We start from the raw sequence: 57,671 nt of genomic DNA, 5'->3' as shown, positions 1-57,671 counted from the left end.
GGATTTCCCGCCGGACTCGGCCCGCGTGCTCCTGTTCCAGGACGCGTTCGAGCCCGAGTCGGTGCATGACGAGGCGCTGATGACCGACTCCGGCTTTCAGAAGCAGATGCAGCTGCGGGAGCAGTTCCGCTCCCTGCTGCCGAAGCTCGTGGAGCTGCAGGTCGGCTTCATCGCCTCGGACCGGGGCGTTGACCCCGAGGCCGAGCAGTTCTGCACGGACCACGGCATCATGGTCCTGCAGCGGATCTCCCGCGCGGATCTTCGGCGTATTGCCGACTATACCGGGGCGCGTCCGCTGCGGCGCACCGGTTTCGGCAAGCCGGCCGAAGAGCTGGCGGGGTACCTCGGCTACGCGGGCCACGTCTCCTACGACGAGCGGCTCGAGAGCGTCCGGATGGGCGAGGGCAAGGGCCGCGCCCAGGTCACCATCGTGGTCGGAGCCTCGACCAGCGAGGTGATCGGCGAACGCCTGCGGATCGCGAAGGACGCGGCATCGAGCGTCCAGGCGGCGCTGCGCGGCGGCTGCCTGCCGGGCGGCGGATCCGCCGAAGCGGCCGTGGCCCACGAGCTCGAGCGCTACCGCGAGACGGTGCAGGGCATGGAAGGCTTCGGCATCGCCGCCGTCGCCGAGGCGCTGCGCCGGCCGCTGGCCCAGATCGTCGTCAATGCGGGGTACAACCCGCTGGAGAAGGTCGAGGAGGTCAAAGCGGCGCAGATCGCCACCGGCAATGATGCGCTCGCGATCGACTGTGACACGGGCGCGGTGACCGACATGGCGGCGATCGGGGTCATGGACCCGGCCGACGTGAAGCTTCATGCGCTGCAGGCGGCCGGCGAAGTGGCGGCGGCGATCCTGCGCATCCACACGGTCATCAAGATGCGGCAGCCGCGGACCGAGGAGTAGCCTCGGCCCTGCCTGGCCGCAAAGCCGGAGGTTTGCAACTCCTCTATCTATGGATACACTACGATAATGAGCAGGAATGGAGTGGGACGGCTGCCGGTCAGCCGTTTTCACAGCCGAATCGGTTAAGGAGGTGACAATATTGAATACGGAACAAAAAGACGGCGCAGGGGTAAACCCGGAAGCAGCCGGCGACGCAGCAGAACAGGAAGCGAAGGCTACATATGAAAACGGCGAAACGGAAGCGGCCCAAGGGGAAGCGGAAGTGGAGCAGAACGCGGTCAACCAGGAGATCGAACAGCTGAAGAAGCAGCTCGAAGAGCAGCAGGGACGCGTACTGCGCGCACAAGCCGACTTCGACAACTTCCGCCGGCGTACGCTGAAGGAGAAGGAAGATTTCGCCAAGTATGCTTCGCTGAAACTGATCGAGCAGCTTCTCCCCGTTGTGGATAACTTCGAGCGGGCTATGGCAGCCAGCCGTGACAATAAAGACTACGACGCCCTCATCAAGGGAGTCGACATGATCTTCCGTCAGCTGGACGGTGTGCTTGCGAACGAAGGCTTGAAGCCTATGGAAGCAGTGGGCACTCCGTTCAACCCTGAGTTCCACCAGGCCATCATGCAGGTGGAGTCGGAAGAATACGAAGAAGGCATCGTTGTGGAAGAAGTCCAGAAGGGCTACCTCCTCAAGGATAAGGTTCTTCGTCCGGCCATGGTTAAAGTGAGCTCATAAGTATATAGATGATGACCTAAGATTCAACATGATATTCTAAGGAGGCCTTTTCCTCATGAGTAAAGTAATCGGTATTGACCTCGGTACCACGAACTCCTGCGTAGCCGTTATGGAAGGCGGCGAGGCGGTAGTTATTCCTAACCCGGAAGGAAACCGTACGACTCCATCCGTGGTGGGCTTCAAGAAAGACGGCGAGCGTGTAGTTGGCGAAACGGCGAAGCGCCAGGCGATCACGAACCCGGACCGCACGATCATGTCGATCAAGCGCTACATGGGTACGAACCATAAAGAGAACATCGACGGTACGGACTACTCCGCACAAGAAATTTCCGCGATGATCCTCCAGAAGCTGAAGGCCGATGCGGAAGCTTACCTCGGCCAGACGGTAACACAAGCGGTCATTACGGTTCCGGCTTACTTCAACGATAGCCAGCGTCAAGCGACGAAGGATGCGGGCAAGATCGCGGGCCTCGAAGTGCTGCGTATCGTCAACGAGCCTACGGCAGCAGCCCTGGCCTACGGTCTTGAGAAGTCCGAAGACCAGACGATCCTCGTATATGACCTCGGCGGCGGTACGTTCGACGTGTCGATCCTTGAGCTCGGCGACGGCTTCTTCGAAGTAAAAGCAACCTCCGGTGACAACCGTCTTGGCGGCGACGACTTCGACCAAGTCATCATCGACCACCTCGTAGCCGAGTTCAAAAAAGAGCACGGCATCGACCTCAGCAAGGACAAAGCGGCGGTTCAGCGTCTGAAGGATGCGGCAGAGAAGGCGAAGAAAGAACTCTCCGGCGTACTGACTACGCAAATCTCCCTGCCGTTCATCACGGTAGTGGACGGCGTGCCGCAGCACTTGGAGCTGTCCCTGACCCGTGCGAAGTTCGAAGAACTGTCCGCGACACTCGTGGAAAGAACGATGGGTCCTACCCGTCAAGCGCTGAGCGATGCCGGTCTGTCGGCTGACAAGATCGACAAAGTCGTACTCGTCGGCGGTTCGACCCGTATTCCAGCCGTACAGGAAGCTGTTAAGCGCCTGATCGGCAAAGAGCCTCACAAAGGCGTAAACCCGGACGAAGTCGTTGCCCTCGGTGCGGCGGTGCAAGCGGGCGTCCTGACGGGCGATGTCAAAGACGTCGTACTGCTCGACGTTACACCATTGTCCCTGGGTATCGAAACGGCCGGCGGCGTCTTCACGAAGATGATCGACCGTAACACGACGATCCCTACGACGAAGTCGCAGGTATTTACGACCTATGCCGACAACCAGCCTAGCGTGGAAATCCACGTTCTGCAGGGTGAGCGTGCGATGGCAGCCGACAACAAGACGCTGGGCCGCTTCATCCTCGGCGACATTCCTCCGGCTCCGCGGGGCATTCCGCAGATCGAAGTGACCTTCGATATCGACGCGAACGGGATCGTTAACGTAACGTCGACGGATAAAGGTACGGGCAAGAGTCAGAAGATCACCATCACTTCTTCGAGCGGCCTCTCCGATGAAGAGATCGACCGCATGATGAAGGAAGCCGAAGCTCACGCTGAGGAAGACCGCAAGCGCAAAGAGCTCGTCGAAGTGCGCAACAATGCGGACCAGCTCGTGTACTCCGTTGACAAAACGATCAAGGACCTCGGCGACAAGGTCGACCAATCCGAGATCGACAAAGCCAACGAAGCCAAGGAGAAGGTCAAGAAGGCGCTCGAAGGCGACAACCTCGAGGAGATCAAAGCGGCAACCGAGCAGCTGACCGAAGTGGTTCAGCAGCTGTCCGTGAAGCTGTATGAGCAGGCGTCCCAGCAGGGCGGCGCTCCTGAAGGCGGCGAGCCGCAGGGCAATGCCGGCAAGGGCAAAGACAACGTAGTGGATGCCGATTATGAAGTCGTCGACGACAAGAAGTAAGAGGTATGTTAGCATTAGCATAGTACAAGGGGGAGTCAAAGCCGCACGCCGGCTTTGACTTTCCGTCTGTAGAAGATGGGTGTGGGAGGTAGGCCGGCCGGGTGCGGACAGATGGATGGGTCCGCCTTGCCGGAGCCTTGCCAGCCCTGGGAGTAGGAGTGGAACGATGAGCAAACGTGATTTCTATGAGGTGCTGGGGGTCGGCAAGGACGCTTCGCAGGAAGATATCAAGAAAGCGTACCGAAAGCTTGCCCGCCAGTACCACCCGGATGTCAATAAAGCGGCTGACGCCGAATCGAAATTCAAGGAAGCCAAAGAAGCCTACGACGTGCTCAGCGATGACCAGCGCAAGGCCCAGTACGACCGGTTCGGCCATGTGGATCCGAACCAGGGCATGGGCGGCGCCGGAGCACAGGACTTCGGCGGCTTCGGTGACCTCTTCGACATGTTCTTCGGAGGACAGGGCGGCGGACGCCGGAATCCGAACGCGCCGCAGCGCGGCAACGACCTGCAGTACACGATGACCATCGAGTTCAAGGAAGCGATCTTCGGCAAGAAGACGGACATCCAGATTCCACGGACCGAGAACTGCGACACGTGTCACGGCAGCGGGGCTAAGCCTGGGACGAAGCCGGAGACCTGCGGCGTCTGCCACGGCAGCGGCCAGCAGGAAGTTGTGCAGAACACCGCGTTCGGCCGCATCGTGAACCGCCGCGTTTGTTCCGCGTGCCAAGGACAGGGACAGATCGTCAAGGACAAGTGCTCTACCTGCCACGGCGCAGGCAAGGTGAAGAAGCAGCGCAAGATCAACCTGAACATCCCGGCCGGCGTGGACGACGGAGCCCAGCTCCGCGTCTCGGGCGAAGGCGAAGGGGGTACCCGCGGGGGCCCTCCGGGCGACCTGTACGTAGTGCTCCGCGTGAAGCCGCATGACTTCTTCGAGCGCGAAGGCGACGACATCTACTGCGAGGTGCCGCTGACGTTCGTGCAGGCGGCGCTGGGCGACGAGATCGAGATCCCGACGCTGACGGAGAAGGTCAAGCTCAAGATTCCGGCGGGCACCCAGACGGATACGTACTTCCGCCTGAAGGGCAAAGGCGTGCCGCGCCTCCGCGGCTACGGCCAAGGCGACCAGCACGTCAAGGTCGTCGTCGTCACGCCGACGAGCCTGAACGAGGACCAGAAGGAGCTGCTCCGCGAGTTCTCCCGCACCAGCGGAGAGCATACGCATGAGCAGAACCAGTCGATCTTCGAACGGATGAAGAAAGCGTTCCTGGGCGATTAAGTTGGTGTAGGGAGCGCATATTCCCTCTCGCGCCAATGAGTATGGCCCAGCACGCCAAAAGAGCACGGCAGCGGTAACCCAGCTGCCGTGTTTTTTATTTTTTTAAAAGCAGGGAGCAGCGCAAACCGGGGAATGCGTAGGGGGTGGAAAGTTTACGTGCCGCCTTTGACCTCGTGTCCTAACCTCTAAATCAATTCAATGGGCCACGAGGTCAACAGCGGCTGCTTTCCCTCCCACCCGCCAAAGCAACACTCAGCACGCAGTGATAAGGTTTTATCTTTGGGGGAGGCCGAGGCTTGCGCTGCGGTCCTGCGCATATTCCCCTCGAAATTGCGGACAATACCAAAGCGGCATTCATCCGCAAGATTGAAGGGAAGGGAGTGTCCACCATGAGTCGCGGAAATCAGGAGAGGTCTAATCATCAGCTGCCTATCGCCAAGAATGAGGATGTCGAATTCTCCAGCGAGCTGGCGGATGCCAATGACTTGGAAGCGCAGGAACGCGCCGATCTGGCTGATGCCAGACAAGAGCGGGAATAGGAAGGGATAGAGCCAATGGCAGAGCAGAGCATCATGGCCTATTTTCATTCTCCGGCGCAGGCCGAGAGCTGTGTTGGAAAGCTGAAGGCGCTGCGCGCTTCGGAAGTGCGCGTGGACCGGTTCGGCGAGTATCCGGGCCCGGGCGTCCAGGAAACGATGAACCCGATTACCGGCAATATTCCGTCGCTGGGATATTTGACTCTCGGCGCTTCGGGGCTCGATCGCAATTCGGGCATCCTCGCCGCAACCGAGACGGATGCCAGCGGCTTCGGCGGGTCCATGGCCGACGTCATGGAATCCTTCTCCCAGGAGGATGTGTCGCGCCGCGATACGCTGCTGACGGTCATCATCGACGAGTCCTCGGCGGAACTGGCGAGGCACATTATCCGGGAAGCCGGCGGGACCGCTTAGTGCACCCTCAGTTCCCATGTCCCCCGTACGGCAGTTCACAACGGTTCTTCGCATGATCACGATCATGCGGGGGGCCGTTTTTTATGACTTCGGCCCTATATTTTTACCGGGGACCCATCTTGTTGTATACTAGGAGTTATGCATGTTGGAAGAAAGATGTAGGAAGCCGAGTATGCAGCCAAAAACGCTGAAGTGAACTAGAGGAGGGACGACTGTGCGCTACCATGAAATTACCGTACATACGACCGAAGAAGCCATCGAGATGATCTCTAACTTTATACATGAGCTGGGAGCCGGCGGGGTTTCGATCGAAGAATCGGGCACGTTGAACAAAAAGCGGGATACGTCCCTAGGCCAATGGTACGAGATGCCGCTCAACGATATTCCGGAAGGCCGGGCCGTGATCAAAGGCTATTTCACCGAAGGCACGGAAATGGGCCCGATCGTGAACGAGCTCAAGGAGCGGATTGAACAGCTGGCGGAGTTCGATATTGATGCCGGTAATCCGACCTACGAGCTGCAGGATGTGGATGACGAAGACTGGGCTAACGCCTGGAAGCAGTACTTCAAGCCGCTGCGCATCTCCGAGCGGCTGACGATCAAGCCGACGTGGGAGGAGTACACGCCGGGTCCGGAGGAAATCATCCTTGAGCTCGATCCGGGCATGGCCTTCGGCACGGGAACCCATGCTACGACGGCGCTCTGCCTGCGTACGCTGGAGAGCGTGATTCAAGGTGGAGAAGACGTGATCGACGTCGGGACAGGCTCCGGAATCCTCGCAATCGCGGCGGCGAAGCTGGGCGCGAAGCATGTGCTGGCGCTAGATCTCGATCCGGTCTCGGTGTCCTCGGCGACAGAGAACACGCACCTCAACGGCCTGGATGACCGCATCACGGTGAAGCTCAGCGACCTGCTCGGCGTGCTGAAGGGGAGCGAAACGCAGGAGGGCTCGTCCGTCGGTGTGAAGCTGCCGGTACAGATCGTGGTGGCGAACATTCTCGCGGAGATCATCCTCTTGTTCGTGAAGGACGTCTATGATGCCCTGGTGTCCGGAGGGACTTACATCGTCTCCGGGGTCATCCTGCCGAAGCAGGAATCCGTCGAAGAGGCGCTGAAGGCGGAGGGCTTCGAGATCGCCGGCCGTAACGTCGAGGGAGACTGGGTCGTCATTATCGCGAGAAAGCCGTAGGTGCCCTCGTGGATTTGAACTTTTTGGCCTATCCCGTAGATCACCTGCCGTTTGTATTCCTGGCGCTGCTGCTCGGGTTCACCGTACACGAGTTCTCGCACGCCATCCTGGCCGATAAATTCGGGGACCCCACGCCCCGTTCGATGGGCCGGGTGACGCTCAACCCCCGGGTGCACTTAGATGTGCTCGGGACGATCTTCTTTTTGATCATCGGCATCGGATGGGCGAAGCCGGTTCTCGTGAACCGGAGCCGCTTCGCTTCCCCCCGGCTGATGGGCATCCTGGTCTCGGTGGCCGGGCCGGTAAGCAACCTGGTGCTCGCTTTGATTTCGGTTCTCATTTATTTTGCTCTGATCCGCTTCGGTGTGCTGACCGGTGCTTCGGTGGGAGTCAGGGACGCCCTGTCTCTGTTCTTCAACTACTTGGTCAGCCTGAACGTGCTGCTCTTCATCTTGAACCTGATTCCATTCCCGCCGCTGGACGGGTACCGGATTCTGGAGGATCTGCTTCCGCAGCGCGTCATGATGAAGGTAAAGCCCTATGAGCAGTGGCTCTTCTACGCAATCCTGCTCATGTTCTTCATCCCGCCGCTGCGTGCCGTGACCCTCGGTCCGATCTTCGCCTTGCAGGGACCGATCCTGAATGGGATCCAATCGCTGGCGGCCGGCCTGCTTGGAATGAAGTAGGCTTCCGGAGGAGAATGATGGGAGTGCTGGTATTCCCGGCGCAAAACGTGTATGATGGAGGATGACCGTTTCTACATGATTCCCGTGTACAAGCGGTCTGACTATTTTCGCTGAAGAATGAAGGGTAATCCGCATGCAGAGATATTTCATCGAGCCGGCGCAGTGGGCCGGGACGACGGTAACGATTACAGGCGATGACGCGCACCATCTGATCAAGGTCATGCGTGCCCGTCCGGGCGACGAATGCATCGTCAGCGACGGTGTGAGCCGGGAGGCGCTGGTCCGTCTCCAGACGCTGGAAGGCGGCCAGGTACTGGCGGAAGTCGCGGAAGAACTCCCGATGGAGAACGAACCCCGGGTGGAAGTCTGGGTGGCCCAGAGCCTCCCTAAGGGGGACAAGATGGAGCTCGTGATCCAAAAAGGCACGGAGATCGGCGCTTCCCGCTTCATTCCGTTCACTTCGGAGCGGACCGTCGTGCAGCTTGACGGCAAAAAAGAAGGCAAACGCACCGAACGCTGGCAGAAGATCGCCAAGGAGGCGGCGGAGCAGGCGCACCGCAACCGGGTTCCTTCGGTAGAAGGTGTCCGCACGTGGAAGAGCCTGATGGAGCTCGCAGCCGAAGCGGACGCGGCTCTCTTCTGCTATGAGAAGCAGGGGGAGCAGGCGCTGAAGTCGGTGATCTGCGGCTTGCTTGCCGGACGGAAGCCGGAGCAGGGCAGGGCGAAGCTGCTGCTCATTATCGGCCCGGAGGGCGGCTTCAGCGAGCGGGAGGCTATAGAGGCGGAGAACGCAGGCTGCCGGCCCGTCGCCCTCGGAAGACGGATACTGCGGACGGAGACGGCAGCGATGGTGGGCCTGACCTGTATTTTATATGAAGCCGGAGAGATGGGAGGAGAAGAGTAAATGGCAACAGTCGCTTTTCACACACTGGGCTGCAAGGTAAACTTCTACGATACGGAAGCGATCTGGCAGCTGTTTAAGCAGGAAGGGTACGAGCAGGTCGATTTTGAATCGACGGCCGACGTGTATGTTATCAACACCTGCACGGTAACCAACACCGGCGACAAGAAGAGCCGCCAGATGATCCGCCGGGCGGTCCGCCGTAATCCGGAGGCGATCGTGGCGGTGACAGGCTGCTACGCCCAGACGTCTCCTGCGGAGATCCTGGCGATTCCGGGCGTGGATCTCGTCATCGGGACACAGGACCGCGACAAGATCATGACGCTCGTGAAGCAGATCGAAACGGAGCGCCAGCCGATCAACGCGGTGCGCAACATCATGAAGACGCGGGCGTTCGAGGAGCTGGACGTGCCGGATTTTGCCGACCGGACCCGCGCATTCCTCAAGATTCAGGAAGGCTGCAACAATTTCTGCACCTTCTGTATTATCCCGTGGTCCCGCGGCCTCATGCGCAGCCGGGAGCCGCAGAGCGTCATCAGCCAGGCCAAGATGCTGGTCGAGTCCGGCTTCCAGGAGATCGTCCTGACGGGCATCCATACCGGCGGCTACGGCGAGGACATGGAAGACTACAGCCTCGCGAAGCTGCTGTGGGATCTCGATAAGGTCGAGGGCCTGAAGCGGATCCGGATCTCGTCGATCGAAGCGAGTCAGATCACCGACGAGGTGCTCGAGGTGCTTCAGAAGTCCGGCAAAATCGCGCGCCACCTGCACATTCCCCTGCAGGCGGGCAGTGACGAGGTGCTGAAGCGGATGCGCCGCAAGTACACGACCGCCGAATTCGCGGCGAAGATCGAGCACATCCACCGCATCATGCCGGGCGTGGCCATCACGACGGACGTGATTGTAGGCTTCCCGGGCGAGACCGAAGAAATGTTCCGCGAAGGCTATGCCTTCATGGAGCGGATGGGCTTCTCCGAAATGCACGTGTTCCCTTACTCGAAGCGGACCGGTACGCCGGCCGCACGGATGGAGGACCAGGTGGACGAGGAGATCAAGAATGCCCGCGTTCATGAGCTGATCGACCTGTCGGAGCGGATGCAGCTCGCTTATGCCGAGCGTTTTGTCGGCGACGTGCTGGAGGTCATTCCGGAGCGCGACTACAAGGGCCAGCCGGGCAGCGGCCTGGTGATGGGCTATTCGGACAACTACCTGCAGCTCGTGTTCGAAGGCAGCGAAGAGTGGATCGGCCGCGTATGCCGCGTACGGGTCACGGAAGCGGGTGTGAACGAATGCCGGGGGACGCTCGTCGAAGTGCCGAGCGAAGCGGGCGTGGTTACCCTGCCGAAGAGACAGGCGGCACAGAGCGCAGCTGAGTCGATTCCGGGTCAGGCGGCCAAAGCGATTGTCTGACATCGGAGGCTCATGAGCTGACCGGTCTTGATGTGAATAAACAGAAGGATTTCATCTGCTGGGCCGGGGAGGGCGGTTTCGCCGGTCCCGGATCAGCGGATGGGGTCTTTTCCATTTTGGAGACGGAAGGGTGGTTACATGAAAGAAATTTCAGCGGGTGGCGTGGTGTATCGCAAGGCTGAAGGCGGCATTCAGGTGCAGATGATCCAGGACCGCTACGGCAAGATCACCCTGCCCAAAGGAAAGATGGAGCCCGGCGAAACCGTCGAGGAGACGGCGCTGCGCGAGATTCTGGAGGAGACGGGGATCACCGGCACGATACGGGAGCCGCTCGAGACCATCACGTACCAGTTTACGCTCAGCGGTGTAGGCGTGGTCGACAAAGAGGTGCACTACTACCTCGTGGAAGCAACGGGCGGGACGCTGCAGGCACAGGTGGAAGAGATTCGGGGCGTCGAGTGGCTTCATCCGATGGAAGCGTGGCACCAGCAGAAGCAGTCGGGCTACGGCAACAACGATACGGTGCTGCAAAAAGCGCTGTCTGCGCTCGGGTTCCAAGTGGGCTGAATCGGGCGGCGGTCTGATGGACATTACATAAAAGGATAATCCCACGGGTTCAGGCCGCAGGCGGATGAGGATGCTGCCTGCGGCTGCTCTGTTCCTGCGGGCTGGAAGGGATTACGTCCTACAAAAGAAATTGGAGGCTGTATTATGGCCGTAGTGGTTTTACAGAAAAAGCGCAAGAAGAGGCTGGAAGAAGGTCATCCCTGGGTGTACCAGTCCGAGATTGACCGTGTGGACGGCGAAGCGGTGCCCGGCGGGCTTATCGCCGTGCATGCGGCCAATGGGCAGTATTTGGCAACCGGCTACTACAACCCCGCTTCCCAGCTCGCTGTGCGGATCGTCTCGCTGGAGCCGATCGAGGAGCTTACCCGCGAGTGGTTCGTCCGCCGTCTGCAGGACTGCAGGGAGCACCGGGAACGGTTTTTGCCGGATACGCGTTCCTACCGTCTGGTCTATGGAGAGGCGGACTTTCTCCCGGGGCTCATCGTCGACAAGTTCGAGGATGTGCTGGTCGTCCAGATTCTGACGCTCGGCATGGAGCGCGCGCGGGAAGCCCTGGTTGCCGCACTGGTCGAAGTGATGGCTCCAGCCGGCATCTACGAACGCAGCGACGTTTCGGTCCGGGGACTGGAAGGGCTGGACCAGCGCAAAGGGCTGATCTACGGGGAAGCCCCGCGGCATATTACGATCCGTGAGAACGGGCTGCTGATGCAGGTTGATATCGAAGAGGGCCAGAAGACCGGCTATTTCTTCGATCAGCGGGAAAATCGGGCGGCCATCGCTCCCCTGATGAAGGGCTGGGGCCGCCGCAGCGGTATCGAAGTGAAGCCGCTCGTGCTGGACGACGGTACATCCAAGCTCGTGCCGGTCAACAAGAGCGGCAAGGAAGTGACGTTCCCGTACTGGGATGGCGCGACGGTCCTAGAGTGCTTCTCCCATACGGGCAGCTTCACCCTTCATGCCTGCCAATACGGAGCGAAGAAGGTAACGTGCCTCGATATCTCGGAGCATGCGGTAGAGACCGCCCGCGGTAATGTGGAGCTGAACGGCTTCGGAGACCGGGTGGAGTTCGTCGTCGCCGACGCGTTCGACTATCTCCGCCAGCAGGCGAAGGGGCTTGACCAGCGGCAGGAGCGCGGTCAGGCCGCGCAGAAGAAGGTCGATACGTCGGTTCGCCTGGAGGGCCAAGGCCGCACGTGGGACGTCGTCATCCTGGACCCGCCGGCATTTGCCAAGTCCCGCAGCAGTGTGGAAGGCGCCTGCCGGGGCTACAAGGACATCAACCTGCACGGCATGAAGCTGGTGAACGAAGGCGGCTATCTCGTTACGGCGAGCTGTTCGTACCACATGAAGCCGGAGCTGTTCCTCGAGACCGTGCTGTCTGCCGCACAGGATGCGGGCAAGACGCTGCGTCTGGTGGAATTCCGCAACGCGGCCAAAGACCATCCGCGCATCCTAGGGGTGGACGAAGGCAATTACCTGAAGTTCGCGATTTTTGAAGTCCGCAGCCGCCGATAAGCGGAGGCTCGGAAGGGGGCTTGGACCCGCTCGGTCTCCGGCTGGAGGCTGGCGGGTCTTTTAGTTATGACCGGGAGCTTGGCTTCCGGTAGTGCGTTTTTGTCATAAACGCTGTGTTGATTAAGTAAGCTGTTTGCCTGGCGGCGAAGCTTTATGCGATTTCGTAAAACTTTGATGGGGATTTCGGAGGGCGGTCTGCGGATTGCGGATAGGATCGCGCAGTTCATCAGCCATTGGGCGGTAAGGCATTGAAGCGAGGGCTTCCGCTGGAGAGTTCCTTTTCGCGGCCGGAGGCGATATAATAACCTGGATGGCTGCTGCAGCCACAGGCTGCGGTACAAAGTGGAGGTGCGGGAAATGAATACGGGCATGAGTGTCGAAGAAGCAATTCGCGGTCGGCGGACCACCGGCCGTGTAACGCAGGATGAGGTGGATAAGGAACTCATCGAATCGATCTTGGAGGCGGGCAACTGGGCGCCGAGCCACCACTGCACGGAGCCGTGGCGGTTCTTTGTCATGACGGGCAGCGGCAGGCAGCGCTTGGCGGACGCCTACGTGGACATTGCCGCTGAGGGTCTCGGAGAACGGACGCCTGAGGCCGAGGAGGAGCTGCAGCGCAAGCATGGGGCCAAGGCATTCCGGGCGCCGCTGGTTATCGCCGTAGCGGTATCGCCCTCGGAAGCGAAGGGAGTCATCCGCATCGAAGAGTTCGCCGCAGCGCATGCCGCCGTGCAGAATATGCTGCTGATGACCCATGCACTCGGGCTGGCAGGGATCTGGCGCTCGGGCGAGCCGATGTATCACCCGCGGATGAAGGAGGCCTTTGCCCTCACGGAGAAGGAAGAAGTGGTCGGCCTCCTGTATATCGGGTTTCCCGCTCAGGCCGGACCGGAAGGCAAACGCCGTCCGGTCGAAGAGAAGACGGTCTGGTTCACGGACTAACTTTTGGGGTGGATATGGGTGCACCCTGGAACTTAAAGATGTTATTCGCGGCCCTTCGAGTAATCTGAAGGCCGGGCCTGCGGAATCCAAGTGGCTTATAGTCAACAGTGATTCTAGAATCAAAAGAAGCTTACAAATCCAATGGGTTTGTAAGCTTTTTTACTTCGGATGGGCTCGTAGTTTCATTTTTGCGCTCCGTTATGCTTCGCATAAAGGTCGCTAACAAAAATGAACTACGTCGCAGGGTATCAAAGAAAAACCAAACTAGCGGCAGCGTTCTAAATGCCGTGACAGAGGTAAATGATTAAAGTCAAACCTTGGAAAGAACAGGGAGAATAAAATGCGGTGCGGGGGAGTAGTCACAAATCAAACAAGGCGGCGTTCAAAGCCTGGCGGGGCATAAGATCAGAATATACAAATGAAAGAGAAATGACGGCAAACCGCCCACAGGTACCAAGAAAAACTCAGCAAAAAGGCTGCAGGAACATATGTTCCTGCAGCCTGAAAAAAGTGCCCGCATGTTCAGGTCGATGGCTTCACTGACTTATCATCAAATGCCTCTGCTTCTGCTGTGCACAAGGGAAGCTTACAACGCCTGCTTGTAGCCCGGCGCTGCGCTTCGCAGGCCGCTGCCGATCCGCAGGGAGGAGATGCGCTCCGGTGTCCGCTTCTCGACGTGCTTCAAGGTAGCAAGCACCGCCTTCTGGACGGCGGGCGTCGGATCCTTGAGCAGCCGTTTCCAGGCACGGGACAGTCGGTCCCAGTGGGCGGAGACTTCACCGGACGTGAAGAGATAGACCGCGTGCACACGCACGTTGGAATCGGCGCTGCCGATCCACTTGGAAAGACGGTGGGTGATTTCCTCCGGGTAGGCGGGAAGGAGCAGGGGACCCAGAGTGTGGGCGCTGAGCGTCTTCTTGACGCTAGCATCCGAATCTCGCAGCAGGGGCTCGAGGAGGTCGAAGAGGGTACCGGCCCACAGCGGATTGCGTGTCTTGGCGGCCGCCCGGATCGCATGCAGTGCGGACAGGCGCACGGTCGGCACGCGGTCGGTAACCCAATCGACGAGCTGCAGCGAGAAGGAGTCGAAGTGCTTCACGAGCAGCGTGCCGCAGGCTTCAGCCGCCCACTTGCGCACTGGGGCGTGCGGGCTGCCGGCCAGACGCTTCAGCCGGTCCGATACGGGCTCCGGATGCTGGGCGTACTGCCCCGCGAGCAGGAATACGGCCATCTCCTGGCCAACTTCGCTGTCCGTCTCCGTGAAGCGGAGCGCCAGCTCCATGAGCTTGGCAGGTTCGCTGCGCAGAGCGGACTCGACCGCTTGAAGAGATTTATGTTTGAATGCCTGCAGTTCCACACCGGAGAGCTGCGAGGAGAAAGTGTCCAAAGCGTTGAGAAGATGAGAGAAAGAGCTGTCGGCAGCAAGACCCGTCAGTAGCGATTCCAAACCGGGGTGTTCAGCTATCATGTGCAGCACTCCTTCAAATAGGATCTTATAACAGCATTTTACAACAAAACGAGAAATAGAACAAGTGTTCCCTATCAAAAAATGTGCTATAATCGGTAGATCATCCAGAACTCCCCTTGTCCCATGAGCAGCGATTATTTGGTAGAATAGAAGAATTCCCGAGGCAGGATGGAAGAATGGAAGAATGGCAGGAACCAAGACAGGCTGCGGCGGACAAGAGGAGTAATGACGAAATCGCAGTAATGGAAGAGCAGCTTTGGTGAAAGCACAATGAAAAGCAATCCTGCGGAAGAGCTTAATGACGGAAAGAACAGTAATGTCATGATGAAAGAGCGGTAATGAAAACAAAGCAATGCGGACAAGGATTAAGGACGAGAAAAAGTAATGCCGAATAACAGTAAGAACGAAAGCGCAGTAAGAACGAAGTAGTTGAAAAGCAGCAAAGACAAATGAAAAACATAGTGACTGACGCAGCGCAGCAGCACAGGATCACCCCAAGCAGGGCGGGTGTTCCGCAGTCATGCCGCAGCGTAGCAGCAAAGTACGGCCGGCCCATGCAGGCAGGCCTTTAAATATCAGCTTACGCCGGAGGGCGGATAGCGGCATGGAGGTGCAGCGATGGCATATCGTTTCGTGCTCGGCAGGGCCGGGAGCGGCAAGACGACATATTGCTTGAAAGACATTCAGGAGCGGCTGGCGAATCAGCCCGACGGGCGCCCGATCATCTGGCTCGTACCGGAGCAGGCGACCTTCCAGACGGAGTACGCCCTTGTGAACGGTTCAGGCCTGGGGGGAACCATGAGGGCGCAGGTGCTGAGCTTCCGCCGGCTGGCCTGGCGGGTCATGCAGGAGGTAGGGGGGACGGCGCGGCTGCCGATCGACGAGATCGGGAAGAAGCTGCTGCTGCACCGCATTTTACATAGAGGAAAGGACCGTCTGCGGAGATTCCATGCTTCGGCGGACCAGATGGGCTTCATTGACAATCTCAACGACATTCTCAGCGAGCTCAAAAGGTACTGTGTGGCGCCCCAGGATCTGGAGGCCTTTTATACCCGCAAATTCGGGGACGGCGGACCGGGCGGAGGGTCCCTGGAAGACAAGCTCCACGACCTTCAGATCGTGTACGCTGAATTCGAGATGGAGCTTTCGAAGCTGTATCTCGACGGCGAGGATTACCTGACGCTGCTGGCCCGGCAGCTGCCCGAATCGGCTTATGCGCAGGGAGCGGAGGTGTGGGTCGACGGCTTCCACGGCTTTACGCCCCAGGAGCTGGCGGTTCTCGTGAAGCTCGGGGAACGTGCGGAGCGGGTGACGATCACGCTCTGTCTGGACCGGCCTTATCTGCCCGGGGAGCCGCTGAACGAGCTGGAGCTGTTCCACCTGCCGGCGCGCACGATGCAGAAGCTGCAGGGGCTCCTGCGGGAAGCGCAGGTGGATGTGTTGGAGCCGGTGGTGCTTCCGGCGGCTCCTCCGGCCCGCTTCACGGCACAGCCGATGCTCGCTTACCTGGAAGCCCACTGGGATGACCGGGTGAAGCAGCCCTGTCCGGTCGTTCCGCTGGAACGCAGCCTCTCGCCGCTTCATATTACACAGGCGGCCGGGAGAAGGGCCGAGGTGGAAGGGGCCGCCCGCGATATCATCGCCCTTGTGCGGGACAGGGGCCTGCGCTGGCGGGACATCTCGGTATCCCTGCGCGACATGGAATCGTACTGCGACCTCATCAAAGCGACGTTCGAAGATTACGGCATTCCGCACTTCTTCGACGTGAAGCGGTCGATCCTGCATCATCCGCTCGTCGAGCTCATCCGCTCCTCCCTCGAGGCATGCGGCAATCACTGGAAATACGATGCGGTGTTCCGCAGCATCAAGACGGGCTTTTTTATCCCGATGCCTGGTGAGAATGTCGATCCCGAGTCAGGAATCCGCATCGACCGCCACGCGATGGATCAGCTCGAGAACTATGTGCTGGCCTTCGGGATCCAGGGCAGCCGCTGGACCGACGACAAGGACTGGACCTATTCCTACCGGACCACGCTGGAGGACGACGGGGAAGCACGGGCCGCCGATGAGGCGTTCCTGAAGCGGATCAATGCCTGCCGCAGGCGGGTGTCGGCTCCGATCGGCGAGCTGTACCGGAGACAGAAGGGAAGAAGAGAAACGGTCCGGGAGCGTGTCGAGCATCTCTACGGGTTCCTGGCGGGGCTCCGCGTGCCGGAGCGTCTCGAATATTGGAGCCAGAAGGCGCTGAGTGAAGGAGACCCGGAAACGGCGCGCATGCACGGACAGGTGTGGGACCGGGTCATGGATGTGCTTGACCAGCTTGTGGAGCTGATGGGGGAGGAGACCGTTACGCTCGAGCTCTTCACGGATCTGCTGGAGACGGGCCTCGAGAGCATTCGCCTCGGCCTGGTGCCGCCTACGCTCGACCAAGTGCTGGTCGGCTCCATGGACCGCACGCGTTCGGGCCGCATCAAGCACACGTTCGTCCTCGGGGCGACGGAAGGGGTTATGCCCGCCAAGATGCCGGAGAAAGGGCTGCTGACCGAGGGCGAGAGGGAGTTTCTTGCGCAGAGCGGGCTCGAGACGGCGGACACCGGGCGCAGAAGGCTGCTTGATGAATCGTTCCTGATGTACTATGCCTTTTGTACGCCAAGCGAAGGGTTGTGGCTCTCTTATCCGCTTGCGGATGAGGAAGGGCGCAGCCTGCTGCCGTCGGACATCATCCGGCAGGTCAAACGGATGTTCCCGTCCGTCAAGGAAAGGCTGCTGCAGCACGATCCGGAAGCCGAGGGTCACCCGGGCGAGCATATGGAATACGTCTCGCGTCCGGGTCCGGCGTTCTCGCTGCTGTCCGTTCAGCTGAGGCAGTGGCTGCGCGGTGCCCCGATGAACGTGGTCTGGTGGTCGGTGTACAACTGGTACACCCGGCTGCCCGAGCACGACAAGGCTCAGGAGCTGTCGCGGATGGTGAAGGCGCTGCGGTATACGGGGGGCGCCATGCGGCTGTCGCCGGAGACGAGCCGGCTGCTGTACGGGGACCACATCCAGACGAGCGTGTCCCGGATGGAACGCTTCGTGGCGTGCCCGTTCTCCCAGTTCGCTTCTCATGGGCTGCGGCTCAAGGAGAGGCGAATCTTCCGGCTTGAAGCGCCGGATGTCGGCCAGCTGTTCCATGCCGCCCTCAGCAGCTTCGTGGAGCAGGCCGAACGGGAGCAGATGGACTGGCACGCGCTGACGCCGGAGGAGTCCGCCAAGCGGGCGGCGCTCGTCATCGATACGCTGGCGCCTAAACTTCAGGGGGAGATTCTCCTGAGCTCGGAACGGTATCTCTATATCGCCCGCAAGCTGAAGCAGGTGGTCGGCAGGGCCGCTCTAATGCTGGGCGAGCACGCCAAGCGGGGACAGTTCCGGCCCATCGGCCTCGAAGTGGGCTTCGGCGCGGGGCAGCAGATTCCTCCGCTTCATTATGCGCTGCCGAACGGCGTGCAGATGGAGCTGCGCGGGCGCATTGACCGGATCGACCGGGCGGACACCGAGAAGGGGACGCTGCTGCGGGTCATCGACTACAAATCCAGCGCGAAGGCGCTGAACATGGCGGAGGTGTACTACGGCCTGTCGCTGCAGATGCTGACATACCTCGACGTCATTCTGACCCATGCGCCCGTGTGGCTGGGCAAGGAAGCGGAGCCGGCCGGCGTGCTGTACTTCCATGTGCACAATCCGCTGCTGAACGCCAAGAACGGCATGACCGCAGAGCAGATCGACAAGGAGCTCAAAAAGCGGTACAAGATGCGGGGGCTGCTCAAGGCCGACCCGGATGTCATCACGCTGATGGACAGCCGCCTTGCCGGCTCCAGCGGCCATTCGGAGCTGCTCCCAGCGGCCCTGAAGGCCGACGGTTCGTTCTACAAAACCTCCTCCGTCGCGTCGGAGGAGCAGTGGAACACCGTAAGGCAGCATGTGCGCAACACGATCGAGGAGATCGGCACATCCATGACGGACGGCGAGATCGGGGTTCATCCTTACCGGATGGGACCGAACATCGCGTGCAGCACCTGCTCTTACCGGCCGGTCTGCCAGTTCGATCCGCAGCTCGAGGACAATGAGTACCGGATTCTGCCGCAGTTGGGTAAGGAATTCGCGTGGGACCTCATGGCGAAGAAGAACGGCAAAGCGGAAGAGAAGAGGCAGCGCAGCGCGTTCCGGGGCTCCTCCGGGCGCACGGCGGGCCGCAGCAAACAGGAGAAGGACGAAGGCCGCCATCCGGAGCAGCGGCAGCTCACCTTCCCGCTGGACGAGATCGGCGAGGAGAATGACGAAATGCAGACAGAGATGAATGACGGCCGTACGGCGGAGACAGGAGGTGCCGAAGAATGAGTATCCGTTATATCCCTAAGCCGGAAGGCAGCACGTGGACCGACGACCAGTGGAATGCCATCGCGATCCGCGGTCATTCCATGCTGGTGGCGGCGGCGGCCGGCTCCGGCAAGACGGCGGTGCTCGTCGAACGGATCATCCGCCGAATCGCCGACGAATCCGACCCGGTCGACGTCGACCGGCTGCTTGTAGCGACCTTCACGAAGGCGGCGGCGGCCGAGATGCGGCACCGGATTGCCGAGGCGCTGGAGAAGGCGCTGAACGCGAACCCGGAATCGGAGCATCTGCGGAAGCAGCTGGCCCTGATTCCCCGGGCGTCCATTACGACGCTGCACTCCTTTTGTATGGAAGTGATTCAACGTCACTATCAGCGGATCGGCCTCGACCCGGGCTTCCGGATCGCCAACGAGACCGAGACGGCTCTGATGCGCCAGGACCTGCTGGAAGACCTGCTCGAGGAAAAATACGGCTCATCCCCCGAGGACGATCCGTTCTGGCTCCTGGCCGATTCCTTCAGCGGCGACAAGAGCGATGACGCCCTCTTCCAGCTGGTCCAGCGGCTCTTCGACGACTCACGGAGCCATCCGTGGCCGGAGCACTGGCTGCAGGCGTGTGCCGCCATGTTCGAGATGGCCGAGCTCGAGGAGAACAGCCCCTGGGTGCAGAGCCTGAAGGCCTACCTGCGCGTTGAGCTGCAGGGGGCGGAGGCGCTGCTGATGGAAGCCGAGGACACGGCGAACCTTCCCGGAGGGCCGGATCCGTATCTCACCAATCTGCAGGATGATCTTGCGATGGTCCGGGAGCTTCGAGAGAGGGCGGAGCATGGCACATGGGCCTCACTCTATGAGGTCTTCCAGACCGCAGCATTCGGGAAGCTCAAAGCCTGCAAGGGCGACGGCTACGACAAGGAGCTTCAGGAGCGGGTGAAGGAACTCCGTGGGGAGGCGAAGGACCGGATCGGCGATCTCAAGGAGGAGCTCTTCGCACGGACGCCGGAGCAGTATGCGGCCGAGATGCGAACGGTGGCTCCGCTGATGAGGCTGCTCGTGGAAGTGGTGCTGGAGTTCGGCGAGCGGTTCCGCAAGGCGAAGCTGGCCAAAGGGCTGGTCGATTTTGCCGATCTTGAGCATTACTGCCTTCGGATTCTCTCCGGTGAGGGAGCCGGACCGGAAGGGCTGACGCCGTCTGCCGCAGCGCTCGAGTACCGGGAGCAGTTCGTGGAAGTGCTGCTCGACGAATACCAGGATACGAACCGTGTGCAGGAGGCGATCGTTGAGCTCATCTCGCGGGAGACGCCGGGCAACCGGTTCATGGTAGGCGATGTGAAGCAGAGCATCTACCGGTTCCGTCTGGCGGAGCCGGGCCTGTTCCAGGAGAAATACAAGAGCTACCGGCTCGACGGGACGGAGCCCGGCCAGCGGATCGATCTCGCAAGGAACTTCCGCAGCCGACGCCAAGTAGTGGACGGGACGAACTATATTTTTCGCCAGCTGATGAGTGAAGGTGTCGGGGAGATCGATTACGACGAACGGGCGGAGCTTGCCTACGGGGCAGGGTACCCCGATCCGCTGCCGGGCGGCGAGGACTTCGCTGCGGACCTGGTGCTCATCGACCGCTCGGCGGATGAGGACGACCGGGAAGCGGGAGCGGACGCCGCCGAGCAGGCTTCGGAGGAGGAAGGCGGCGCAGGGGATGACTTGGCCGCCGAAACGGCGGAGCTTGAGGCCGTCCAGCTCGAAGCGCGCTATATCGGGCAGCGGATCCGCCATATGATGGCGGCGGACGGCGGCAGGAAGCTGCAGGTCTACGACAAGGCCAGCAAGGGAACGCGGGACGTCTCGTACCGCGATATCGTCATCCTGCTGCGGGCGACGCAGCAGTGGGGGCCGGTGCTCATCGAAGAGCTGAGAGCGATGGGCATCCCTGCGTATGCGGAGCTGAACACAGGTTATTTCACGGCGGTGGAGGTGCAGATGCTGCTCTCCCTGCTGCAGGTGATCGACAACCCTTACCAGGACATTCCGCTGGCTTCGGTGCTCCGTTCTCCGATGGCGGGGCTTGATGACGAGGAGCTGGCTCACATCCGGATCTGCCGGCCGCATGGGCCGTTCTACGACGCCGTACGGGCGTATGTACGGGAGGAGCGGAAGGACGGAGAGGCTGAGGGCCAGTCTCCACAGCGGGCAGACCATGCGGCTGATGGCCTGCATCCGGAGCGGCTGGAAGGGTCTGGAGGTGCAGGGGGCATAGCTGAGGCCGCCATCCAGGGAGAGACGGAGGGGCTGCCTCATGAGCAGGCATCTGAAGACCTGCTTGCGGCCCGGGTACCGGATTCTTCCCGTTCCCAAGCCGGCAGTATGACGGTTGGCAGAGGGCAGGACGCCGCGAAGGACCCGAATGCGGAGCCGGCCTGCGAGGCTGGAGAAGAAGACGGCTTCCTCCGCAGGTCGGAGGTGCAGGAGAAGCTGAAGCACTTCATGGGCCTGCTGCGCGCATGGAGAAATTATGCAAGCCAGGGCTCCGTAGCCGACCTCATCTGGCGGATCTACCGCGAGACGAAGATCCTGGATTTTGTGGGAGGACTCCCTGGGGGTCAGCAGCGGCAGGCGAACCTGCGGGCGCTCTATGACCGGGCCCGACAATACGAGAACACCTCGTTCCGCGGCTTGTTCCGCTTCCTGCGGTTCATTGAACGGATGCAGCGCACCGGGGGCGATCTCGGGGCGGCGCGGGCGCTGGGCGAGCAGGAGGACGTCGTGCGCATCATGACGATCCACAAGAGCAAGGGGCTCGAGTTCCCTGTTGTTTTTGTCGCCGGCCTGAATAAAGGCTTCAACCGGCGTGATCTCGCCGACCCGTTCCTGCTTCATAAGGAGCTGGGCTTCGGGCCTAAGCTGACGGACACGGTGAACCGCGTCAGCTACCCGACGCTGCCGTGGCTGGCCATCAAGCGCAAAATCGGCATGGAGATGCTCGCCGAAGAAATGCGGGTGCTCTATGTCGCCCTGACCCGGGCGCGCGAGAAGCTCATCCTGGTCGCTTCGGTGCGGTCCGCGGAGAAGCTGGCGAAATCCTGGACCCGGTTCGTCAGGCACCGGGATGCCCGGCTGCCCGATGACGCGCTTGCCAAGGCGCGCAACTATCTTGACTGGATCGGCCCGGCTGTCATCCGGCATCCGGATGCTGACATGCTCCGCGCCGCGGCGGATGTGGACTTCGAATCCCGTCCGTTCCTGAACGGCGAGGCTTCCCGGTGGAATGTCCACCTGCTGCGCGGCGATGTGTTCGCCGGGCTCGCACAGGCGGCGGCCGCCCAGTCGGAATTCAGCGAGGAGCGCTGGGAGCAGGTGCAGCGCCACGAGCCGGTGGACGGCACGGAGCGGTACGAAGCCGAGGTGTGGCGCCGGCTGGACTGGGTTTATCCGGACAGCGGCGCCTCCAGGGTGCTGTCGAAGACCTCGGTGACGGAGCTCAAGCGTCTCTCCGAGCATCACAAGCTGCTCGAGACGCTGTCGGACGAGCCTTCCCCGACCTTGTGGGGAGAGGCGGACGGCCGGCAGGGAACCATCGCGTCGGGTGAGCTTGCAGCCCTTGGCACAGGGGCGGGATACCGGCCCGTCATCGTGCGCCGGCCCCGCTTCCTCGAGCAGGAGCAGGGCAACGCGGCGGAACGCGGCACCGTGTTCCACTCCGTGATGCAGCAGATTCCGCTCAAGCCGGCTCCAACGCTGGGCGGCATCCGGGAGACACTGGCCCGGATGGTGGAGCGGGAGCTGATCACGCTGAAGCAGATGGAGATGGTCGACCCTTCGGTCATCCTCGCCTTCTTCGAGAGCGGCCTGGGGACCCGGCTGCAGACGGCGGTAAGCATACACCGCGAGGTGCCGTTCAGCTTCGCCATGCGGGCGGCGGATGTCAACCCTTCGGTCGAGGATCTGGCGGCGGAAGAGACCGTCATGCTGCAGGGGGTTATCGACTGCCTGATCGACGAAGGGGATGGGCTCGTACTTGTCGATTACAAGACGGACAGGCTCAAGGGCAGCTCGCCGCAGACGGCCGCCGCCCGGTACAAGATGCAGCTGGATCTGTACGGCCGCGCGGTGGAAGCGATCTGGAAGCGGCCGGTTACCGCCAAGTATATATTCCTGTTTGACGGGGCTCATATCGTGCAGATCTAGCGGGCAGCGACCCGGCTAGTTCGGCAGAGGAAGGAAGAGATAGAATGCGGATTTTACATACGGCCGACTGGCATTTTGGCCGTACCTTGGAGGGTCGGAGCCGGCTGCCGGAGCAGGAGGCGTTCGTCGACGAGCTGGTAGAGCTGGTGCGCGACCAGAACATTGACCTCGTGCTTCTGGCCGGCGACGTCTACGATTCCGTCAACCCGCCGGCAGCGGCCGAGAGCCTGTTCTACGACGCACTCTCCCGATTGTCCGATCAGGGACAGAGGCCGGTCTACGTGATTGCCGGCAACCATGACCACCCGGATCGCCTGGCCGCAGCAGCCCCATTGGCGGACCGGCTCGGCGTCACGCTGGTAGGTCTGCCGGAAGCGCGGGTTCATGAGACGCATATCGCCAGGACCGGCGAGTCGGCGGTGATCTACATGCTGCCTTACCCGTCGGAATCGCGGCTCAAGGAGCTGCTCTCGGACGAAGCGGAGGAGACGGTGCTGCGCGCGGCTTATTCGGAGCGTGTGCGGCATATCGCCGAGGAGCAGGCGAAGCGGTTCCGCCCGGATACGGTCAATCTGCTCATGAGCCATCTGTATGTGCTCGGGGGCAAGGAGACGGAGTCGGAGCGGCCGATTCAGGTCGGCGGCGCCTATACCGTCGATACCCAGTCGCTCTCCGTCGGCGCCCAATACGTGGCGCTGGGCCATCTTCACCGGCCTCAGAACATCAAGGCGGACTCGCTGATGCGCTACAGCGGCTCTCCGCTGGCCTACAGCTTCTCGGAAGCGGGACAGGCTAAATCGGTCACCGTGCTCGACATCCGTCCGGGTGCCGAGCCGCAGATGGAGGAGATATTCCTCTCAAGCGGCCGGCCGCTCGTGCATTGGAAAGCGAAAGGCGGACTCTCCGAGGTGCACCAGTGGCTGGAGGAAGGGAAGGACCCCACAGCCTGGATCGATCTCGAGGTTCATCTGACGGAGACGATGTCGCTGGAGCAGATCCACAAGCTGAGGCAGACGCGGGAAGGGTTCATCCACATCCGTCCCGTATATCCGGAGATGGAGGCGGACCTGCAGTCGGAGGCCGTGTCGGCGACCAAAGCGCCGATGGACGAACTGTTCCGCCGCTTCTATGAGCGGCAGACCGGAGGGGCCCAGCCTGAGCCGGAGCTCGTAAAGCTCTTCCTGGAGCTGCTGGCGGAGGAAGAGGACGACGCGGCGGTGTAGTGCGGCAGGGAGCTGCTTGAGATGAAGGGAAACAGCAGCTCGCGCCCGGCAGGGGCCCTCGAGCCTGCAAGTATGGGAACCATCGGGAGTCTGAAACCAGCTTCAGAATCCATCCTGCAGAACAAAGGAGCCCTCCGCCGGACGGAGCGGGAACACGAAAGGAGGCTTCTTCATGAGGCCGATACATTTGCAAATCGCGGGGCTGCAGAGCTACCGGGAAGCGCAGGAGATTGATTTCACGGAGCTGACGGGCGCAGGGGTGTTCGGGATTTTCGGCCCGACGGGCAGCGGCAAATCGACGCTGCTCGATGCGATGACGCTCGCCCTCTACGGCAAAGTCGAGAGGGCGAACGGCGGCACGCAGGCGATCATGAACCAGGCGGAGCAGACGCTGTCCGTCTCCTTCACCTTCGAGCTGACGTCGGCCGAAGGACCGAAGCGGTACCGGGTGGACCGGCAGTTCAAGCGGGGAGGGGACGTATCCGTTCTCGGCTCCCTTACGCGCCTGATTCACTTCAGGGACGGCGAATCGATCGTGCTGGCCGATAAGGCCGGCGAAGTCAACAGCCGGATTCAGGAGATTCTCGGCCTGGCGATGGCGGACTTCACCCGGGCGGTCGTGCTGCCGCAGGGCAAGTTCGCCGAGTTCCTGACGCTGGCCGGCAAGGACCGGCGCGCGATGCTCCAGCGGCTGTTCCACCTGGAGCCGTACGGCGACCGCCTCAGTGCGAAGACGAGCGCCCGTCTCAAGGAGACGGACGTGAAGATCCGCGCGCTCCAGGCGGAGCAGCAGGGCCTCGGCGACGCCTCGCAGGAGGCGCTGGAGGCGGCGGAAGCCCGCCTGCTCGAAGCCCGCGAGGCCGCCCGCACGGTCCGCGAGCGGCTCGCGGACTGCGAACGCCGTACGGCCGAGCTGCGCGCTGTGCGCGAGCTGCAGCGCGAGCGCACAGCGCTGGCCGCGCGCCAGGCGGCGCTTGCCGCCGACGCGCCGCGCATCGCCGCGCTCGCGGCGCGCCTCGCGCGCGCGGCGCAGGCCGAGCGGCTGCGCCCGCTCGTGCGCCGGCAGCGCGCCGCCGCGGCGCAGCTCGCGCAGCAGCACGAGGCCGCGCAGGCGGCAGCGGCGGCGCTCGCCGCGGCGCAGCAGGCGCTGGCCGCCGCGCAGCAGCGCCAGGCCGCGGCGCAGGGCGCGCTGGCCGCGCAGGAGGCGCCGCTGGCCGCGCGGCTCGAGCAGCTGCGCCAGGCGGCGGAGCTCGCGGCCGAGCTCGCGCAGGGGCGCGAGCGGCTCGCGGCGCTGGCCGCCGAAGGCGCACGCTGCGGCGAAGCGCTGGCCGCGCTCGGAGCCGAGCGCACGCGCGAGGCGGAGCTGCGCGAGAAGGCGCTGCAGCGCCAGGCACAGTTGAAGGCCGAGCTGAAGGAGGCCGAGGTGCCGAGCGCTTACCGCAGCCTCCTGCAGGAGGCTGTGGCGGAGAAGCGGGAGCTCGATCGGCTGGCGAAGCAGCTCGAGGAGCAGGCGGCCGAGCTCGCCAAGCGGCAGAGCGAGCACGCAGCGCTGGAGCGCAGGAGCGCGGAGCTGAAGGAACGCCGGGCGCGGGAGGCGCAGCGGCTCTCCCCGGCTGCCGAGCGGCTGGCTGCGCTGCGTGTCGAGGCTGCGCGCACCGAGCAGTGGCTTGCGGCAGCGGCGGCCCGCGTGCCGGCGGAGACCGCGCGGCTGCGCCGGGAGCAGCAGCAGGCGGAGCTTGGCGTACTGGCCGCGCAGCTGGCGGTGCACCTGCACGAAGGCGAAGCCTGCCCGGTATGCGGCGCGGTGGAGCACCCCGCGCCTGCGGGCCGGGGGTCTGATGCGGGCACTGGGCATGCCCAGGCCATCGAGGCCTGGGAGCGGCTCGAGTTCCCGCTGCGCGAGAAGATGACGGCGGCCGCCCGGCAGCTGATGGCCCTCCAGGCGGCGGCCGAAGGCCTGGCTGCCCTGGCGGAGAGCGGCGCGCTGCCGGAGGGGGCGGGGCTGCGCGAGGCTGCGGCCGGCACGGCCTCTGGCGAGGCCTCAGCGCTCGATGTCCCGGCGGATCCGGAAGGCGCCCGGAAAGGACTTGAAGGCGTGTCTGAAGCTCTTACCCAGCTGCAGAAGGTAACGCAGGAGCTTCAGGGCCAGCTTCAGCAGTGGACGCGGGAGAGCCGGGAGACGGAGCGCCTGGAGCAGGAGCTTGCGGCCCAGTCGGCCTCGGCGCAAGGGCTGCTGGACAGTGCTGAAGCGAAGCTGCGCGAGCTGACGGCAGCCCGCGGGAGTGCCGCGGCCGGCTGGGAACGGCGCTTCCCCGGCATCCCTGTGGACGGGGTCACCGAGCTGGCGGCGCAGCTGCAGGAGAAAGACCGGCTGGCCGAGGATCTGCGCACCCGGCTGGACAAGAGTGTTACCTTCCTCGAAGAGAAGGGACAGCGGCTGGAGGAGCTGCAGCGCCAGGTGGCCGAAGCGGAGAAAACGGCAGTCCGGCTCTCGGCGGAACAGGAGGCGCTGCAGCGGCATACCGAGCAGGGCGCAGCGCGGCTGCAGGAGTGGGTCGGCGGCGAGGACGTCGGCCGGCTCGTCCGCGAAGTGCAGGGAGGGCTGCAGCGGCTGCGCTCAGCCGCCCAGGAGGCCGCCGATGCGCTCCAATCGGCCTCGGCGGCGCACCAGGAAGCCGCGCGTGCCGAAGCGGCCGCCCGGCAGGGAGAAGTCTCTGCCGCTGCGGCTGTGCAGGAGCTCGAGACGGAGTGGCTCCAGCTTTCGCAGCAGGAGGCCTTCTCGAGCCGGGACGAAGTCGAGGCGGCGCTGATCGGCGCCGGCGAGCAGGAGCAGTGGGAGGCCGAAGTGGAGGCCCATGGCAAGCAGGAGCATCAGCTGGCGGCCCGCGCCGCCGAGATCGACGGCGAGCTCGCCGGGCGCGAGGTCAGCGAAGAAGCTTGGCAGGCGCTGTCGGAGGAACTGGCGGCATGCAAGCAGGAGGACGAAGCCTGCCTGCAGCAGCGGGCCCGCGCGGAGCGGGATGCGGAAGAGCTGCAGGGCAAGCACCGCCGCTGGACCGAGCTGGAGGAGCAGCGGGCCTCCTGCCAGGAGGAGCTAACGCTGCTCGGCAAGCTGCAGGGCGTGCTCCGCGGCAACGCATTCGTCGAATTCCTTGCGGAGGAGCAGCTCATGCACGTGTCGAGAGCGGCTTCGGACCGGCTCGGCCAGCTCACGCGGCAGAAATATGCCATCGAGGTCGACTCGGGCGGCGGCTTCGTCATCCGGGATGACGCCAACGGCGGGGTCCGCCGGCCGGTCACCACGCTCTCCGGCGGAGAGACGTTCCTGACGTCGCTTTCGCTGGCCCTGGCGCTCTCCACCCAGATTCAGTTGAAGGGCGAACATCCGCTGGAGTTCTTCTTCCTCGACGAAGGCTTCGGGACGCTGGACGGCGATCTGCTCGATGCCGTTATCTCGGCTCTCGAGAAGCTGCATATGGACAAGCTGACCGTAGGCGTCATCTCCCACGTACCTGAGCTGCGGGCGCGTCTGCCGCGCAGGCTCATCGTCCATCCGGCCGAGCCGGGCGGGCAGGGCAGCCGGGTTCAGCTGGAAACCATGTAAAGGAAGAGGCATAGAACTATCTCCGCCCGCATAGCTGTTGTATAATAGTGAGACAACAGGCTCTATGCGGGAGGGACAAGGATATGCCACAGAAGCATTCGCTGCCGGTACGGCCGGCTGTGCCTGCGGGGCACGGCGGCCGTCCGGCTTTTCGTTTCGGTAGGGGGTTGGGCCCGGCAGGGATCAGACTGCTGCTCGTCTTGGTCATTGCAGGGACCGCGGTACTAAGCGCAGGAACACCGGTCAAGGCGGATGCGATCTGGAACCGCTGGCAGGCCGCGGATCAGGCGGTGGCGAACGGAAAGCCGGCGGAGGCCGTTCCGCACTGGAGCTTCCTGACGGATCATTATGCGTCGCTTGGCGACTGGCAGAATGCGGCGCTGTTCGCCGGGCGCCTCGACCAATACTATGACCAGGCCGGCGATTACGAGCAGGCGATCCGCTACTACGAGCTCGAGAACCAGTACTGGCTCAAGGCGGGCAAAGATTGGGGCGCGGTGGATCTGCAGCGTGCCGAGCAGATCCGGACGACCGTGGAAGCCTATATCCGCATCTCGGATGCGGAAGTGCTGAAGCGTCAGGCATTGCCGGCGGGCGGCAAGCTGGAGAAGTTCGAGCCGGCGTACGGCACGTATATCGGAATGTATACCGAGCGCGATCCGCAGATGCTCAATTATTTTGACCGCTCGGAGCAGTTTTATAACAAAAAGCATGCCCTCTATCTTGCGTATGCGCCAGTGAGCAGCACCTTTCCGATGCAGTATGCCCAGAGGGCCAAGCAGGCGGGGGCGGGGCTGCAGATCGGCTGGGAGCCGTCCGGCGGACTCGATTCCGTGACCGAAGAGACGGTCCGTTCGTGGGCCCGGGGCGCCAAGGAAGCCGGCATACCGATCTTCCTGCGCTATGCCAGTGAGATGAACGGCCCCTGGGTTGTCTGGCACGGGGATCCGCAGAAATATATCGCGAAATTCCGCATGGTGCATAACATCATGGCGGAGGAAGCGCCGAATGTGGCCATGGTCTGGAGTCCGGGGGAAGTCCCGATGTACTCCATGGACGCTTATTATCCGGGAGACGCCTATGTGGACTGGGTAGGAGTCAGCACCTATAACGAGCCGTATGAGAACGGTGATCCGGCGCAGGGCAATATGCAGGCGACTTCGCCGATCGAGCGTCTCGACTATTTGTACAAGACCTACGCGGGGCGCAAGCCGCTCATGATCAGCGAGACGGCCGTTTCCCACTATACCAATATTCCGCAGGAGTCGTTCACGGATTACGGACTGCTGAACCTGCAGCGGGTGTATGACATTCTGCCGGCGAAGTATCCGCGTCTGAAGTCGATCACCTACTTTAATGTCAACCTCGGGATGACCGAGTCCAAGAATAACTATCTTCTCCGCGACAATGACGCGATGATGAAGCTGTACAGCAGGCTGATCGCACCCCAGCGCTTCCTGACCAAAGTGGAGAATGGAGCGGTGCCGGCGGACCGGACGGGCTATGTGCCGCTTTCGTCGAATGTTCCCTTCACGCAGGGAACCCGGATTGTTCCGTTCGTCAAAATTCCGGAGGTGTACATCGGCAGGGTGGAGTATTATCTGAACGGCCAGCTGATCGATACCCAGACGGCTCCGCCGTTCGCCATCGAACTTGCGGCGGGCGGCGTTCCGGAAGGCTCCGTACTCAAGCTTGCAGTGTACAACCGGGATGGGGTCAAACGGGCGGAGCGGTCATTCGGCATCACTTCGGGCGTCGCCGTGAAGGTGGACGGCAAAGAGCTCGCCTTCGAGCAGCCGCCGGTGATCCGGGACGGCAGCACGCTGACGCCGCTTCGCGCGATCTTCGAGTCCATGGGCGCGAAAGTGACCTGGGATGCGGCTACCAAGACGGCGACTGCGGTGAAGGGGAGCACGAAAGTGTCCATTGCGATCGGAAGCGTCAAAGCCCAGCGTGACGGTGAAACCTTTACCCTCGAGGTGCCGGCCCAGCTGGTGAACGGGTATACGATGGTGCCGGCCCGTTTCGTATCCGAGGCCTTCGGGGCGACCGTGAAATGGGACGGCGGCACCCGGACCGTGGATATCCGTACCTCCGGGGGCTCCGCTGCCTTGTCGGCCAGGCCGGAAGCGTCCGCGGCGCAGGAGCCGGTCATCGCTTATGAGGAAGCAAAGGGTGCCGCTTCTCCTCAGCCTGAAACCCGGCCCCCCGGCGAGAAGCAGGGCTGGATCTCCTGGCTGAAGCAGCAGGTGGCCCGGGTCGCCGGTCTGCTCGGCAGCTTGGTATAGGATGGCCGTAGGAAATATTCCTCGATCGTTTCGGAGTTCCAGTACGTTACCGTACTCCGCTTTGGGTGAGTGAGCGGGGGAGCCTCCCCCATGAGGCCAGCCTTCGGAGGCGTCAAGGTGTCCGTGCCGCACTTTCAGCGGCTGTACCCGCGGAGGCATGGCCCCTGACTGAACTGACCCATAAGGTTAACTGCATGATGAGATAGCACCAAAAAAAGCTCCACGCTTGGTCTGCTGATAAAAGTCAGACCAAGCATGGAGCTTTTTTATTTTCCGCCGCAGGTTAACGGCGCCTGTTTCATCGGGTGAAGCCGGATTCTGCTTACCTCTGCTCCGATGGCACGGGCAGATCCTCCAGGATCGCCTTGGCCGCCAGGCGGGCACTGGAGAAGGCGCGTTCCGCGAGCTCGCCCTTGCCCTCGCAGCCGTCGCCGCAGAAGTAGAACGGCACGTTCTCTACGCGGACCGGCAGCAGCTTGTTGGTGGCGATGTTCTTGACGGAGGCCACCATCGCCTTTTTGGAGACACGCTTGACTTCCGTGGCATCACGCCAGCCCGGATAATGCTCGTCGAACAGGGCTTCCATCTTTTTCGTCTTCTCATCAAGGTAAGCCTTGCGCTCGGCGTCGTCCTCGTACTTGTCGCTGAGGTACGCTATTCCCTGCAGCAGCTGGCCGCCTGGAGGAACCAGCGTATGGTCGGTCGCGGAGACGTCGCTGATGAACATTTTGTTGTCCATGTCGCTGATGTAGCTGAACGGGCGGGCTACGACATGCTTCAGGCCGATATCATAGACCATGACTTCGGTCGCCGTATTGTCTTCGTAGGAGGCCAGGAACGGCTCCCAAGGCGTCCCCTTAAGCAGCTTCACGACCTGCTGCACCGGCATCGCAAAGATCACCCGGTCGAACGCTTCCTCGCGGTTCTTGGTCGTAAGCACGAACTTGCGGTCCGCATAACGGATGCTGTCCACGCCTTCCTGAATGGCGATATCCCAGCGGCCGCCGAGGGAGATCTTCTGCTTGAGCTGATTGGTGATGACCGCCCAGCTGCCGAGAATATAGTTGACAGGACGCATGGACAGGAACAGGTTGTGGTAATACTCGCTGATCACCGCGCCGGGCACCTTGCGGGCTTCCTCCGGGGCAATGAAGAAGTTCGAGCAGACCAGGTGCTCCCACAGCTCTTTGACGTCCTCGTCAGCATCCGACTGGGCGAGATAATCGCCGAGCGTCTCGTAATTGCGAAGGGTATGAATGTTGGCGATAATGGCCGTGATCTCTCCGACAAAACGCACTTTCTGCATCGGATTGAGCAGATCGGTACGCATCAGGTTGACGAAGTCGAGTGGAGCGGGCGTAAGCTCGCCGTGCTTGGCGTACATTACTCTGCGCTTGTCGACCTGCTTGGAGCTGAAGGACATGCCGAGCTCGCGTTCCATCTCGCTGATGGAGTGACGGTCGATGCCGTAGATCGCGTGAGCGCCGTAGTTCAGCGTGAAGCCCGCTTTCTCGTACGTAAAGGCTCTGCCGCCCAGCTGCGGGCTGCGTTCGAAGAGTATTCCCTCGATACCGGGGTGTTCAGACAAATAAGCGGCTGCGGTCAAGCCTGCAAGCCCTCCGCCAATAACGGCTACTTTCATAAGTTGTTCTCCCTTTCGCTCTGGTTCTGTCCATAGGGGTTCGGCCCCCGTGCGGCTGCGGATCCCGTGCCATGCCCAGGCAAGGCCTTCCTGTATCCGGGCGGGCAGCGGCGGTCCGTCTTCTTTGGCCGCGCACCATTCGATCAAAATGCCGAAATACACGGTGACCAGCATATGTGCTCTTCCGTGATCCGGAAGCCATCGCTGCAGACTTCCAAGCAGATGGCTCCTCCACTCCTCCATGGCGGCCTTCAGCCCTTCATTCTGAAGGGACAGGGCCAGCCAGCTGCGGATCAGCCGGGGGGAGGCGCTCGCCGCTTCCGCGAGATCCAGCATCAGCCGGTTCACGTGGCTCTCGAGCGAATGCACCTCGGACGGCTTGCGGGCGGACCAGGCTTCGATAATTTCGGTTTGCCTGCGTGGAATTTCTCTTAAGATTTCATCCTTGCCTTTAAAGTAATGATAAAAGGTGCCCTTTGAGGTACGGGTGGCCGCGATGATGTCATCCACGGAAACCTGTTCGTATCCTTTCTCGATAAAAAGCTGCAGGGCCACTTCCATGAGATACTCTCGCTTCTTCCGCGTCGCAGCGCGCATGAAACGGTTCAAGGGAGTTCCTCCTTCGAAGACCGGCAGCCGGCCTTACGTGGTGCTGTCTATAGTATATTCTATTTTTAGACCGGTAGTCTATATCTGCAGGGGCCTATTCTTCAATCGAGGGCAAATTACCTGCGCCGGACCAAGAGGAAGACTCTGTTCCAGCCCGGTTTGCCTGATCATAACCGTCTCGCGGTCCTCTTTCCAAGCCGCTTAAGCAGCGTGGTTTCCCAATGCCATACTCACAGTCTGTTTTTATTATCGGCATCGTGATTTTCTTTTTTCATAATTTCAGGTATAGTTGAGGGGATAAGGCATACTGAAGATGAGGAGGCCCCCGAAGTGGATTGCATTTTTTGTAAAATCGTCGAAGGCACCATTCCTTCCAAGAAGGTGTTCGAGAACGAGCAGGTCGTCGCCTTTCACGACATCCAGCCTGCAGCGCCAGTACATATTCTCATCATCCCCAAGAAGCACATGGCGTCGATGAACGACGTGCAGGAAGGGGATTGGGCTCTCCTGGGCGAAGTGCAGCGTGCGGCCCAGACGATCGCGAGAGAGCAGGGGGTAGCGGAATCGGGGTATCGTCTTGTCAACAACTGCGGGAAAGATGCCGGCCAGGTCGTGTTCCATCTGCACTATCACCTGCTCGGCGGGGAGAATTTAGGACCCTTGTTGGCCTGATTGCAAAAACTTCCGCAATTGGGTTGACACCTAGAATCTCTTTCCCCTATAATGAAGTTTGATGAATGTCTTTTGTTGTCTTGGACGGTCTGTTCGGAGGGAGGGAAAACTGGTGTCAGAAACTCGAGTTCGCAAGAACGAAACTATAGATGCTGCACTCCGCCGCTTTAAGCGCTCCATCGCTAAAGACGGCGTGTTGGCGGAGGTTAAGAAACGTAAGCACTACGAGAAGCCAAGCGTTAAGCGCAAGAAGAAGTCAGAGGCTGCTCGCAAGAGAAAGTTCTAGGAGGCTTTTAATCGATGAGCTTAAGCGACAGATTAAATGACGACATGAAGCTTGCGATGAAGAGTCAAGACAAGTTTAAACTCTCCGTAATCCGTATGGTTCGTTCGGCGATCAAGAATATCGAGATCGATACGCGCAAAACCTTAGATGACCAAGAAGTGCTTGACGTTCTGAATCGCGAGATCAAACAGCGAAAAGATTCCCTCCAAGAATTTGAAAAAGCCGGCCGGGACGATCTGGCCGAAAACCTGAAAGCAGAAGTCGCCATTCTCATGGACTACATGCCGCAACAGCTATCTGATGAGGAAGTAAAAGCCATTGTACAGCAGACCATCCAAGAAGTGGGAGCTTCTTCAAAGGCGGATATGGGTAAGGTCATGGGCGCACTGATGCCGAAGGTAAAAGGACGGGCTGACGGGAAAGTGGTCAACGGCTTCGTTCAACAACTTTTGTCTTAACTAAAGCGAAAAGCACTCCGGTTCCGGGGTGCTTTTCTTTTTTCTCCGGGCCTTGAATCGAATGAAGTTCACCTGCGTACTATTCGGATACAGGGAGCTTGTGGTCAAAGCAAGTGTAAAGGAGGATACCCATGGAGATACGACAACGCCGCCGGCACACGATTGCGAGGGAAAGGATCTGGCTGCTGGCACTGCTGCTTCTGCTGCCCCTGTTCCTCGCGTGGCACATGCCGGGAGTTCAGGCCGGTGCCGCATCCGCTTCCACCGCACCGCGCGCCGCTCCGGTTGTAGTGATCCCCGTTCATCAAAGTGTGGAATCAGGGCTGCAGGCCTTCTTGGAGCGTGCGTTCCTTGAGGCCGAAGAGATGGGAGCGTACTATATCGTACTCGATCTGAATACCTTCGGCGGCCGGGTCGATTCGGCGCAGGCGATCGGGGAGCTCGTCAAGAACAGCCGGGTTCCGACGGTGGCTTATGTGCGGGGTAAAGCCCTGTCGGCTGGAAGCTACATCGCTTTGAATGCCGGTAAGATTGTCATGGAACCGGGAAGCTCTCTGGGTGCGGCTGCCGTGGTAGACGGGGCGGGCCAAGAAATCGAGAGCGTGAAGGTGGTCTCGGCCTGGTCCGGCATGATGAAATCTGCCGCTGAGCTGCGCGGGCGCAATCCGGCGGTCGCTGAAGCGATGGTCGACAAGAATGCCGGATTGAATCTGCCTGAGCTGGGCCGGACGGTCCCCAAGGGCCAGATCGTGACGCTGACGGCGGACGAGGCAGTGAAGGTGGGGTATGCCGAGACGGTTGCCCCGGACCTGGATGCGGTGGTTTCGTTCATTGGCGGGACGGAGCATCCGCGTATAGAGGTGGGACCTACGCTGGCCGAACGGATTGCACGGTTCGTTACCGAGCCTTGGCTGGCTTCGCTGCTCCTGATCATCGGTATAGCAGGCATCCTGATCGAGCTGTTTGTTCCGGGCTTCGGCCTACCGGGCCTCCTGGGCCTTCTGGGCTTCGGCCTCTATTTCTTCGGGCATTATATTGCCGGGTTTGCCGGGTTTGAAGAGCTGGCGCTCTTCGCAGCGGGGATTCTGCTGCTGGTCACCGAGATCTTCGTCTCCTCGTTCGGGATTCTGGGCCTGCTCGGTGCCGGTGCGCTGTTCAGCGGTGTGGTGATGGCGGCTTACAATACGCAGCAGGCCGCTTTGAACCTCGCGATCGCCTCCGTTGTCGCTTTGATTGCGGCTGGGGCCGTCATCTGGATCTTCCGCCGGTGGGGGGTATGGAACCGGTTTATTCTCAGCGAACGGCTGACGACGGATGAGGGCTATGTCTCATCGCAGGAGCGGCGGGATCTGCTCGGCGCGTCCGGACGTTCCCTGACCCCGCTGAGACCGTCGGGGACGGCCCAGTTCGGGGAAGAGAGGGTGGATGTCGTGACTTCCGGGCAGTTCATCCCTGCGGGCAGCATCGTGATTGTGACGCAGGTGGAAGGCTCCCGGGTGGTAGTAAAAGAACAAAGGTCTGCTCATCAGAGCTGAGCAGACCTAAATTAAGGAGGATCTCGAATGGACGGTTCTTTGATTACAATACTTCTGCTGGCAGCCTTAGCGGTCATTGCGCTGTCGGTGTTCTTTACCTTCGTACCGGTCATGCTGTGGATCTCGGCGCTGGCTTCCGGTGTGCGGGTCGGGATTATTACGCTGGTTGCTATGCGTCTGCGCCGGGTTATTCCAAGCCGGATCGTCAATCCGATGATCAAGGCGACGAAGGCGGGGCTCGGTCTTACGATTAACCAGCTTGAGAGCCATTTTCTGGCGGGCGGGAACGTCGATCGGGTGGTAAACGCCCTGATTGCAGCTCACCGCGCGAATATTCACCTGGAGTTCGAACGGGCGGCGGCGATCGACCTGGCCGGCCGGGATGTGCTGCAGGCGGTGCAGATGAGCGTCAATCCGAAGGTGATCGAGACCCCGACCGTATCGGCCGTGGCGAAGGACGGGATTGAAGTCAAGGTCATCGCTAGGGTAACGGTACGGGCCAACATTGACCGCCTCGTCGGCGGCGCCGGAGAAGAGACGATCATCGCGCGTGTAGGGGAGGGTATCGTCACCACGGTGGGTTCGGCGGGGTCACATAAGGAAGTGCTGGAGAATCCGGATCTCATCTCGCGGACGGTGCTCGGAAAGGGGCTTGACGCCGGTACGGCTTTCGAGATTCTGTCGATCGATATTGCAGATGTGGACGTAGGCAAAAACATCGGTGCCCACCTCCAAACCGAGCAGGCCGAAGCCGACAAGCGGATCGCCCAGGCGAAGGCCGAGGAACGCCGTGCGATGGCGGTAGCGCAGGAGCAGGAGATGAAGGCCCGCGTCGTCGAGATGAAGGCGAAGGTCGTGGAGGCGGAATCCGAAGTGCCATTGGCGATGGCCGAAGCGCTTCGCGACGGCAAGATGGGCGTAATGGATTATATGAATCTCAAAAATATTGACGCGGACACCCAGATGCGCTCCAGCCTTGGCCGCATGAACGAGCCGGGCAAAGACGGGGAAGACACGTAAATCCTGGGTCCTCAGTGAAAAGGAGTGATGCGGGATGAAACTTGTGGAGTTCCTGCTGAGCAACTGGTTTATTCTTGTCATCGGCTATATCCTCGTCACCTCCTTCCTGCGTAAAGCCCGCGGAGGGTCGGCGGGCGGGGAGGAGCAGCCGCCGAAGCGCGCCATGCCGCCGTTCGGCGGCGGAGGCGAGGGAGGATGGCCGGCAAGGTCGTCGGCGCCGCAGAAGGCCCGAAGGGGCGCTGCAGGGCCGGCCGCCCGGCCGCAGGAGGCGGTGGAGCCCGCCCGGCCCGCGCGGGCGGAGCGCATACCTGAGCCGGCGCAGCGCGGTATGCAGCCGGAGCAGCGGCCTCCCGCGCCCAGGACGCAGACCGCCACGGCGGCGCAGAAGGGCCTTTCCGCCGCCCCTGCGGAGGCAGGCAAGGAACCCTTGCGGCTGAAGCCGCAGGATGCCGCACGCGGCCTCCTGTGGGCCGAGATTCTCGGCCCGCCGCGGGCCAAGCGGCCTTACCGGCGCTGAGCCGCCGACAGCCAGGAGCCCCGCTCCCGACCGGAAATCCGGACGGGAACGGGGCTTTTTGTGCTGCCTCCGAAGGGCAGACGGCACCCAAGCGCCCGTGGAGCGGAGTGGTGACGGGGCCCAAGCGGCAGCGCGGGCAGGCGCAGTGCGCTGCACACGGAGCAACAGACGGCACCCAAGCGCCCGTGGAGCGGAGCAGGGGTGGGGGGCAAAGCGGCAGCGCGGGCAGGCGCAGTGCACTGCACACGGAGCGCAGACGGCACCCAAGCGCCCGTGGAGCGGAGCAGGGGTGGGGGGCAAAGCGGCAGCGCGGGCAGGCGCAGTGCACTGCACACGGAGCGCAGACGGCACCCAAGCGCCCGTGGAGCGGAGCAAGGGTTGGGGTCCAAAGCGGCAGCGCGGGCAGGCAGTGCGCGGCTCCTGATGCCTGTTGCGGGGTAGATCTTGGGAGGTAGGCGTGGGTGCGCTCCGTACGTTTTACGGCGGGATGGGTAAGGTCGGAAGACCCGATGCGGAGCTCAGGAAGGGCGGGGCTGCGGCATATTTTCGCGCAGCGGGCATATGGTGTAAATAGCCCCCGGTATTTGCGCTCGGAAGAGCGGTGCATGCAGGCCTGCCTGCATGGCCTCAGCCGATAACAGGCCTATCGTCTGGCTTATTGCGGACTGCTGGGTTGACGGGACCCTTTTGCCGTCCGCCGTCCATTACGCTTGCAACTCTGAAGCCTCCCTGCTGTGCGTCCGCTCAAGCCGGATGTTAAAGCAGTGGTTTTCTTCCAGAAAACCAAGGGCTTATGCTTTCGAAGTCGTTTTCCCTAACGGGAAAACGCATTAGCTTATGCTTTCGCAGTGGTTTTCTTCCAGAAAACCTTCAGGAGGAGGTTACCCATGCGCTCTCTGACCCGCCGGCTCAATCAATTTACCGCCAAACTGCTCGACCTGCCTCAAGACGTGGTCATGGACCTCCCCCGCATGACGATGATCGGCAACATGCAGCTGTACATCGAGAATCACCGCGGGGTGCTGCATTTTTCAAGTGACCTGCTGAAGCTGGCTCTCTCCAAGGGGAGGCTCGAGGTATATGGCTCGGAGCTTGTGATCCGGGCGATTCTGTCGGAAGAAGTGTTCATCGAAGGCGTCATTCAGGATATCAAATATATTCCCTAGGGCGGAAAGGGGCAGTCGGACGTGAAAACTTCGGTAGTGCAGCGCATACGCGGGTTTGTGGTAGTGGAAGTCAGGGGGAGGCAGCTCGAAGGGCTGCTGAACCGCATGACGGAGCGGCGGATGTCCATGTGGGACATCCGGATTACAGCAGAGCATCAGGCGTCGCTGTGTCTGCCGCTGCCGGATTTTTTCCGTCTTCGGCCGCTGCTGAAGGAGACAGGCTGCCGGGTGCGAGTCCGGCAGAGGCATGGCCTTCCGTTCCTGCTGGACAAGCTGGAGCGGCGGAAGTTTTTTGCCATCGGGCTGCTGGGCTTCATCATCGGCGTTTATCTTCTGTCCTCGATGGTTTGGAAGGTGAGCGTGGAGGGTAATGAGAAAATCCAGACCGATCAAATCCTGGCGGCGGCAAAAGCGCAGGGCATCTATGCCATGCAGTGGAAGTACAAGCTCAAGGAGCCGGTAGAGCTATCGAGAAATCTGCAGGGGCAGCTGCCGGGCGCTTCGTGGATCGGCGTGGAGATCCAGGGGACGCACGTCATCATCAAGGTGGTGGAAGCGACAATCCCGGAGTCGAAGCCGCTGATGAATCCGAGGCATCTCGTCGCTTCGAAGAACGCAATGGTCACCCAGATCTTCGCGGAGAAGGGACGTCCGGCCGTCAAGGTCAATACCTATGTGCGAAAAGGGGACATCCTGATCTCGGGGATCCTCGGGGACGAGGCGAACCGGCAGACCGTGGTCGCCTCCGGGAAGGTGAAGGGCCTTGTCTGGTACAAGCCGACCGTGGAGGTGCCGCTGACGCAGCGCTACAAGGTCTACACCGGCGAGACGAAGACCCGCTCCTATCTGGTTCTTGGAAGCAGGGGCGTCCAGGTGTACGGCTACGGCAAGCTGCCTTTCGAAGCGTATGAGACCATCCCGGACCGGCAGACGCTGTCCTGGCGCAATTTCGTGCTCCCCGTGGGGTGGCTGAAGGAGAAGCTGATGGAGGTCCGCTATGTCGAGCAGCCCGTCGATCCGAAGGAGGCTGCGGCGATCGGACTCGAGCAGGCGAAGGGTCAAATTCTTGCGGAAGCGGGTCCGGAAGCGCGCGTCGTGGGTGAAAAAATTTTGCATGAAAAGGCGGAGAATGGTAAAGTTTATATGGAAGTGCATCTCGAAGTGGAAGAGCTTATCGCGGCCGAACAGCCCATCGTGGCCGGGCCGATCGTACCATAACCAATACAGCGAAGAGGTTTCGGGGTGTAAAGTTTTTCGTGTCCTTGCCGTTAGGCGGAGGTAGGGTAGGTTTGCCGGAGAGTTTACGTGCCGCCTTTGAATTCGAATTCTTACCCTGGTATCTTGTCGGATAAGAAGAATTCGAATTCAAGAGCGGCCGCAGGCGAACCATACCCGTTCGCAGCGTAACGGGGCCTTTGGACACGAACCTCTTTTCACCTCGCCATAAACCCGGAGGAGAGATTACAACTGTACATGGACCAAGCGACGACCGTCAAAGTGGCACTGAAGAACCCCGCCGAAGGACAAGCCCTCTTCGGACCGCAGGACAAGTTCCTGCGTCTCATCGAAGCGGAGATCCCGGCGACCATCTATACGCGGGAAGAGGAGATCAACATCTCGGCCTCGCCGCATGACGCCGAGCGGCTCGAGCAGCTGTTCACCGTGCTGCTGGAGCTCATCCGCGGGCAGTACAACCTGACCGAGCGGGACATTCACTATGCGCTGGAGCTGGCGAAGGACATGAAGGCCGACCAGCTGCTCGATCTCTTCAAGGGCGAGATTGCGGTCACCCACAAGGGTAAGCCGATCCGCGTGAAGACGATCGGACAGAAGCAGTACGTCTCCGAGATCAAGAAGAAGGACATCGTCTTCGGGATCGGGCCGGCCGGTACGGGCAAAACGTACATCGCCGTTGTGCTTGCGGTAGCCGCTCTCAAGGAAGGCAAAGTGAAGCGGATCGTGCTGACCCGGCCTGCCGTTGAAGCGGGGGAGAGCCTGGGTTTCCTGCCCGGCGACCTCCAGGAAAAAGTTGACCCTTACCTGCGCCCATTGTATGATGCACTTAATGACGTGCTCGGGCCCGAACAGGTGCTGAAGGCGCTGGAGCGCGGCCTGATCGAGATAGCGCCGCTGGCGTACATGCGGGGTAGAACGCTCGACGATTCGTTCATCATCCTCGACGAGGCGCAGAACACGACGCCGGAGCAGATGAAGATGTTCCTCACCCGGCTCGGCTTCGGCTCCAAGATGGTGATCACCGGCGATGTGACCCAGATCGACCTTCCGCGCGGCAAGTCTTCGGGGCTCGTCGAAGCCAGACGCATTCTGAGCCGGGTCGAAGAGATCGGCTTCATCGAATTCGCGGAGCAGGATGTGGTGCGTCACTCCTTGGTGCAAAAAATCATCATGGCCTACAATGAGGACAAAGAAGGCTGAGGAAGGGCTGACCTTTCGTCATGAACAACCGCGTTTCCATTCAAGGCAAGTTCCAGTACCGGCTCGCCGGCTGGAAATACAGCGCCATCGTGCGCTTTCTTCTATTTCTGGCACTGGCGCTCGTGCTGTATGGGACACTCCTTCACCGGATTGTCCCCCAGACTTACGATATCAAGCCGGGCTCGGTTGCCGAGAAGGACATTCTGGCCCCCTACGCGATACCCAACGAGGCCGCTACGAACAAGGCGAAGGACGAAGCGGCCCAGCGGGTCCAGCCGGTGTACCGCATTGTCCCCTTGAAGAACGAGCAGGCGGTCGAGGCGATTTTCCAAAAGCTCCAGCAGATTAATGCGGACCCGGAAGTGGCCCCGGCCGACAAGGTCAGCATCTATAAGACCGTTATTCCGACGCTGATCCAGGATCACCTGGAGCGGCAGATGAAAACGTACTCAGGCAGCGGCCAGTACAGCGACGAGCTGCTGGTGGAGATGCGCAAGAGCTTCCGGGACCAGGAGTACCGCATCCCCGAGGAGGCGTACTATAAGATCCCGCGGCTGACCAAGGAAGATTTGACGGATATGGAAGGCGTGGCGAAGGATATCGTCGCCCGGATCATGAACGACCAGATTCTCGATGCGCAGGCGGCCCGCGTGAAGGTGGCGGAGCTCGTCAACGCATCCAACCTGACGAAGAATATAGCCAGGGAGCTGGTGCAGGAACTTGTGCGGGCGGCGCTGACCCCGAACAAGTTCTATGACCAGAAGGGAACCGAGGAAGCCAAGACGCATGCGCGTGATAACGTCAAGCAGGTCTACGTCAACAAGAACGATGTGCTCGTCGCCAAAGGCGAGAAGATTACGGACGAATTGTACCAGCGTCTTGCCGCTCTGAAGCTGCTGAAGGACGATACGAGCTACTGGCCGAACCTTGGACTCTTTTTGTTTTCCATCCTCTGCTGCCTGATGCTCTATATGTTCGTCCGTCACAGCCAGCTGCCTGTGAACCACAATAACGTCCAGCTGCTGATGCTCATCCTCATCATCGCCCTGACCGTAGCGGTGATGAAGATCTTCTCGCTGATCCAGAGCCTGGAGTATCCCTACATCGCCTATCTGGCGCCTGTAGCGGTAGGGGCTATGCTGACGACGATTCTCCTGAACGCCCAGCTGGCCGTCGTAGTGACGGTACTTATCGGTGTGGCTGCCAGCGTTGTGTTCAACAGCGATCATGTGCAGCCGTTCGAGTTCAAATACGGGCTGCTCGCGATGACGAACTCCTTCGCTGCGATCTTCTCGATCCAGCGGGCCTCCCAGCGTTCCTCCATCCTCAAGGCGGGGATCATGATCTCGCTGCTCGCGATGGCACTGGTGGGATCCCTCGTTCTGCTCGATGATCAGGAGACACGCCGGAGCGCCATGTTCGCGCTGTCGTTTGCCCTTGGAGGAGGCCTGGTGACCGCCGTCTTCGTGATCGGTCTGCTGCCCTTCTTCGAGGTGGCGTTCGGTATTCTGTCGCCGCTGAAGCTCGTAGAGCTCTCGAACCCGAACCACCCGCTTCTGCGCAAGCTGCTGACCGAGACGCCGGGCACCTATCACCACAGCGTGATGGTGGGCAACCTGTCCGAGGCGGCCGCAGAGGCGATCGGGGCCGACGGGCTGCTGTGCCGGGTCGGGGCATACTATCATGACATCGGCAAGACGAAGCGGCCGAGCTACTTTATCGAGAATCAGACGAACATGGAGAATCCGCACGACCGCATCGATCCTGCGCTGAGCAAGTCGATCATCATAGCGCATGCACGCGACGGGGTCGATATGCTGCGGGATGCGGGCATGCCGAAGCCGATCCGTGATATCGCCGAACAGCATCACGGAACGACCCTGCTGACGTTCTTCTACTTCAAGGCGAAGAAGCAGGCGGAGGAGAAGGGCGAGAAGCCGCCGGAGGAGCTCGAGTACCGGTATCCGGGGCCGAACGCCCAGACGAAGGAAGCGGCGATCGTCGGCATCGCGGACTGCGTCGAGGCGGCGGTCCGGTCTCTGCGCAACCCGACCGTGGAGCAGATCGACTCCATGGTGCGCAAGATCATCAAGAACCGTCTGGATGACGGCCAGTTCAACGAATGCGACCTGACGATCAAGGAGCTGGATCTTGTGGCGAAGACGCTGAACGAAGCGCTGCTCGGGATCTTCCACTCCCGCATTGAATACCCGACGGCCGAGCTGCCGGCATCGAAGCCGGCGGCCATCGCGTCCGTCCCCGAAACCAAAGATGAGGTGAACCCATGACGCTGCAGCTATCCTGGAATAACGAGCAGGAACAATACGAAATTACCCCCGAGCTGATCGGGAAACTGGAGGAACTGCTGGGTCTTGCGGGCAGGCAGGAAGACATTACGGATGGGGAGGTGGCCCTGACCTTCGTGGACGATGCGGCCATTCAAGAGCTCAACCGCCAATACCGCGGCCTCGACAAACCGACTGACGTCCTGTCCTTTGCGATGCTGGAGATGGGCGATGACGAAATCGAGATCATCTACGGCGATGAAGAGGAATTCATCGACGAGACGGACCTGCGCGATGCGCACAAGCTGGACTCCACCGAGGAGCCGGAGGATGACGAAGACGCCGAGGGGGAGGACTTCGAGGAGCCGCTCGGCGACATCATTATCTCCGTTCCGCGTGCCATAGCACAGGCGGAGGAGTACGGCCATTCCGTCGACCGGGAGCTCGGTTTCCTGTTCGTACACGGCTTCCTTCACCTGATCGGGTACGACCACGGCGATGAAGCGGAAGAGAAGGTCATGTTCGGCAAGCAGGAGGACATTCTGCAGCAGGCAGGCCTGACCCGGTGAAGCAGCCGGTCAAGTGGCAGCGGAGCTTCCGCTATGCCTATGAGGGTGTAAAATATGCGCTGGCGACCCAGCGGAATATGCAGTTTCACTTCGGGGCGGCGCTCTTCGTGCTCGCCTTCGCGCTGTGGTTCGGTCTGTCCAAGACCGACGTACTGTTCATTCTGCTGGCCGTTACGCTCATGATCGTAACGGAGCTCATCAATACGGCGGTCGAAAAGGCGGTTGATTTGGCCATGCCGGATCTGCATCCTCTCGCCAAAATCGCCAAAGATGTAGCTGCAGCCTCGGTACTAGTGACTGCGGCTTTTGCTGCTGTCACAGGAATGATCGTCTTCTACGATCCTGTAGAGCGGCTCCTGCGGACGGGACGTCTGAGCGAGACGGGGACCCTCACGGCAGGCACCGTGTGGGTGCTGCTGACCCTGATCGTGCTTACCGTCATCGTGGTGCAGACGAGGTTCTCCGCCAAGGGGACCTGGGTGAAGCCGAGTCTTCTGACTACGGTCGCCTTTGCGGTAGCGACGCTGATGGCCTGCAGGTCCGCCGATACGCTCGTGGCCCTGCTCGGCTACTTCCTGGCGGCTGTGCTCGTCTTCGTCCTGTACGAGAAGCAGGGAAGGAGCCTGCCCTCTCTGATTCTCGGGGCTTTGTTCGGCATCTTTTTGACGGCGCTGGCTTTTTATCTCTATCCGCTATAAGCTATAGCTATTCGAATGCCTACCCCCAGAAGGAGCGTGTTTGCATGGATCCTCAAGAATTGATCCGCCTGGCACAGGAAGCAAGACTGCGGGCGTATACCCCTTATTCCGGCTTCAAGGTTGGGGCTGCTCTGCTCGACAGCAGCGGACACGTGCATTGGGGCTGCAATGTCGAGAATGCGGCCTATGGTCCGACGAACTGCGCGGAGCGGACGGCGCTTCACCGCGCCATCGCCGACGGGGTGGCGCCTCGGACGTTCACGGCGATGGCCGTAACGGGTGACACGGCCGGGCCGATCTCGCCCTGCGGCGTTTGCCGGCAGGTGCTCGTAGAGCTTTGTGCGCCCGACATGCCGGTCTACCTCTCGAATCTTAAGGGGGACGTGCAGATCACCACGGTATCCGCGCTGCTTCCGGGGGCTTTCACATCACAAGATTTGGACGGAGGAACAACAGATTGAAGTCTTCTACTAACAGCACCAAAGGGTTTAAATCCGGGTTCGTATCGATTATCGGACGGCCGAATGTCGGCAAATCGACATTGATGAACCAGGTGATCGGCCAAAAAATCGCGATCATGTCGGATAAACCCCAGACGACGCGCAACAAAATTCACGGGGTCTACACGACGGATGCGGCCCAGATCGTATTCCTCGATACGCCGGGTATCCATAAGCCGACGTCGAAGCTTGGCGATTATATGATGAAGACGGCGCATGGGACGCTCGGCGAAGTGGATGCGATCCTCTTCCTGATCGATGTGGTTGAAGGCCTCGGAGGCGGCGACCGGTTCATTATCGAGCAGCTCAAGAAGGTAACGACGCCGGTCATTCTCGTCCTGAACAAGATCGACCAGGTGCAGCCGGAAGCGCTGCTGCAGGTCATTACGACTTACAAGGATCTGTATGCGTTCGCGGAGATCGTGCCTGTGTCGGCCAAGAACGGCAATAATGTCGGCACGCTTCTCGAGCAGGTGATCAAGTATCTTCCTCAGGGCCCGCAGTATTATCCGGCCGACCAGGTGACGGACCATCCCGAACAGTTCGTCTGTGCCGAGCTCATCCGCGAGAAGATCCTGCACATGACTCGCGAGGAGATTCCCCACTCAATCGCCGTCTCGATCGAAGACATGAAAGTGGAGGAGAACGGGCTCGTGCATATCTCGGCCGTCATCTTCGTCGAGCGGGACTCCCAGAAGGGGATCATCATCGGCAAGAAAGGCGCGCTGCTCAAGGAAGTAGGACGCCAGGCCCGGGGAGATATCGAGCGGCTGCTCGGCTCCAAGACGTTCCTGGAGCTATGGGTCAAAGTGAAGAAGGACTGGCGGAACCAAGAGCGGGTACTGAAGGATCTCGGCTTCCGTAACGACTGATTTGGGCGCAGAGCCTTGTTTCATCCCAGTGGAAAACGTGTAATGAGAGAGCATACATGCCAGTTTTTGTGCGGGCATACTTCAGGATCGAACGATCCATCCTAAACTCATTAACAGGTATTGTAATCGACATGTCACCACTGGGGAGGATGAGACCATGAAGGATTTTTCGTGGAAGTATTTTTCAATGACCGGAGATGTGGATGCTTACCTGCTATACAAGCAATCGAACGGGGAAGACGGGGAAGATCAGGAACTGGAAGAGGAACCGGCCCCTGAGTCCATGGAATGGATGCAGTAAGCAAGTAAGCATGGCCGCGCAGGGAGAGGCTGTTCATGCAGTACAGGGTGCAAGGAATTGTGATCCGTACGACGGATTACGGGGAGGGCAACAAAATTGTCACGCTGTTCACCCGGGAATACGGGAAAATGGGTGTGGTCGCCCGCGGCGTGAAGAAGGTAAAGAGCCGTTATGGCTCCACCGTGCAGCTCTTTACCTTCGGTGATTATTCATTCTTCAAATCCGGAGGGCTCGGCACGCTGAATCATGCGGAGATCATCGAAGCCTTCCACAAAATCAGGGAAGATCTGCACAAGGCCGCCCACGCCTCCTATCTTGCGGAACTGACGGACCGGATGATGGGGGATCAGGAAGGGGAGCCTTTTTTGTTCGATCAGCTGAAGGCGAGCATGCAGGCGATTCAAGAAGACAAGGATCTGCAGATTATCGGTCATCTCTATGAGATGAAGATGCTGATGCATGCGGGCTACCAGCCGGAGCTCGAGCAGTGTGTGATCTGTTCTCAGGCTGCCGAAGCGGCGGCTTTCAGCATCGGGCTCGGAGGCATCCTGTGCGAGCGCTGCATTCTCCGCGACCCGCAGGCATTCCGGCTGACACCGGGCGTGTACAAGCTGCTCCGGCTCTTCATTCAGATGGATGTCAGGCGCCTCGGCCAGATCGATGTCAAGCCGCAGACGAAGGCGCTGCTGAAGGAGATTCTTCGAGCTTACTTCGACCAGCATGTCGGCGTTCGTCTCAAATCACGGGATTTTCTCGACCAGATGGATAAATACGGGGTATAAGGGTATAAGGCTGGAGCGGGCCGTTCAAATAAAATTGACATGTTTTGGCGTGCGTGATATTATAATATGATACACACCCAGAAGATTTTCTCGTTCGCAGGTCTGTTTTCAGGCTCTGGAGCGGGATTTTTTGTTGTTACGGGGGCGACACTATAGGAAGATGAGCAGGGCCAGAAGACGGCGCCTCTCTCCTGAAACATTTCCAGTCGCAGCTTCGTAGTAGTAATAGAGAGAATAGAGCAGGGCAGGAGAGGGAAACCGCTTATTCCGCTTGCCCGTTCGCGTAAAAGAGGAGGGGCGCACATGGAAGCATCGCATAAACCGGTCGTATTCGTGGTATCCGATTCGGCGGGAGATACAGGGGAAGCCGTTGTCCGGGCGGCCGCCGTGCAGTTCGAGCCCCGGCAGGTGGAGATCCGGCGGGTTCCGTTCATCGGAGATATTTCGGATATCGACCGCGTCGTCCGTTCCGTGATCGAACGCAGCGGCGTCATCGTGTTCACACTGGTCATACCGGAGCTGCGCGATTACTTGATCGAACAGGCGGAGCGCTACCGCATTCCCCACATTGATCTGCTCGGGCCGGTCATCAAGACGCTGGAAACTGCGCTGGAGCAGGAATCCCGTCATCAGCCCGGAATGATCCACAAGCTGGACGAGGATTATTTCAAGAAAGTGGAAGCCGTAGAGTTTGCCGTCAAGTATGACGACGGGCGCGATTTTACCGGCATACTGCAGGCGGATATCGTGCTGGTGGGCGTATCGCGCACCTCCAAGACCCCGCTCTCCATGTATCTGGCGCACAAGAAATTCAAAGTGGCGAACGTGCCGCTGGTTCCTGAGATTGCGCCACCGGAGCATTTGTTCAACGTATCGAAGCATAAGATTGTAGGACTGCGGATCGATCCGGTGAAGCTCAACATGATCCGGACCGAGCGGCTGAAGACGCTCGGACTTCCGGACAGTGCGACGTATGCGAATGCGCAGCGGATTCACACCGAGCTCCAGTACGCGGACAGCATCATGAAGCGGATCGGCTGCACGGTCATCGACGTATCGAACAAGGCAGTTGAGGAAACCGCCTCGGTGATCATCGATATGTACCGGTCCAAATAAGCGTTTTACGGATGGAGCAGGATTTTTTATCCTTTCATCGTATATAATATTACGGTAATCCGGGGCAGCAGGCATCCGGCAGGAGTTATATGACGTATAAAATCATAGTAGACGCGGACGCTTGTCCCGTGAAGGCCGAGATCGCAGAGGCCGCACGGAGCTTCGGCACACCGGTCGTCATGGTCGCATCGCACGACCACCGGCTGCAGCCCGCCGACGGCGTGGAGGTCGTGCAGGTGGACCGCAGCGACCAATCGGCCGATCTTTATATCGCCAACAAGATTGCCGCAGGAGATGTGCTTGTGACGCAGGACTTCGGACTTGCGGCGCTGGCGCTCGGCAAGAAGGCCATCGCCTTATCCAACCGGGGGCAGATGTACAGTGACCGATCGATCGATTTTTTGCTGGAACGCCGGCATGAGCAGGCCAAACAAAGGCGCGGAGGCAAGCATTCGAAGGGCCCGAGGCCGTTCACGGACGAAGACCGGCGGCACTTTCTACAAACTTTGACAAAAGTTTTGCGAAACTTGCAGGAGAATCGTCCGCAGTAGCGAATACGTATACGTGTTAATTCGATTGAAGGTGGATAGGATGAGTAACGGACGCTTTCCCCAGGAAGTCATTGATACGGTGCTCAAGGCGCATGACATTGTCGAGGTTGTCGGACGGCACGTGCATTTGACCAAACAGGGGCATTACCTTAAAGGGCTGTGTCCTTTTCATTCCGAGAAGAGCCCTTCTTTCACCGTCACGCCCGAGAAACAGATCTACCACTGCTTCGGCTGTGGTGCGGGCGGCAATGCCATCCGGTTCATCTCCGAAGTGGAGGGTTTGTCCTTCGGTCAGGCCGTCCGCAAGCTCGCGGAGGAGGCGCATCTGCAGCTCGGTCCGGATTCGCCGGGCGGAGGCAGCACCGAGCCGCGGGAGAACCCGGACCGCCGGAAGCTCATCGAGGCACACGAGCTCGCGGCAAAGCTGTACCAGTACATTCTCCATAATACGGAGCAGGGCCGGCCAGCCAAGGAATACCTGCACGGCCGCGGAATCAGCGACAAGCTTATGGAGACGTTCGGCATCGGGTTCATCCCGAACTCCTGGGACACGCTGACGAAGCTGCTCGACCGCAAGGGATTCCCGCTGGAGCTCATGGAGCGGGGCGGACTGCTGACGGAGCGGGACGGCGGCGGATACTATGATAAGTTCCGTGACCGGGTGATCTTCCCGATCCAGGATTGGAAGGGGCAGGTGATCGGATTCGGGGGCAGGGCCATGGGGGACGCACAGCCCAAGTACCTGAACTCGCCGGAGAGTCTCTTGTTCCACAAGAGCCGGACGCTTTACAATCTTCATGCCGCAAGGCCGCAGGTCCGCAAGCAGCAGGAGCTCGTTCTGTTCGAAGGCTACATGGATGTCATCCGGGCATGGGATGCCGGCGTGCACAACGGTGTTGCGACGATGGGGACGGCACTGACTTCGGAGCATGCCGAAGCCATCCGACGGTTGGCCAACCGTGTAATCATCGCCTATGATGGCGACAATGCGGGGCAGTCGGCTGCATTCAAGAGCATTCCCCTGCTGGAGAAAGCAGGCTGTGAGGTTAGGGTAGCCATGCTGCCGGGAGGGCTCGATCCCGATGAGTACATACGGGACAACGGTTCTGAACGATTCGTACGCGAAGTGCTCGGCACGGCCGTACCGTCGTTTAAATATAAACTTCTTTATCCCAGACGCAACTACAAGCTGCAGGAAGATGCGGGCAGGCTCAAATACATCACGGAAAGTCTCAAACTTATAGCCGAACTGCCCTCGCCGATCGAACGGGAGCATTATGTCAAGGACTTGATATCCGAATTCCATTACTCCTATGAAACCGCCATGCAGACGGTGAATGAGCACCGGATGAAAGCGGAAAAAAAGAGAGATTCCGGGGATAATAAAGACGTTCCGTGGAATAATGGTATGAATGAAGGAAGGCCCCGTGCACAGGCTCCGTCTATGGTTCCCGCCTATCAATATGCCGAACGGCAGCTCCTTGCCGTGATGATGCAGGACCGTGAGATTGCTTCTTATGTGGAGCGCGAGCTGGGGGACGGGTTCAATATGGAGGCTCATGCGGCACTCGCCGCCTACTTGTATGCCTATTATGCCGAAGGGTCAGAGCCGAACGTAAGCACGTTCGTCGGCATGCTGCAGGATGACAAGCTGGAGAGTCTGGCCAGTTCCTTATCGCTCAGTGACAACCGCAGCGGAATCAATGATACCGTTATCGACGATTATATCCGGCAGATTCGAAGATTTCCTTTGCTGCAGGCGCTTGAGCGGAAGAGAGAAGAAGTGAAAGTAGCAGAACGTTCAGGGGATATCACCAAGGCCCTGCAATTAGGCAGTGAGATTATTTCCCTAGAAAAGCAGTTGAAATCATCCTGATTCGGCCATACGTTTTACGGGTGAATTCTAGGGAGGAGGGAGCTAAGATTATGGCAAACGATCAACGGACGGAACTAGAGACAGAGCTGACGCTCGACCAGGTGAAAGATCAGCTGATTGAGCAGGGCAAAAAACGCTCCGCCATTACGTACAAGGAAATCATGGAGAAACTGGCCCCGTTTGACCAGGACCCGGACCAGATAGACGAATTCTTTGAACAGCTCCAGGAGATGGGAATTGACGTAGGGAACGAAACGGACGAAGACCAAGAGATGAGTCCGCTCGATAGGGATAGGGATAGGGACCGTGACGGCGACCACGACGACTTTCATTTCGACGACGATTTGTCGCTGCCGCCGGGCATCAAGATCAATGACCCGGTCCGGATGTATCTGAAGGAAATCGGCCGTGTGCCGCTCTTGTCGGCAGAAGATGAGGTCGATCTGGCGAAGCGGATCGAGCTTGGGGATGAAGAGGCAAAACGCCGGCTGGCGGAAGCGAACCTGCGACTGGTCGTAAGTATCGCGAAGCGCTATGTGGGCCGAGGCATGCTGTTCCTCGATCTGATCCAGGAAGGCAACATGGGTCTGATCAAGGCGGTCGAGAAGTTCGACCATACCAAAGGCTATAAATTCAGTACGTACGCCACCTGGTGGATTCGCCAGGCGATTACCCGTGCCATTGCGGACCAGGCAAGAACGATCCGGATCCCGGTACATATGGTGGAAACCATTAACAAGCTGATCCGGGTTTCCCGTCAACTGCTGCAGGAGCTTGGGCGCGAACCGACGCCGGAAGAGATTGCGAAGGAAATGGATCTCAGTACGGATAAGGTGCGGGAGATCATGAAGATTGCGCAGGAGCCGGTTTCGCTGGAGACGCCGATCGGGGAAGAAGACGACTCCCATCTGGGCGACTTCATCGAGGATCAAGAGGCACTTGCCCCGGCGGATGCGGCGGCTTATGAGCTGCTGAAGGAACAGCTGGAGGACGTGCTGGATACGCTGACCGAGAGGGAAGAGAACGTGCTGCGTCTGCGGTTTGGACTGGACGACGGCCGTACACGGACTCTGGAGGAAGTGGGTAAGGTGTTTGGCGTCACCCGTGAGCGGATCCGCCAAATCGAAGCCAAGGCGCTTCGCAAACTGCGCCACCCGAGCCGAAGCAAGCGGCTTAAGGATTTTCTTGAATAGCAGACAACCACAGTTTGTTAATGGGCCTTCTTCCGCTCCGGCGGAGGGAGGCCTTATGTTTTGCCGCTTCCGATCCGATAAAGAAGATATGATGATGTCTGCGTTGGGGGTCGCAAACTGATGGATGAAAAAAAGAAGATCATGATCCGCGAAATCGAGCACTGGCGCCGCAGCCGGCTGCTGCCCGAACATTACTGCGATTTTTTGCTGAACCTGTATCTGGATCAGGATGAGCCCAAACCGGAGCAGCGCGGCCCGCTGGGTCTGTCTCCTTCCGGAATAAAGAACAGCAATTGGAAAAGCTGGTTGCTCGGATTGGTTGCGGCAGCCGTTCTCGCCTTAACTGCTCTTAATTTTAACGCTTTTGAATTACCAATGCAAATTGGGATTTCCCTCCTGCTCCTGGCCGTTCTGTATGGTCTGGGCGGTTATAAACGGAGCAAGGAACCGCTCTCATCCCAGCTCCTCTTGGGCATGGCCTCGTTGTTTGTGCTCTGTGTAGGGGTATATATGCTGAACCTGCATGGGCTGGGCCAGCCGGTTCCGATCGTGGGGTATGTCTTCCTATGCAGTCTGCTTTGGATCGGTACGGGCATGCTGGCGCGGTTCGTTCTGTTCCAGCTCTGCGGCTGGGTTGCCCTGACTTTCTGCTACGGCTGGCTGCTTCATCACCAGCTGGAGACGATGGATTGGGCGACCCTCGAGCTCAGCTGGGTGCCGCTTTCCCTGCTCTTCTGCTGGCTGTCGTGGATGATCCACGAACGCAGCCGCCAGAGCTCCTTGGTCTTTTTTCTTTTATCGCTCATTGTTTGGTATATGCCGGAGTTATATGGTATGCTTTATGCCGAGCAGTATGGCGGGGAGACCGTGCAGTGGATGCTTCTCGGCAAGATGGTGGTCGAAGCAGCCCTGCTGTTCATCTGGAGAAAAAAATGGATTGAGTGGGTTGTCTGATATGATACGTTTATCGCAAAGGCTTCAAACCATAGCCAAGGAGGTTCCAGCAGGCAGCCGGCTAGCCGATATCGGCTCCGACCATGCGCTGCTGCCCTCCTTTTTGGCGCAGCAGGGGATCATCACCGGCGGTGTGGCCGGTGAAGTGAATGAAGGCCCGCGTGACGCCGCGGCTAGGCAGGTCCGTTCAGCCGGACTGAGCCAGAAGATCGACGTCAGGCTGGGTGACGGACTGGCCGTGCTCGAGCCCGGCGAGGTCGATGTGGTGACCATCGCCGGCATGGGCGGCGTGCTCATCGCCTCGATTCTCGAGGAGGGGAAGGCAAAGCTTGCGGGCGTCGGGCGGCTGATCCTGCAGCCGAACGTCGGAGAGGCTGCGGTCCGGCAGTGGCTGCTCGACAACGGCTGGGTACTGATCCGCGAGCAGATCCTCGAGGAGGACGGCAAGCGGTATGAAGTGCTAACGGCCGTCACTGCGGAACAAGCAGACCGGACGAATGAGGACGTATACCGTTCGCAGGAGCTGAACCCCGGATTGATCGCAGATCGCGAGCTGCTCCTGAAGCTGGGACCGTACCTGATTCAGGAAGCGTCTGCCGTATGGCACGACAAGTGGAAGGATGAAGTGAGGAAGCTCGAGATGATCCACGGCCGGCTGGCACAGTCGGAGCTGGAGGCCTCGAGAGAGAAGCAGGCGGAGATCCGCCGCGAGATCGAAGGAATCGAGGAGGTGCTCGCAGCATGTACGCCAAAGGACAAGCCGTCATCGCATTGATGGAGGAACTCGCTCCGAAGTCTTATGCCGTGGCCGACGACAAGATCGGTCTTCAGATCGGAACGCTGCAGAAGGAGATTCGGAAGGTGCTCGTCGCCCTGGATGTGACCGATGAGGTCGTTGAGGAAGCGATCCGGGAGGATGCCAACCTGATCATCGCGCATCATGCGGTCATCTTCCGTCCGCTTCCGCATATTCAGACCGACACACCGGCAGGAAGGTTGTATGAGAAGCTGATCAAGCATGACATTGCCGTCTATATCTCGCATACGAACCTGGATGTGGCGGACGGCGGCATTAACGATATGATGGCCGAGGCGATCGGTCTCACCGTAACGGAGCCGCTCGATGAAGTACATACGGATAAGCTGAAGAAGCTGGTCGTGTTCGTGCCCAAAGAAGCGGCGGAGAAGGTTCGCGATGCGATGTTCTCCGCAGGGGCCGGCGGCATCGGCAATTACAGCCATTGTTCCTTCAACATTGACGGAACCGGCACCTTCCTGCCGGGAGAAGGGACCGACCCTTATATCGGCAGCAAGGGCAGGCTGGAAGAGGTCAGCGAGGTGCGCATCGAGACGATTCTGCCCCAGAGCGTGGAGCGCAAGGTCGTTCAGGCGATGCTGAAGGCGCACCCGTATGAGGAGGTTGCTTACGATCTGTATTCGCTCGATCTCAAGACCCGCACCTTCGGGCTCGGACGGGCAGGCAAGCTGCCGAAGCCGGTGACGCTGCAGGAGCTGTGCGAGAAGGTTAAGGAAGCTTTCGAGGTGCCGATAGTTCGCGTCGTGGGCGACCCGGACAAGGTGATCCGCAAGGCGGCGGTTCTGGGAGGCTCAGGTGCGCGCTATGTGCGCCACGCCCAATTCGCCGGCGCGGATGTGCTCGTAACCGGGGATATCGATTATCATACGGCGCACGATGCGCTGGCCGCCGGCATGGCGATCATCGACCCGGGACACAACGTGGAGAAAATCATGAAGCAGGGCGTCGCCTCCTACCTGGAGCGCAAGCTCGCCGAGCGCAAGTGGGCGACGGCCGTAGCCGCTTCACAGATCAATACGGAGCCGTTCCGCTTCGTATAAGCGGGCGGCAGGGGATGGCTGCTTCTCTTTCCTGAAAGCACCTGGTTGTAATTTGATCGGATTCCCTGTATACTAGCTCTTGCATCGAATTGCACAAGAAAGTTTGACAGACGATCGCTGGCGGCTTCGGCCGCGAGAGGAAAGTCCGGGCTCCACAGGGCGGGATGCTGGATAACGTCCAGTCAGCGCGAGCTGAAGGCTAGTGCCACAGAAATGGACCGCCGATGGCTGCCGCAGAGCCGCAAGGCTTCTGCAGTATGCACAGGTAAGGGTGGAACCGTGGTGTAAGAGACCACGAGGAGTCATGGTGACATGATTCCTGGTAAACCCCATTTGGAGCAAGACCTAGAGGAACGCACGTCCCGCGAGGGTCAGCCTTAGCCCGAGGCGCGTTCGGGTTGGTCGCTTGAGCCATGCAGCAATGTATGGCCTAGATAGATGATTGTCGCTTCCGTCGTGGGAGGGTGGCTCCCGTTATACCACTGGAAGTACAGAACCCGGCTTACGGCAAACTTTCTTTCAGCCATTTTATACGCAGCGCGATGCATGCAGTAATCATGCAAAAAACCGCCTCAGGAGGCGGTTTTTTGTTGTTTCCGGAGGTATGGCGGCGGTCTTACCGGGTAAGGAAAGAGTAGAGCGGACGGGAGCTACCGGAACATCTGGCGGACCCACTCTTCCCATTCTTCCTGGGTCATGCCTGCATCGGCTGCCGGAGAGGCCGATTCGGCTGCCGTGCCTCCGCCCCCAGTTTCCGCGCCTGCGGCTGTGCCTGCACCGCCTGTCCCGGTTCCGCTTGTCCCGGCTCCTGCCGCGGCGGCGGCCCGGAGTGCAGCCGCTACATCGATAAGGCCGTGACCGTAGTAGCGGTCGTGCCCGGGCGTACCGAGGTCGCCGCTGGTGCTTTTCATGATATCCATGACCTCGGTGTTCTTCAGCGCCGGATTCACGGACCGGATCAGACCTGCCAAGGCGGCGGCGTGAGGGCTGGCCATGGATGTGCCGGACAGCGCGGCATACTGGTTCTGCGGGTAGGTGCTCGCGATGCTGACGCCGGGAGCCGCTACGCTGATATAGTCCCCATAGTTGGAGAAGGTGGCTTTCGCTTTATTGGCGTCTACGGCCGCTACACCGAGCACTTCAGGGTAAGCGGCCGGGAAGCCGGGACGCTCCGTATTGTCGTTGCCGCTTGCGGCCACCAGCACCACGTCGTGGTCGAAGGCATAGCGGACCGCATCGTGCAGGAATTCCGCATCGGCGTAGTTGCCGAGGCTCATGTTGATCACCTTGGCGCCGTGGTCGGTGGCCCAGATGATGCCTTGGGCCACGGCATAAGTGCTGCCCGCCCCCGTCTGGTCGAGCACCTTGACCGGCATCACGCGGTTATACCAGCTCATCCCGGCTACGCCGAGGTTGTTGTTGGTCAGGGCGCCTATGACTCCGGCCACGTGAGTGCCGTGACCGACATCGTCGTAAGGCTTGCTGTTCGGGTCCACGATGTTCATGCCGCTGACGAGCTGGTCCTTGAGATCCGGGTGATCGAGATCGACGCCCGTATCCACCACGGCCACGATGACATCCGTCGATCCCTTCGAGACGTTCCAGCCCGCTTCCGTGGCAATCTCCGGCAGGTTGTACTGGTACCGGCGGTACAGGGAATCATTGGGCGTCAGCACCGCAGCGGGATCGGCTGCCGGGGCTGCGGTCTCTTCATTCGTCAGATAGAGGAAGTGAGGCTCAGCATAAGCCACATTCCACTTTTTGAAATAATCCATAAGCTGCTTGGCTTCCATCGTGGAGGACTCGAAGACATACGTATGGCCGAGCTTTTGGACGGTTCCCCCGCCGATCTCGCTCTTCATCTTGTCAAAATCAGCCTGGCTCGGCACCTGCTTGAAGCGGACGACGACCTGGTTCTTGTGATAGTGGCTCGTTCCTTCGTTATCCTCCGGATGGTCCACCTTGACGTCCTGCAGCGTGCGGGAGTCAACGGATTCGATCTTGTAGTGGCCGTCGGCCGGATACGTTTCGATCCTCAGGTTCTTCCTTTGGTGATCGGCCACCTGCTGAAGAATATGCTGGCGCACGACGCCGATTACGCCGGCAGACCCGCCGGCTTCGGGTTCGCCGACGATGAGGTATGTTCCTCCGTCAGCCTGTACCGGAGGAGACTGATACGAACGGCCGCTGTCCACGGCCACTTTGGCTTTGGCCACATGGGCGGCCGTCGCCGTACGGACAGCCGGCTTCAAACTGCCGGCGGCTGCCGCCACCCGGTCCATTCCCTCGCCCCGGCGGGTAACGAGCAGCAGCTCCATATGCGGGTGCTCCTTGCGCAGCGCCTGCAGCATGGCGCGGTTATCGGCGCCGGAACGGGCCTTGGCCCCTTGGGCCATACGGCGCAGCTCCGTGCTGCACTGGGTCCGGCAGAGCTCGTCAGTCAGAGCCATATCGCCGTTCAGCGTAGCCTGCTTCATCTGCAGCTCGGCCGCTGGAGTAATTTCTTCGGGCGGCGTAATCTTCGCCTTCTCTTCTCCTCTGGGGAAGAGGATGGCGACGCCGACAACGATGAGCATCAAGGTCATTGCGTGTTTCCACATGGGCACTTTCCCCCTAACGGTGTGAATAGCTCTGACGTTAGATTTTCCCTAGGGGGAGGCAATTCAACAGGTGCAAAGTTATCCAAAGGCAGCCGGCGCGCGGCGGCGGGAAAAACGGCTTGATGTGATACAGCTCATATTACTTTTGCCGGCGATTTGTGGTACGATGGGAAGGAGAAAGTCGTTTTGCCATTCCATGTTGTGCTTTAATGTTGAGGAGGTCTTTTAAGCTATGGCAATATTCCAAGTAAAAACACTCTGTGAAACGACAAGAAATCTGCTCAGCGGAGCGATCGCCAAGATGGAGGAATTCCTCAACGGCCACTCGCTTGCCGATCTGAATACGGATAACGATGAGGCCATGGACGAATTCTATAAGGGGTACCTGGCGGACACAAGACATCTGCTCGTCTTCTCCGATGTGGCTTACGAGAAGCTGGGAGTGGCTCTGCGCCGTCCCAATTTCAACGTGGAATATGCTGAAAAGGTGCTCTACGAAGTGTACCACAGCAGTGTAAATGCCTTCTTCTATCCGAAGCACGAATGCTACTCGGAGGACGGCCGCTATGCCTACACAGGCCAGGATGCCATCCGGTTCCGCAAGAAGCCGGCCCGTGCCGTTCGCGACCTGACGATCGAGCTTTCCAAAGTATTCGAAGTGCTGCGTGACGATCTGGCTTACTACGAGACGGATTACATTACCCAGAAGCGGATGCAGGGCGACAAAGTATAGAATACGGACTCGGCAAGGGAAGAGAGATGCGTAATACGAGCATCTCTCTTTTTTCATGGTTTTGGAGCGGGGCAGGATCATGCGAGCAGGAGTGAAACATGGCCGGTGCGGTGTTTGCCTGGGGCGGAGCGGCTCCTGGACGTATCCCAGTTCCATGTCCTTCTGGTGCTATATAACAAGCCCCGTGATTCGTCTGAACCGCATAGCCCCATCAGGGGGCGGGCAACCTGAGACGGGGGTGATTCGAATGCCAAATGTCAAGTGCAGCGTGTCCAACTGTAAGTTCTGGGATAAAGGCAACAACTGCGGCGCGAACTCCATCATGATCGAAG

46 protein-coding genes and 1 other RNA gene (2 of these 47 running past the window's edge) are annotated in these 57,671 nt (G+C 60.2%); 44 read left to right on the top strand and 3 right to left on the bottom strand.

Annotation, left to right across the window (positions count from 1 at the left end; translation table 11 throughout):
* The 13 genes from ACP26L_RS26395 to ACP26L_RS26335 form a co-directional block, all read left to right on the top strand.
* Window positions 1-904, top strand: the 3' portion of a protein-coding gene (locus ACP26L_RS26395) for a TCP-1/cpn60 chaperonin family protein (protein WP_426455092.1). The gene continues 641 nt to the left of window position 1, outside the view; the window shows 904 of its 1,545 coding nt (coding positions 642-1,545); the start codon falls outside the window, past its left edge; its stop codon occupies window positions 902-904.
* Window positions 905-1,043: 139 nt separating this feature from the next.
* Window positions 1,044-1,634, top strand: a complete 591-nt coding sequence (gene grpE, locus ACP26L_RS26390; protein ID WP_426447844.1) for a nucleotide exchange factor GrpE — start codon at window positions 1,044-1,046, stop codon at window positions 1,632-1,634.
* 55 nt (window positions 1,635-1,689) lie between these two features.
* On the top strand, window positions 1,690-3,528 hold the full coding sequence (gene dnaK / locus ACP26L_RS26385; RefSeq protein WP_426447843.1) for a molecular chaperone DnaK: 1,839 nt from the start codon (window positions 1,690-1,692) through the stop codon (window positions 3,526-3,528).
* A gap of 166 nt (window positions 3,529-3,694) precedes the next feature.
* Entirely contained in the window at window positions 3,695-4,813 is a 1,119-nt protein-coding gene (dnaJ, locus tag ACP26L_RS26380) for a molecular chaperone DnaJ (protein WP_426447842.1), read from the top strand.
* Between the two features lie 389 nt (window positions 4,814-5,202).
* Window positions 5,203-5,352, top strand: coding sequence for a YfhD family protein (locus ACP26L_RS26375; RefSeq protein WP_426447841.1), 150 nt, complete (start codon window positions 5,203-5,205; stop codon window positions 5,350-5,352).
* A 15-nt stretch (window positions 5,353-5,367) separates the two neighbouring features.
* Window positions 5,368-5,763 (top strand): hypothetical protein, encoded by a 396-nt coding sequence (locus ACP26L_RS26370; protein ID WP_426447839.1) that lies wholly within the window; start codon window positions 5,368-5,370, stop codon window positions 5,761-5,763.
* 214 nt (window positions 5,764-5,977) lie between these two features.
* Window positions 5,978-6,952, top strand: coding sequence for a 50S ribosomal protein L11 methyltransferase (prmA, locus tag ACP26L_RS26365; protein ID WP_426447837.1), 975 nt, complete (start codon window positions 5,978-5,980; stop codon window positions 6,950-6,952).
* Window positions 6,953-6,960: 8 nt separating this feature from the next.
* Complete coding sequence (locus ACP26L_RS26360) at window positions 6,961-7,638, top strand: site-2 protease family protein (RefSeq protein WP_426447835.1); 678 nt, start codon at window positions 6,961-6,963, stop codon at window positions 7,636-7,638.
* A 133-nt stretch (window positions 7,639-7,771) separates the two neighbouring features.
* Window positions 7,772-8,542: a 16S rRNA (uracil(1498)-N(3))-methyltransferase gene (locus tag ACP26L_RS26355; RefSeq protein WP_426447833.1), complete on the top strand. Its 771-nt coding sequence runs from the start codon at window positions 7,772-7,774 to the stop codon at window positions 8,540-8,542.
* Window positions 8,543-9,949 (top strand): tRNA (N(6)-L-threonylcarbamoyladenosine(37)-C(2))-methylthiotransferase MtaB, encoded by a 1,407-nt coding sequence (gene mtaB, locus ACP26L_RS26350; protein WP_426447831.1) that lies wholly within the window; start codon window positions 8,543-8,545, stop codon window positions 9,947-9,949.
* Between the two features lie 138 nt (window positions 9,950-10,087).
* A complete protein-coding gene (locus ACP26L_RS26345) occupies window positions 10,088-10,516 on the top strand; it encodes an NUDIX hydrolase (RefSeq protein ID WP_426447829.1) in 429 nt (142 codons plus the stop codon).
* Between the two features lie 144 nt (window positions 10,517-10,660).
* Window positions 10,661-12,031, top strand: a complete 1,371-nt coding sequence (locus ACP26L_RS26340; RefSeq protein WP_426447827.1) for a class I SAM-dependent rRNA methyltransferase — start codon at window positions 10,661-10,663, stop codon at window positions 12,029-12,031.
* A 357-nt stretch (window positions 12,032-12,388) separates the two neighbouring features.
* On the top strand, window positions 12,389-12,973 hold the full coding sequence (locus ACP26L_RS26335; RefSeq protein WP_426447825.1) for a nitroreductase family protein: 585 nt from the start codon (window positions 12,389-12,391) through the stop codon (window positions 12,971-12,973).
* A 586-nt stretch (window positions 12,974-13,559) separates the two neighbouring features.
* Here ACP26L_RS26335 and ACP26L_RS26330 read toward each other — a convergent pair.
* Complete coding sequence (locus ACP26L_RS26330; RefSeq protein ID WP_426447823.1) at window positions 13,560-14,441, bottom strand: hypothetical protein; 882 nt, start codon at window positions 14,439-14,441, stop codon at window positions 13,560-13,562.
* 618 nt (window positions 14,442-15,059) lie between these two features.
* Between ACP26L_RS26330 and addB the strand changes: the two genes are divergently transcribed.
* The 5 genes from addB (at window position 15,060) to ACP26L_RS26305 (ending at window position 30,111) form a co-directional block, all read left to right on the top strand.
* Window positions 15,060-18,818 (top strand): helicase-exonuclease AddAB subunit AddB, encoded by a 3,759-nt coding sequence (addB, locus tag ACP26L_RS26325; RefSeq protein WP_426447821.1) that lies wholly within the window; start codon window positions 15,060-15,062, stop codon window positions 18,816-18,818.
* Window positions 18,815-22,996 carry a helicase-exonuclease AddAB subunit AddA gene (gene addA / locus ACP26L_RS26320; protein WP_426447819.1) on the top strand — a complete coding sequence of 1,394 codons (4,182 nt, stop codon included), beginning with the start codon at window positions 18,815-18,817 and terminating at the stop codon, window positions 22,994-22,996. The genes addB and addA overlap by 4 nt, the downstream gene beginning before the upstream one ends.
* A gap of 44 nt (window positions 22,997-23,040) precedes the next feature.
* Complete coding sequence (locus ACP26L_RS26315; RefSeq protein ID WP_426447817.1) at window positions 23,041-24,219, top strand: exonuclease SbcCD subunit D; 1,179 nt, start codon at window positions 23,041-23,043, stop codon at window positions 24,217-24,219.
* 172 nt (window positions 24,220-24,391) lie between these two features.
* Entirely contained in the window at window positions 24,392-27,823 is a 3,432-nt protein-coding gene (locus ACP26L_RS26310) for an AAA family ATPase (RefSeq protein ID WP_426447815.1), read from the top strand.
* An 83-nt stretch (window positions 27,824-27,906) separates the two neighbouring features.
* The gene (locus tag ACP26L_RS26305; RefSeq protein ID WP_426447814.1) at window positions 27,907-30,111 is read left to right on the top strand and encodes a stalk domain-containing protein; all 2,205 of its coding nucleotides are present in this window, start codon (window positions 27,907-27,909) and stop codon (window positions 30,109-30,111) included.
* Between the two features lie 322 nt (window positions 30,112-30,433).
* On the opposite strand, the gene ACP26L_RS26300 is transcribed toward ACP26L_RS26305, so the two are convergent.
* Entirely contained in the window at window positions 30,434-32,362 is a 1,929-nt protein-coding gene (locus ACP26L_RS26300) for an FAD-dependent oxidoreductase (protein ID WP_426447813.1), read from the bottom strand.
* Between the two features lie 330 nt (window positions 32,363-32,692).
* Here ACP26L_RS26300 and ACP26L_RS26295 point away from each other — a divergent pair, with 330 nt between their 5' ends.
* From ACP26L_RS26295 to rnpB, 24 genes are all read left to right on the top strand, one after another.
* A complete protein-coding gene (locus ACP26L_RS26295; RefSeq protein WP_013917816.1) occupies window positions 32,693-33,034 on the top strand; it encodes a histidine triad nucleotide-binding protein in 342 nt (113 codons plus the stop codon).
* Between the two features lie 112 nt (window positions 33,035-33,146).
* Window positions 33,147-33,320 carry a 30S ribosomal protein S21 gene (gene rpsU / locus ACP26L_RS26290; RefSeq protein ID WP_010491812.1) on the top strand — a complete coding sequence of 58 codons (174 nt, stop codon included), beginning with the start codon at window positions 33,147-33,149 and terminating at the stop codon, window positions 33,318-33,320.
* A gap of 14 nt (window positions 33,321-33,334) precedes the next feature.
* On the top strand, window positions 33,335-33,778 hold the full coding sequence (locus ACP26L_RS26285; RefSeq protein ID WP_426447810.1) for a GatB/YqeY domain-containing protein: 444 nt from the start codon (window positions 33,335-33,337) through the stop codon (window positions 33,776-33,778).
* Between the two features lie 131 nt (window positions 33,779-33,909).
* Entirely contained in the window at window positions 33,910-35,313 is a 1,404-nt protein-coding gene (locus ACP26L_RS26280) for an NfeD family protein (RefSeq protein ID WP_426447808.1), read from the top strand.
* 27 nt (window positions 35,314-35,340) lie between these two features.
* Entirely contained in the window at window positions 35,341-36,333 is a 993-nt protein-coding gene (gene floA / locus ACP26L_RS26275) for a flotillin-like protein FloA (protein ID WP_426447806.1), read from the top strand.
* A 34-nt stretch (window positions 36,334-36,367) separates the two neighbouring features.
* The gene (locus ACP26L_RS26270; protein ID WP_426447804.1) at window positions 36,368-36,850 is read left to right on the top strand and encodes a hypothetical protein; all 483 of its coding nucleotides are present in this window, start codon (window positions 36,368-36,370) and stop codon (window positions 36,848-36,850) included.
* Window positions 36,851-37,737: 887 nt separating this feature from the next.
* Window positions 37,738-38,016: a sporulation protein YqfC gene (gene yqfC / locus ACP26L_RS26265; RefSeq protein WP_426447802.1), complete on the top strand. Its 279-nt coding sequence runs from the start codon at window positions 37,738-37,740 to the stop codon at window positions 38,014-38,016.
* 21 nt (window positions 38,017-38,037) lie between these two features.
* Window positions 38,038-39,234, top strand: coding sequence for a sporulation protein YqfD (gene yqfD, locus ACP26L_RS26260; protein ID WP_426447800.1), 1,197 nt, complete (start codon window positions 38,038-38,040; stop codon window positions 39,232-39,234).
* A gap of 255 nt (window positions 39,235-39,489) precedes the next feature.
* Window positions 39,490-40,452: a PhoH family protein gene (locus ACP26L_RS26255; protein ID WP_426447798.1), complete on the top strand. Its 963-nt coding sequence runs from the start codon at window positions 39,490-39,492 to the stop codon at window positions 40,450-40,452.
* Window positions 40,453-40,472: 20 nt separating this feature from the next.
* Window positions 40,473-42,740: an HD family phosphohydrolase gene (locus ACP26L_RS26250; protein WP_426447796.1), complete on the top strand. Its 2,268-nt coding sequence runs from the start codon at window positions 40,473-40,475 to the stop codon at window positions 42,738-42,740.
* Window positions 42,737-43,306, top strand: coding sequence for an rRNA maturation RNase YbeY (ybeY, locus tag ACP26L_RS26245; RefSeq protein ID WP_426447794.1), 570 nt, complete (start codon window positions 42,737-42,739; stop codon window positions 43,304-43,306). The genes ACP26L_RS26250 and ybeY overlap by 4 nt, the downstream gene beginning before the upstream one ends.
* Entirely contained in the window at window positions 43,303-44,004 is a 702-nt protein-coding gene (locus tag ACP26L_RS26240; RefSeq protein WP_426447792.1) for a diacylglycerol kinase, read from the top strand. Before ybeY ends, ACP26L_RS26240 begins: the two co-directional genes overlap by 4 nt.
* A 44-nt stretch (window positions 44,005-44,048) precedes the next feature.
* On the top strand, window positions 44,049-44,465 hold the full coding sequence (gene cdd, locus ACP26L_RS26235; RefSeq protein WP_426447790.1) for a cytidine deaminase: 417 nt from the start codon (window positions 44,049-44,051) through the stop codon (window positions 44,463-44,465).
* Window positions 44,462-45,376: a GTPase Era gene (gene era / locus ACP26L_RS26230; protein WP_426447789.1), complete on the top strand. Its 915-nt coding sequence runs from the start codon at window positions 44,462-44,464 to the stop codon at window positions 45,374-45,376. Before cdd ends, era begins: the two co-directional genes overlap by 4 nt.
* A 157-nt stretch (window positions 45,377-45,533) precedes the next feature.
* Window positions 45,534-45,677 (top strand): YqzL family protein, encoded by a 144-nt coding sequence (locus tag ACP26L_RS26225; protein WP_426447787.1) that lies wholly within the window; start codon window positions 45,534-45,536, stop codon window positions 45,675-45,677.
* Between the two features lie 35 nt (window positions 45,678-45,712).
* Window positions 45,713-46,459: a DNA repair protein RecO gene (gene recO, locus ACP26L_RS26220; RefSeq protein ID WP_426447786.1), complete on the top strand. Its 747-nt coding sequence runs from the start codon at window positions 45,713-45,715 to the stop codon at window positions 46,457-46,459.
* Window positions 46,460-46,762: 303 nt separating this feature from the next.
* A complete protein-coding gene (locus tag ACP26L_RS26215; protein WP_426447784.1) occupies window positions 46,763-47,575 on the top strand; it encodes a pyruvate, water dikinase regulatory protein in 813 nt (270 codons plus the stop codon).
* An 89-nt stretch (window positions 47,576-47,664) separates the two neighbouring features.
* The gene (locus ACP26L_RS26210) at window positions 47,665-48,126 is read left to right on the top strand and encodes a YaiI/YqxD family protein (RefSeq protein WP_426447782.1); all 462 of its coding nucleotides are present in this window, start codon (window positions 47,665-47,667) and stop codon (window positions 48,124-48,126) included.
* Between the two features lie 40 nt (window positions 48,127-48,166).
* Window positions 48,167-50,002 carry a DNA primase gene (gene dnaG, locus ACP26L_RS26205; RefSeq protein WP_426447781.1) on the top strand — a complete coding sequence of 612 codons (1,836 nt, stop codon included), beginning with the start codon at window positions 48,167-48,169 and terminating at the stop codon, window positions 50,000-50,002.
* Window positions 50,003-50,052: 50 nt separating this feature from the next.
* The gene (gene rpoD, locus ACP26L_RS26200) at window positions 50,053-51,195 is read left to right on the top strand and encodes an RNA polymerase sigma factor RpoD (RefSeq protein WP_426447779.1); all 1,143 of its coding nucleotides are present in this window, start codon (window positions 50,053-50,055) and stop codon (window positions 51,193-51,195) included.
* Between the two features lie 120 nt (window positions 51,196-51,315).
* Entirely contained in the window at window positions 51,316-52,149 is an 834-nt protein-coding gene (locus tag ACP26L_RS26195; RefSeq protein WP_426447778.1) for a hypothetical protein, read from the top strand.
* Between the two features lies 1 nt (window position 52,150).
* Complete coding sequence (locus ACP26L_RS26190) at window positions 52,151-52,924, top strand: tRNA (adenine(22)-N(1))-methyltransferase (RefSeq protein WP_426447776.1); 774 nt, start codon at window positions 52,151-52,153, stop codon at window positions 52,922-52,924.
* Window positions 52,891-54,006 carry a Nif3-like dinuclear metal center hexameric protein gene (locus ACP26L_RS26185; protein ID WP_426447774.1) on the top strand — a complete coding sequence of 372 codons (1,116 nt, stop codon included), beginning with the start codon at window positions 52,891-52,893 and terminating at the stop codon, window positions 54,004-54,006. The genes ACP26L_RS26190 and ACP26L_RS26185 overlap by 34 nt, the downstream gene beginning before the upstream one ends.
* 98 nt (window positions 54,007-54,104) lie before the next feature.
* Window positions 54,105-54,526: RNase P RNA component class A (rnpB, locus tag ACP26L_RS26180), an RNA gene on the top strand.
* A 130-nt stretch (window positions 54,527-54,656) separates the two neighbouring features.
* Here the strand turns inward: rnpB and ACP26L_RS26175 are convergent.
* Entirely contained in the window at window positions 54,657-56,606 is a 1,950-nt protein-coding gene (locus tag ACP26L_RS26175; RefSeq protein WP_426447772.1) for a S8 family peptidase, read from the bottom strand.
* A gap of 232 nt (window positions 56,607-56,838) precedes the next feature.
* Between ACP26L_RS26175 and ACP26L_RS26170 the strand changes: the two genes are divergently transcribed.
* Entirely contained in the window at window positions 56,839-57,339 is a 501-nt protein-coding gene (locus ACP26L_RS26170) for a YpuI family protein (RefSeq protein WP_426447770.1), read from the top strand.
* Between the two features lie 247 nt (window positions 57,340-57,586).
* Window positions 57,587-57,671: the beginning of a DUF1540 domain-containing protein gene (locus ACP26L_RS26165; RefSeq protein WP_426447768.1), read on the top strand. 119 nt of this gene lie beyond the right edge of the window; the window shows 85 of its 204 coding nt (coding positions 1-85); its start codon is at window positions 57,587-57,589; its stop codon lies off the right edge, out of view.

This window comes from Paenibacillus sp. S-38, from assembly GCF_049942825.1.
Lineage (GTDB): Bacteria > Bacillota > Bacilli > Paenibacillales > NBRC-103111 > Paenibacillus_G.
The sequence above is the reverse complement of the archived record's forward strand: the minus strand, read 5'-3'. Positions and strand labels throughout refer to the sequence as shown.

Coding starts and splice junctions, on each gene's coding strand:
- dnaK (WP_426447843.1), top strand. CDS start 1,690: ATGAGTAAAGTAATCGGTATTGACCTCGGTACCACGAACTCCTGCGTA.
- dnaJ (WP_426447842.1), top strand. CDS start 3,695: ATGAGCAAACGTGATTTCTATGAGGTGCTGGGGGTCGGCAAGGACGCT.
- ACP26L_RS26375 (WP_426447841.1), top strand. CDS start 5,203: ATGAGTCGCGGAAATCAGGAGAGGTCTAATCATCAGCTGCCTATCGCC.
- ACP26L_RS26370 (WP_426447839.1), top strand. CDS start 5,368: ATGGCAGAGCAGAGCATCATGGCCTATTTTCATTCTCCGGCGCAGGCC.
- ACP26L_RS26355 (WP_426447833.1), top strand. CDS start 7,772: ATGCAGAGATATTTCATCGAGCCGGCGCAGTGGGCCGGGACGACGGTA.
- mtaB (WP_426447831.1), top strand. CDS start 8,543: ATGGCAACAGTCGCTTTTCACACACTGGGCTGCAAGGTAAACTTCTAC.
- ACP26L_RS26345 (WP_426447829.1), top strand. CDS start 10,088: ATGAAAGAAATTTCAGCGGGTGGCGTGGTGTATCGCAAGGCTGAAGGC.
- ACP26L_RS26340 (WP_426447827.1), top strand. CDS start 10,661: ATGGCCGTAGTGGTTTTACAGAAAAAGCGCAAGAAGAGGCTGGAAGAA.
- ACP26L_RS26335 (WP_426447825.1), top strand. CDS start 12,389: ATGAATACGGGCATGAGTGTCGAAGAAGCAATTCGCGGTCGGCGGACC.
- ACP26L_RS26330 (WP_426447823.1), bottom strand. CDS start 14,441: ATGATAGCTGAACACCCCGGTTTGGAATCGCTACTGACGGGTCTTGCT.
- addB (WP_426447821.1), top strand. CDS start 15,060: ATGGCATATCGTTTCGTGCTCGGCAGGGCCGGGAGCGGCAAGACGACA.
- addA (WP_426447819.1), top strand. CDS start 18,815: ATGAGTATCCGTTATATCCCTAAGCCGGAAGGCAGCACGTGGACCGAC.
- ACP26L_RS26315 (WP_426447817.1), top strand. CDS start 23,041: ATGCGGATTTTACATACGGCCGACTGGCATTTTGGCCGTACCTTGGAG.
- ACP26L_RS26310 (WP_426447815.1), top strand. CDS start 24,392: ATGAGGCCGATACATTTGCAAATCGCGGGGCTGCAGAGCTACCGGGAA.
- ACP26L_RS26305 (WP_426447814.1), top strand. CDS start 27,907: ATGCCACAGAAGCATTCGCTGCCGGTACGGCCGGCTGTGCCTGCGGGG.
- ACP26L_RS26285 (WP_426447810.1), top strand. CDS start 33,335: ATGAGCTTAAGCGACAGATTAAATGACGACATGAAGCTTGCGATGAAG.
- ACP26L_RS26280 (WP_426447808.1), top strand. CDS start 33,910: ATGGAGATACGACAACGCCGCCGGCACACGATTGCGAGGGAAAGGATC.
- floA (WP_426447806.1), top strand. CDS start 35,341: ATGGACGGTTCTTTGATTACAATACTTCTGCTGGCAGCCTTAGCGGTC.
- ACP26L_RS26270 (WP_426447804.1), top strand. CDS start 36,368: ATGAAACTTGTGGAGTTCCTGCTGAGCAACTGGTTTATTCTTGTCATC.
- yqfC (WP_426447802.1), top strand. CDS start 37,738: ATGCGCTCTCTGACCCGCCGGCTCAATCAATTTACCGCCAAACTGCTC.
- ACP26L_RS26255 (WP_426447798.1), top strand. CDS start 39,490: ATGGACCAAGCGACGACCGTCAAAGTGGCACTGAAGAACCCCGCCGAA.
- ACP26L_RS26250 (WP_426447796.1), top strand. CDS start 40,473: ATGAACAACCGCGTTTCCATTCAAGGCAAGTTCCAGTACCGGCTCGCC.
- ybeY (WP_426447794.1), top strand. CDS start 42,737: ATGACGCTGCAGCTATCCTGGAATAACGAGCAGGAACAATACGAAATT.
- cdd (WP_426447790.1), top strand. CDS start 44,049: ATGGATCCTCAAGAATTGATCCGCCTGGCACAGGAAGCAAGACTGCGG.
- ACP26L_RS26225 (WP_426447787.1), top strand. CDS start 45,534: ATGAAGGATTTTTCGTGGAAGTATTTTTCAATGACCGGAGATGTGGAT.
- recO (WP_426447786.1), top strand. CDS start 45,713: ATGCAGTACAGGGTGCAAGGAATTGTGATCCGTACGACGGATTACGGG.
- ACP26L_RS26215 (WP_426447784.1), top strand. CDS start 46,763: ATGGAAGCATCGCATAAACCGGTCGTATTCGTGGTATCCGATTCGGCG.
- ACP26L_RS26210 (WP_426447782.1), top strand. CDS start 47,665: ATGACGTATAAAATCATAGTAGACGCGGACGCTTGTCCCGTGAAGGCC.
- dnaG (WP_426447781.1), top strand. CDS start 48,167: ATGAGTAACGGACGCTTTCCCCAGGAAGTCATTGATACGGTGCTCAAG.
- rpoD (WP_426447779.1), top strand. CDS start 50,053: ATGGCAAACGATCAACGGACGGAACTAGAGACAGAGCTGACGCTCGAC.
- ACP26L_RS26195 (WP_426447778.1), top strand. CDS start 51,316: ATGGATGAAAAAAAGAAGATCATGATCCGCGAAATCGAGCACTGGCGC.
- ACP26L_RS26190 (WP_426447776.1), top strand. CDS start 52,151: ATGATACGTTTATCGCAAAGGCTTCAAACCATAGCCAAGGAGGTTCCA.
- ACP26L_RS26185 (WP_426447774.1), top strand. CDS start 52,891: ATGTACGCCAAAGGACAAGCCGTCATCGCATTGATGGAGGAACTCGCT.
- ACP26L_RS26175 (WP_426447772.1), bottom strand. CDS start 56,606: ATGTGGAAACACGCAATGACCTTGATGCTCATCGTTGTCGGCGTCGCC.
- ACP26L_RS26170 (WP_426447770.1), top strand. CDS start 56,839: ATGGCAATATTCCAAGTAAAAACACTCTGTGAAACGACAAGAAATCTG.